The sequence below is a fragment of the Neglectibacter sp. X4 genome, from assembly GCF_009917365.1.
GTDB lineage: Bacteria > Bacillota > Clostridia > Oscillospirales > Acutalibacteraceae > Acutalibacter.
Genome location: NZ_QWLE01000001.1, coordinates 1 through 55,550, shown reverse-complemented (window position 1 = coordinate 55,550; position 55,550 = coordinate 1). Strand labels below are relative to the sequence as shown.

The following is a 55,550-nucleotide window of genomic DNA, read 5'->3' as shown; positions in this document are numbered from 1 at the left end:
CCATGCCGGTATCCAGCACCTCCTGCTCCACCCTGCCGAACAGCAGGCCGAAAATCTGCCGCCCGAACAGCAGCACCACCAGCCCCAACAGGATGGAAATGGCGCTGATGGACATTACAAGCTGGCTTGCCGCCATGTCCCCGTTTTCCTTGTCCTCCCGGCCCACATACTGGCTGGCCACCACCGCGCCTCCAGAGGCAAGAGCTGTGAAGGCCATGATGAACACGTTGTTAAGCTGATCCACCAGGGATACGCTGGACACCGCCGCTTCCCCGGCATAGCTTATCATCAGGGTATCCACAATGCCCACCAAAAGGGCCAGAAACTGCTCAATCAGTACGGGCAGGATCAGGGCCTTCAGGGCCGGGTTTGAAAAGCGCTTTCGTTCCTCCGGGATTTGGGCTTTCGGCTCCAGCAGCCGGGCCAATAGGCCCTGGGGCCTTGGTGCGTCGCTTTGCATAGCTGTACCTCCTGGTATTTTCCTTTATCTGTATTTAATTTGTATTATACAGCCCTCAGAGGAAAAAGTCCAGCGGCAATCAAATCTGCTCGGGCGTGTGTAAGTTTTCGTGAAGAGTGAGAAATCCAGGACGGGCCTGCTTTTTAAATGAAACAAAACCTATGCGTATTTGCGGAGACTTAAATATTACCCGTTCTACCATTGAACTTTTCCCGAAAAACATCCAGCTTATGGAGAAAAAATGGCTATGTGTTAAAGAGAAATCGAATTTCTAAAGATGTTGTCCGGCGGAGAAGTAAAATCAACTGACCTCCCTCATAGAACACATATTCTTATCCCTTTGGGGTGCAAATTTCCGGCACTGGCCTTCATTTGTACCCACGAATAGCCAGAAAACTCTTGACATTTCACATAAGTGTAACTACAATAGTTGCGTAAGGGAGGCGGTATCATGAGCGCAAACACTAGGTTCCCTGTGGCTATACACATCCTGGCGTTCGCGGCTATCTATCCCGGGCAATGCCCGTCAGAGCGGATTGCGGAGAGCGCCAACACCAATCCGGTGGTGATCCGCAGGCTCAACGGGCAGCTAAAAAATGCCGGCCTTTTGCGTATCCGCAACGGTGCGGCCGGCACCGAACTGGCAAGGCCGCCGGAAGAGATTACGCTGAAGGATGTATTTTTAGCAGTGCAGGCAAGGAAAAATGCCCATCTTTTCGACACGCACCAGCGGCCCAACCCAACTTGCCCGGTAGGTGGAAATATATTGAGAGCTATCCGGAAGCCGCTGGGCGCCGCCCAGGACGCGGTAGAATCCGCTCTCGACCAGTACACAATAGCGGGGATCGTGGAAACGATCCGGAAAGGAATGAATGAAAGATAGTATGGCAAACGCAAATCAAAAAAGTCAGCTTTTCCCATCATGCAGGCGTTCAATCCTTTTATCCAGGGTATCGGCAACGCAAGGCTGAGCCTGATCATCGGCCTCATGGACGGTGTGGTGGCCCGCATCGGCCTGTTCCTGCTGTTTGAGCAGGTGCTGCATATGGGGATGTTCGGCGTGCTCTTAGGCTACACTTTGGCTACTTATGTCACCGCAATTCCCGCAATGGTCTACTTCCTTTCTGGCGTTTGGAAAAAGCGCAAGCTGCTGGTTTGATGCAGGTGATGCTGGAATAAGACTAATGGAGTACTAATTTAATCTATTCTAATGTGCTGGCTTCAATAAAACGCAGAGTGCCCAAACAGGCTCTCTGCGTTTTATCTGCTCCCAAAGACAAAGAAGGCCTTATCGCCGCACCAAGAATCTATCAAAAATCGACTGTGCCACTCATTGTAAGGATACCTCTTTATGGGTGACTGCCTAAGAGCAAGCGCTTCTTTTGAGAAATATCTAAACTCTATTTACAGAAAAACGCCACAGCCACGGCTCCCGGGCCTACATGGGTGCCAATGGTGCCGCCTACTGTACAGAAAGGCAGGGAATCCGTATGCTCCTGCCAAAGCTCCCGGCTGTCTGCTATATATTTTTGCAGCAGGGCATCGCTAAGCCCGGTATAACCCAGGCGGTAGGGGCGGCTGAAATCCACCCCGGCAGTTTTTTCAATCTCCTGAATCAGCAGGCTGTTGCCGTTTTTTGATCCCCTGGCCTTGCCCAGCACCACCACCTCGCCCTCCCGGACAGCTACCACCGGCTTTACAGACAGCAGGCCGCCCACTAAAGCTGTGGTGGGAGAAATGCGCCCGCCGCGCTTCAGGTATTCCAAGGTGTCCAGCAGGGCGATAAGCCGGACAGACTTTTTCTCCTTCTCCAGGCAGGCCGCTATTTCAGTCGCTTCCAGGCCTTGATCCAGCAACTCCAAGGCCCGCTCCACCAAAATCATCTCGCCAATAGTGGCGTTTTCGCTGTCCACCACATGCACCTTTCCAGGGAATTTCCGGGCCGCAAGGCAGGCGCACTGCCAAGTGCCGGAAAGTTTACTGGACAAGGTGACAGCTACCACCTCTTCCCCAGCCTCCACAGCGTCCCGGAAAGCGTCCTCAAATTCTCCGGGGCCTACCTGGCTGGTAACCGGCAGGTCGTCTCCTTCAATAAGCTGTTCATAAAACTGCCTGTGGGTTAAATCTACCCCGTCCTGACACTGCCTGCCCTCAAAGCTGATAGTCATAGGCAATACCCTGACTTCCTGCCGCTGAGGGGAAACCATGTCGGAGGCGGAATCGGTAATAATACGGATAGGCATAGGAAAACTCCTTTCGTCATAAGGGCCGCATACTACAGCCCGTCTCCCTCTTGTGCTTTTTATCAGTTCTGCTGTGCGGCACTCCACTGGTATGGCTGATCCAAAGGCCAGGAGAAGCCGATATTCGACAGGGCCAGGGGCTGTTCCCCCTCCATATAGAAATAAATATCTATATTATCTGGGTTGCCCCCTGCTCCAGTAAAGCCCTCCTGCAGGGTCTTTTGGATGCTGTCCAGCACAGTTTCTGCCATCTGATCAGCGCTATGCATGTGGAATTCGTCCTTCTGGTTTTCAATAGGGCCTTGGAACAGGGCTGAGCTTTCCGCCAGGCACACGCTCATACCGCCCTTGCCCGTTGCCACAGGCTCTGCCAGGGTCAAGTCCCAGCCTGTGAGATCGGCAATTCCCTGTATCAGCCCTTCTGGGGTCACCTCTCCCTCCAGCGTACAAGGATATTCCTGGAACCCCCCAGCCTTTGTGCCAATATACAAGGTTACGCCGAAGTCGTCAGCCTCCGCCGCGCTGGGAGCAGGCTGGACATCCTCAGGCTGGCTGGCAGGGGCGCCGAGGCCGTCTGCGGCAGAGGGAGTCTCCTCTCCCTTTGCAGAGGGCGTTGGGGTGGGCTGTACCGCCGGCTCCGGCGTGGCGGCGGCAGAGGAAGCCGGCTCTACAGAGGAAGAGACTAAAGGTTCCCATCCCCCGGCAGCAGGCTGGGCGCTGCCCTGCTCCGGCTTAGCCGAACAGCCCGCCAGGGTTATGCAAAACATGGCCAGCAAAAGCACAGCAGCTATTCTTTTTTTCATGAATATCAAGTCCTTCCCCAAAAGTTCTGTAAACCAATCATATCACAACCCCTAAGCTTTTGCAATGCTTTGTATAAAAAAGCGCCCGGGTATATGTAGTTAATGTGTTTGAAAAAGTTTTGCCCTTTTCAACCGCAGGGACTATAAAAACAGGAAGCATTCCCTGCCTGCCAAGCGGGGATGCTTCCTGTTTCAAAATTTCCTCTTTGTTTTAGGCGGACAGCCTGTTATTTTTCCACCCGCCGCACGCCCAGGGTGACAGCCTCGCCGTTAATATCCCATTCTGCGGTGTAGCCTTCCAGGGCGCCATAATGGCAGGCCTCCCCCAATACATCGGAAAGGATGGCGCTTTCATTGGCCTGCAGCACAGCGGCAACCTTCTCACTCCCCTGCTGGTACACCTCAATGTGATCGGTGACATGGAAACCTGCGTCCTTGCGCATGGACTGAAGCTTTGAGACAATCTCCCGCACAAAGCCCTCCTCGATGAGTTCCTCTGTCAGGGCCGTGTCCAGCACCACAGTGAGGCCCCTGTCGGAAACAGAGGTGAAGCCCTCCTTCTGGGCAGCGTCAATAAGCAGTTCCTCCGCGGTAAGCTGTACCCCCCCGTCAGACATGGGCACCGCCACAAAGCCCTCATTGTCAAGCTGCTTCTTGGCGGCGGAGCCGTCCAGGTTCTGCAGGGCTTCCCGCAATTCTCCCAGGCGCTTGCCGAATTTCTTGCCCAAAAGCTTTAGCTGGGGCTTGAAGGTGTAGGCGGCGAAGGCTGACATATCGCTGAGGAATTCCAGTTCCTTCACGTTCAATTCCTGTTTGATAATATCCTGGTACAGCTCTCCCAGGCCGGAGGGCGCGTCTGTATACAGCTTTTGCAGGGGCTGGCGGTTTTTAATACCGGAAAGGTTCCGGGCGGCCCGGCCCTGGGTGACCACCTTCAGCACCTCGTCCATGTCCTGCTCCAGCTTTTCGTCCACCCAGCTTTCCTTTGCGGCAGGATAGGCGCACAGATGCACGCTTTCCGGGGCGGCGGGGTCTACAGAGCACACCAGGTTGCGGTAAATTTCCTCGCTCATAAAGGGGGCCATAGGCGCGCAAAGCTTTGCCGTTTCCACCAGGGCTGTGTACAGTGTCATGTAGGCGGCAGTTTTGTCCTCCAGTTCCCCCTGTGCCCAGAACCGGGCGCGGCTGCGGCGGACATACCAGTTGCTCATTTCGTCCACAAAGTCCTGCAAGGCCCTTGCTGCTTCCGGCACCTTATAGGCGGCAAGGCAGCCGTCCACCTCTTTGATGGTGGAGTGCAGCCGGGACAAAAGCCACTTGTCCATAACGGTGAGGGCGCATGTATCCAGGCTGTGCTTTGTGGGGTTAAAGCTGTCAATGTTCGCGTACAGCACATAGAAAGCGTAGGTGTTCCACAGGGTGGAGAAGAACTTTTTCTGGCCCTCCACCACTGTTTTTTTGCTGAAATTTTTGGGCAGCCAGGGGGCCGAGCAGGTATAGAAGAACCAGCGCAGGCTGTCTGCGCCAAAGGACTCCAGGGCCTCCATAGGCTCTACAGCGTTGCCCTTGGACTTGCTCATCTTCTTGCCTTCCTCGTCCTGCACCAAGCCCATCACCAGCACGTTTTTATAAGGGGCCTTGTCGAACAGAAGCGTAGAGATGGCTAAGAGGGAGTAAAACCATCCCCGGGTCTGGTCTACAGCCTCGGAAATGAAGTTTGCCGGGAACTGGCTTTCAAACAGCTCCTTGTTCTCAAAGGGATAGTGGTACTGGGCAAAGGGCATGGAGCCGGAATCGAACCAGCAGTCGATAACCTCGGGCACCCGGTGCATCTCCCCTCCGCAGTGGGGGCAGGGGATGGTTACCTCGTCTACATAGGGCCTGTGCAGCTCGATGTCCTCTGGGCAGTTAGGCGACAGTTCCCTCAGTTCCGCAATGCTGCCTACAGCGTGACGGTGGCCGCACTGGCACTCCCAGATATTGAGAGGCGTGCCCCAATAGCGGTTGCGGCTGACAGCCCAGTCCTGGACGTTTTCCAGCCAGTCCCCAAAGCGGCCCTTGCCGATGCTCTCTGGCAGCCAGTTCACCGTGTTGTTGTTTGCGATAAGCTGCTCTTTCACGTCGGTCATCTTGATATACCAGGACTCCCGGGCATAATAGATAAGGGGCGTGTCGCAGCGCCAGCAGAAGGGATAGCTGTGCTCGAATTTCGGCGCGGAATAGAGCAGGCCACGCTTGTCTAAGTCCACCAGGATTTCCTTGTCCGCATCCTTGCAGAAAACCCCTGCCCATTTGGTTTCTTCTGTCATCTGGCCCTTTGTGTCCACAAGCTGCACCAAGGGCAGGCCATATCTGCGGCCCACTTTGGCGTCGTCCTCGCCAAAGGCCGGAGCAATGTGTACCACGCCGGTGCCGTCGGTGAGGGTGACGTAATCATCGCACACCACATACCAGCATTTCTCCTTGGGGGTCACAAAGTCAAACAGCGGTTCATATTCCTTGTGCTCCAGGTCGGCTCCCTTATACTGCTCCAGCACAGTATAATTCCCCTCTCCCAGCACTGTGTCACACAGGGCCGCGGCCAGGTAGTAGGTTTCGGCCTTATCCTCCTTCGTATAGCTTACCTTTACATAATCCTCCCCGGCGTTCACGCACAGGGCCACGTTGGAGGGCAGCGTCCAGGGGGTAGTGGTCCAGGCCAGGATGAAGGCGTCCTCCCCTTTCACCTTGAACTTGGCAATAGCAGAGCGCTCCTTCACGTCCTTATAGCCCTGGGCCACCTCGTGAGAGGAAAGGGGTGTGCCGCAGCGGGGGCAGTAGGGCACAATTTTAAAGCCCTTATAGAGCAGGCCCTTGTCCCAAATCTGCTTTAAAGCCCACCACTCTGACTCAATAAAGCTGTTGTGGTAGGTGACGTAAGGATCATCCATGTCTGCCCAGAAGCCTACGGTGCGGGAGAAATCTTCCCACATGCCCTTATATTTCCATACGCTCTCCTTGCACTTGTCGATAAAGGGGGCAATGCCATATTCCTCAATCTGCTCCTTGCCGTTGATAGACAGAAGCTTTTCCACCTCCAGCTCCACAGGCAGGCCATGGGTATCCCACCCGGCCTTGCGCAGCACCTGCTCCCCTTTCATGGTGTGGTACCGGGGGAACATGTCCTTAAAGGCCCGGGTTTCCAAGTGCCCGATATGGGGCCTGCCGTTTGCGGTGGGAGGCCCGTCGTAGAAAGTGTAAGCGGGGCATCCCTTCCGCTGCTCCACGCTCTTTTCAAAAATTTTATGCTCCTGCCAGAACTGCTCTGTGGCCTTTTCCCGCTCCACAAAATTCATGTCCGGGGAAACGGCCTTGTAAAGTTCGCTCATTTTTTCCGCCTTCCTTTCAAAATTTCTGCCGAAAGCCATCTGATACGCAAAAAGCCCTCGTCCCGCGCAAACGGGACGAGGGCAAAAACCTTCGCTGTACCACCCATTTCGGCGTATCGCACAGGCTGCGCGCCTGCGTACATACACGCCCCGGTAACGGCGGGGAGCCGGCTGCGCTTACTGGGGAAACGCTACCGCGCCTTCCTTTTCAGCTTGCGACTTGGGAGGGATACGCCTGCGGGCTACTCATGCCGGCTTGCACCTGCCGCCGGCTCTCTGGGATTTTCGCGCCGCCGCGCCTGTCTCCGTCACAGTCTTTCGTCCTATTGGGGGTATTGTACACCATTTTTTCCGGCAAGTCAAGGCCGAAAACAGGGCTCCTGCAAAAACCGGAGGATGCGCTGGTTGAAATCCTTTGCTTCCTCATAGGCGGCATGGCCCAAGGCCTCATACATATAGATTTCACAGGAAAGCTTCCCGGCGATTTCTTCCGACGCAGAGCCTGCAGCCACCTGATCTTCTTTTCCGCCGATGACAAAAGCGGGGCAGGAGATCTGATGCAGCTCCGGGTAGGCGTTGCAGGTCAGGCAGGCTTCTGCAAGGGCAATAAAACGGCTGTAGTCTTTGGGCCTGCCAATTCTGGAAAGGAGGGGGATCAGCCGCCTGTTCTTTTTCCTATACGCCTCTGAATACATTTTCTCAAACATATCAGCCACAAGCCCCGCATAATCCCCTTCCCGCGCCAGCCAAATCCATCTGTTTATAGCTTTTTCCATGGTTTCGCTTATCCTGGACGCGGTAACGCAAAGCACCAGCTTATGCACCAGGCCGGGATGGCGTATCGCAAGATACTGGGCTATCATGCCGCCTTGGGACACGCCCACCACATCCGCGGCGGACAGGCGCAGGTATTCCATCATAAAAGCAGTATCCTCCGCCATATCCCTGATGGTGTACCCGTCCGGCACAGTATCCTTTTTATCCATAACGTATACTGTATAGTCTTTTGTGAAAGCGCGGTACATATAAGCCAGGGGGAGCGCCGCGCCTTTCACCCGCTGGAAGCTCAAGCCGGGGATTAGGACGAGCGTTTTCGCCCCCTTCCCAAAAACCACGCAATCCAAATTTGTACCATCTTTTTTACACGTTATCGTTTTCATGCCGCCTGTCCTTCTTTCCCTAGCCTATAGGTTCGTCAGGGATATCGTCCCCCCTGCCGCCGGATTCCTCTTCTGTACTGCTGTCCGGGCTTTCTCCCTCCTCCGGCTGTGATTCGCCGCCTGAAGCCGACGCCGGGGAAGCCTGCCCCGCAGGATCCACAGGCTGGGAGGTAAACCCTGCCCGGCGCACGTCTGCATAGGAAAGGTCTAAGACCCCTGTCTGATCCTCCCCTATATGGCCTTCCCGCAGAAGCTTATAGCCAAACTGCACCTTGTAATCCAGTTCTGCGGCGTTGCCCAGCTTGCATTCCACCCTGTCCTGATACCACAAGGTGATGTTATAAGGGTCTGTGATGTCCAGGCGGGTGAACTCCCCCCAGGCCCCCAATTCCACAATTTTTTCCAGAATCGTGGAATAGGCTTCCTGCAGGCCCTTATCCTCCACCTGCACCATCCCCCCCGCCTGGGGGTTTTGGGGTGCAAGCCCCTCAATGCGCATAACGCCTTCCCGAGGCTCTGGCTGAGTTTCCAATATTTTCCCTTCCCCGCTGACATAAAGCCACATGCCTTCTGAAAAAACACAGCAAGCCACCTGTGTGCCTGTGATGTGGATTTCCAGGGTGCCTGGAATGTGGCGGCGTATCTCCACATCCGCAATGTAGGGAAGCTGGGCTTTCAGCTTTTTCACCCGGTCGCTGGTGGTGATGAAAAACAGATTATCCCCCACCTCATATTCACACAGGCGCAGGATGTCCTCTGTCTGATACACCACATCCCCGGTAACAGTGATTTCAGAAATTTTAAACAGCAGGGAGATTGCCAGCACACAGGTAACCGCCAGCATAACAAATATTCCGCCCAGCATCAGCAGGCGGCGCAGGCCTTTTTTCATGGGAGGCCTGCGCTTGCGGGGCTGGGGCGGACGCTTAGGGGCAGGAGCCTTCCCGGGCCGGGGGCGCTGGCCCGGGCGGACAGGCCTTCCCCCTGGCTGGGGCGGACGGGCAGGCGCGGGTCTTTGCTGGGAGCGGGGCCGGCGGTTCCCGGCCTCTTTCAGGGGGCGCTGGCCTGGGCGGGCAGGCCTTCCCCCTGGCTGAGGCGGACGGACAGGACGCTCCTGGGCAGACGCTCTGTCCCCGGCAGGCCTGGGCCTGCCGGGGGGCGCGGGCCTTTGCTGGGAGCGGGGCCGGCGGTTCCCGGTTTCTTTCAGGGGCCGCGCCCTTTGAGGCACTTCCCCGTCTGAATGGGAGCGGATATCCACAAAATCGTCCCCATCCCAAAACCCCCGCCTGGGCTTCCTGTTCTGCGCCATAGCCGCTCCCCCTTTCTTTTTTACATCCTAAAAGCGATTTATTTCAGTCCGCCTCCCGGATCCTTGCCCCCAGAAGCGCAAGGTTCCCGGCAATATCTTCATAGCCCCGGCGGATGTATTCCACCCCTTCAATTTCTGTGCGGCCCCGGGCCGCAAGGCCCGCCACCACCAGGGCTGCCCCGCCCCGCAGATCCCACGCCTCCACCGGCGCGCCTGCCAGGCGGTCCACCCCCTCTACAATGGCAACCTTTCCTTCCACCTTAATTTTCGCCCCCAGCCGCTGCAGGCCTTCTGCATGGCGGTAGCGGTTCTCAAATATGTTTTCCACAAAGACGCTGGTGCCGCTGCCCACTGCCGCCATGCTCATTACCACTGGCTGGGCGTCTGTAGGAAAGCCGGGATATGGCATGGTGCGGATATGTTTTACCGGCATAAGCCTGCGGGGGGCCATGATATTCAGGCTTCCGCCCATCTGCCGCACCTCGCAGCCCGATTCCTCAAAGGGGGAAAGCATGGGCAGGATGTGGGCGTTATCCACGTCCCGCAGGGTAACGCTCCCTCCCGTCACTGCTGCCGCAGCCATGTAGGTGGCGGAAACAATGCGGTCGGGCATCATCCTGTGCTCGCTGCCGAAAAGCTCCTTCACCCCGTCAATGATGACGCAGCTCTCCCCCGCCCCATAAATGCGCCCGCCGCAGCGGTTGAGATAGGCGGCAAGATCGGCGATTTCCGGCTCCCTGGCAGCGTTCGCGATAATGGTAGTACCCTTGGAGCACACCGCTGCCAGCATCAGGTTTTCTGTAGCGCCCACGCTGGGGAAGGAAAGGGACACATAGGCCCCTTGGATGCCCCCCGGCGCCTGGCACTGGAGGCACCCGCCCCTTTCCTCAATCTCCACCCCCAGCTTCTGCAGGGAGGAGATATGCAGGTCAATGGGCCGCGGCCCCAGTTCGCAGCCGCCGGGGAAGCAGAGCCTGGCCTCCCCGCACCGGGAGACAATGGCACCCAAAAACACAATGGACGATCGCATTTCCCGCATAAGCTCCTGGGGCACCTCGCAGCCGGTCATGGCGTTGTCCACAACCAGATCAGAGCCTTCCCGGGCGCAGCGGCACCCCAAGTGCTCCAAAATGCGTACAGCCGTTTCCACGTCCGTCAGGTCGGGGCAGTTGTGCAGCACGCTTTGGCCCTTGCACAGAACCGTTGCCGCCAAAATAGGCAGCGCGCTGTTCTTGGCCCCCTGGATGCTGATTTCCCCGCAGAGTTCCGCAGGGCCGTCAATAATAATCATAGGGAACACCTCGATTTGTTAGCATACGCTATCATATGAAATGTTCCCAAATCGGTGATTGCCGAAGCGCCCGCCCCTATTTCCGCAGATTTTCTTCCTTATGGAAAAAGGCTTTCTCCAGGGCGGCATACTCTGCCAGGCTGCACACGGCCCGGCATTTTTTCTGGATTTTTGCCGATTTCTCCAGCACAGACTCTATCTTCCCGCAGGGGAATGCCCCGCACTGGCTGCACTTTTCCACGCCATGGGCCTTAGTGCAGTCCGTTAAGCCGTATGTACATTCCTTGTGGGAGGAGCAGCCTGTGCAGGCCATCTCCTCCGGCGGGACAACGCTGTTCCGCATCCCCGTCCGGTACCACAGCTAGGCAACTTTTTTCTGTTCTTCCTGGCTATGGGCATTATAGCGGGGGCAGGCAAGGCAGTCGTCTCCGCAGAGAGTGATTTTCTCCATGGCCTTCTCCTTATTGTTTCCCGGCCGCGCAGGCCGCCTTAATGGTGCGGTAAATCCGCTCGCTGGCGTCCAGGATCTCCAGCTTCCCCGCGTTTTCCCCCAGGGATTTCAGGCGCTGGGGGTCTGCCAGGATTTCCTCCACCTTGGCCCACAAAGCCTCCCCTGTCAAGTCCTTTTCCTCTATAATCTCCGCCGCACCCCGGCGCACCAGGGCCATGGCGTTGTGGAACTGATGGTTTTCCGCCACATTGGGAGAGGGCACCAGGATGGAGGCTTTAGCCTTGGCCTCTATCTCCGTCAGGGTCATGGCCCCAGCCCTGCCAATCACCAGATCCGCGGCGGAAAGGCACTGGGGCATGTTGTCGATGTATTCCAAAAGGCGTATCTGAGGGCTTGCGGCTTGGTCAAAGCCAAACTCCCGCAGTTCATCCATAAATTTTTCGTCATGGGTGCCGTATCCATGGATATGCTGCACCTCGCCTTTTTTCGCGCTCTGGGCCAGCATCCAAGCGGCGGCCCGGTTTAGGGCAGAGGCCCCCAGGCTTCCCCCGAAGGACAGCACCAGGGGGCGCTCGTCCAGCCCCAGGGCCTTGCGGGACTCCTCCCGCTGGGCAGAGAGCACCTCCCCCCGCACAGGGTTCCCGGTGACAATGCAGTTTACGGAGTGGTCGAAATAATTCTTGGCGTCAGGCACAGCCAGCATTACCGCATGGACGGATTTTGCCAGCATCCGGGTGGTCACCCCGGGATAGGCGTTGGACTCATGTATGACGCAGGGAATATGGAGCCTTGCGGCTTCCCGTATCACCGGGCCGCTTACATAGCCGCCGGTGCCCACGCACACGTCCGGGGCAAACTCCTTGATAATGCGGTGGGCCTCGCTGCTGGCAGTGAACATGCGCACCACAGTCTGGGCGTTGCGCATCAGGTTTTTAGGGGTTATCCTGCGCTGGAAGCCGGAGATGGTGATGGTCTGCATGGGATACCCCGCCTTTGCCACCAGCCGTTCCTCCATGCCGCCCCGGTTGCCCACATACAGAATTTCCGTGTCCGGCTCTTTTTTGCGCAGATATCCCGCCACAGCCAGGGCCGGGTTAATGTGCCCTGCCGTGCCGCCGCCTGTAAACAATACTTTCATGTCCCCACGATCCTTTCAAAAGTGATGTGCTTTCCACCTTATTGTAACGGCCAGCCGGCCATAAATCAATACCTGGTTCCTGAAAATATGGGAAGGGCACCGGGCGCAAGGGTTTTGCCCCTGCACTCGGTGCGATTCTTAAAACCGGCAAGCCCTATGTCTTTTCCACGCTGGCACTGCGGGAAATGTTCAGAAGCACGCCCATCTCCCCCAGCAGCATCAAAAGCGCTGTGCCCCCATAGCTGAAAAAGGGCAGGCTGATGCCTGTGTTTGGGATGGTGTTTGTCACCACGCAGATGTTCAGCACCGCCTGTATGCCTATTTGGAAGGTAATGCCCAGCCCCAGGAGCATCCCGAAGCGATCCTTGGCCTTTAAGGAAACATATACGCCCCGCCAAATCAGCATCCCGAACAGCACCATAATCACCAGCGCCCCCACCATGCCCAATTCCTCGCAGACAATGGCGAAAATAAAATCGTTCTGGGGGGCGGGCAGATATAAATATTTCTGCCGGGACTGCCCCAGCCCCAAGCCTAAAAAGCCGCCGGAGCCGATGGCGTATAAAGACTGCCGGGTTTGGTAGGTGTCCACGCCCTCCGGCGCGTTAAAGGGATCCAGCCAGCCCACCACGCGGTCTGTCTGATAGCTGCCGCCAAAGGCCAGCATCAGAATAAGGGCCGCAAGGATAATGGAGCCTCCAATGACAAACCACCGCACCCGCGTTCCCCCTACAAACATCAAAGAAGCGCCCAGCAAAAGGATAATGAGGGTGGCGGAAAGATGGTGCTCCAAAGCAATAAGCCCGGCTATCAGGGCCATAAGGCCCACAAAAGGCACCACGCCATACCGAAAGGTATGCATTCTGGCGGCGTTTTGGGAAATAAGGTGGGCAAACATTAAAATAAGGGCAAACTTCGCCACCTCTGAAGGCTGGAAACGGATGGGCAGGGGGTCGAAATCCAGCCATCGGTTGGCAACACCCTCCACAGGCGCCAGGGAAGTGCCTTTAAAGGCAAGCACAATGATCAGCAGCAGCACGGATACGCCAAGAATGGGCAGGGCCAGCTTGTGGAACTGGTGGTAGTCAAAGGTGGAGATGAGCAGCATGGCCGCCGTTCCTGCCAGTGCAAAGCCGCCCTGGCGGCTGATATAGTAATAGCTGTCCCCCTGGCGGTAATAGCTGTCCGCATAGCTTGCGGAAAAGAGCATCACAAGCCCCACAGCCAGCAGCACCATGATAAACACGAACAGGGGCATATCCAGGCCCTGCCCCAGGGAGAAAATCTTGAACTTTAACCGGGTGCGGCGCTGCCGGGGCCTGTCTCCAGGCTCCCCTCCCCTCTGCCGCTCCCTGGGGGGCGGCGCGGACTGGGGCACCCTTCTCAGGCCCCGGGCCGTCCTGCCTTCTGCTGCCATGGGGATTCCTCCTTCCTATCAGGTAGCTTTGTCTTCTAATGGCTATATTCTGTCCAGGCTCTGGCAGGGCTATACGCCCCACAGCACACAGCAGAAGGCAACGGCTCCCCCTAAAAGGGACACCAAGCCAAAAACTGTGCATATTTTCACCTCAGACCAGCCGCATATTTCAAAGTGGTGGTGGATGGGGGACATTTTAAACAGGCGCTTGCCGTGGGTAGACTTGAAATAAGTGACCTGCAGCACCACGGAAAGGATTTCCGCCCAATAGACTAAGCCGATGGGCAGCAGCAGGATGGGCATATCCAGCCCAAAGGCCAAGGCCCCCACCATGCCGCCTAAAAACAGGGAGCCTGTGTCGCCCATGAAAACCTTGGCGGGGTGGAAGTTCCACATGAGAAAGCCAATGCAGGCTGCCGCCGCCGCAACGCCCAGGACGGAAAGGCCTGTCATGGAGAGGAACCCCGCGCACAGGGCCAGGCTTAAAAAGGCAAAGAAGGTGACAGTGGTGTTCAGGCCGTCTACGCCATCGGTAAAGTTCACCGCGTTTGTAAGCCCCACCAGCAAAATGGCCGCCAGGATATAGTAGCCAGGGCCTAAGTCTATTTGGCCTATAAAGGGGATTGTGGTGGCTGTTGTGTCTCCCGCCAGAGCCAGGGAGGCAAGGTATGCCGCCGCCACGGCAAACTGCAGCACCAGCTTCTGGCGCTCGGTCAGCCCCAGGTTCCGCTTTTTCACCACGCCGATATAGTCATCCATAAACCCAATGGCCCCATAGGCCAGGGCCATGGCAAGGCCCCCCAGCACCCGCACCTGCATGAGAAGCGTCTCTCCGTATCCCATGCCCCGGGCGGCAGGCACGCACACCGCCATGGCGGCAGTGATGCCGATTATGAACATCAGCCCGCCCATGGTGGGGGTGCCCTGCTTGTTCTTGTGCCAGCTAGGGCCTATCTCCCGGATGGTCTGCCCGAAATGCAGCTTGTGCAGGAAGGGAATGAGCCACCGGCCCAAGAAAGCCGTTACGCCGAAGCCCAGCACCGCTGCCATGCAATAAATCACGTTGTTCATGTTTTATCCTGCCTTCCCTCTTTTTTCCTCTCGCTGCCCCTGCCCTATGGCGCTACTCGTCTAGCTCCACTGTGGGCACGTCTGTCACCACATTTTCCACGAATGTCAGGGTGATAACCGTTCCCAGCTTCACTCTGTCGCCTGGGTCTATGCTTTGCAGGCTGACAGTGGTGCCATTGACGGAAGCGCCCTTGACGCTTACCTGCAGGCCGTTAATGCTGGCAACATAGATGGCGTTTGCCAGGTCATAGCCGCTGAAATCAGGCACTTCCACCAGGGTGCTGTCCTCGTCATAGCCCTCAGTGTACAGTACCACCTTGCCGCCCTTGGGTACGGCCCCGCCGCTTTCAGGAATCTGCTGGGTGATAACCGCGTCCCCGTCCTCGCTGCCGATTACGCTGTAGGTAAGGCCCATATCCTCCAGCAGGCTATAGGCTTCCTCCAGGGTTTTGCCTGCAACAGAGGGGGACACCATGTCAAGCTGCTCATATTCGTCCTCTGTATACTGGGCGTCCACCCCCAGGTAAGGCAGCACCTCCTCCATAATTTTAGAGAAGATAGGCCCTGCCACCGCGTTGCCGCCGGTCTGGTTGTTCTGGAGATCGTCCCCGCCAGGCTCGTCAAAGAACACCAGCAGGGCATACTGGGGATCCTCTGCCGGCGCAAAGCCGCAATAGGAGGCTATGTATTCCATGGGCTTGGATCTGTCCTGGTTGTGCTTATCCACCTTTTCCGAGGTGCCTGTCTTACCGCACACCCGGTATCCCATCACATAGCCGCCGTTGGCCGTTCCCACCTCCGCGTTCTGCCGGAGGATGTCCGCAATGGTGGAGGCTGTCTTTTCCGAAATCACCTGCCGGCGGTAGGTGGTGTCCGCCGTCTTGACAATGTTCCCCTCCTCGTCCACAATGCGATCCACCACATGGGGCCGCACCAGATATCCGCCGTTGGCAATTACGCAGCTTGCGGTAATCATCTGCACAGGGGTGATGGTAAAGTTCTGCCCGAAAGATTCGCAGGCAAGCTCTACCGGGCCTAAAGCTTCCGTGCTGTGGTAGATACTGTAGGATTCACCAGGCAGGTCTATGCCTGTCTTTTCCGTAAAGCCAAAAGCTTCCCGGTATTTGGAGAAGGTTTCCGCCCCCAAAAGCCCGCCAATATGCATAAACCAGGGGTTGCAGGAGTTGCACAGCCCTTCCCGGAAGGTGGTAGTGCCATGGCCCGCATGTTTCCAGCAGGAAATGGGATCCTTCATGCCGTCAAATTTCACAGATCCATCGCAGGTGTAGCTGCTGGCCTCCTCAATCACGCCTTCCTCCAGGCCCATGGAGCCTACGCACATTTTAAACACCGAGCCGGGGATATACGTATCCGCCACAGCCTTGTTGCGCCACTGGCGGTTCAAAGCGGCGCTGTAGGCCTCATCCTGCTCATCGTCCGGCAAAGCCTCAATATCCGCCAGCATACTTTCATCCAGGACTGTAAAGGGATCGTTGGGGTCATAGTCGGGCTTTGTGGAAAGGCCGATAACCCCGCCGGTTTTCACGTCCATCATAATGGCCACCGCGCCGTTTTTCACCTGGTATTTTTCAATGCCCTCTGCCAGGTACTTTTTCAAAATGCTCTGCACTGTCTCGTCAATGGTGAGCACCAAATCATACCCATTCTCCGCCGGCACCATCTGCTCCTTTTCAAAGGGCATATCCAGGTTCCAGCCGTTGCGGGCGGAAACCATGCGGCCCGGCGTGCCGCTAAGCTCGTCGTCATAATAAAGCTCCAGCCCCTCCAGGCCGTTGCCGTCCATGCCTGTAAAGCCCAGGATGTTGGAGGCCACTGTTCCGTAGGGGTAATAGCGCTTGTAATCGTCAATCAGCCGCACGCCAGAGTCAATCCCATGCTCTTGCAGGAAATTATTCACCGCGTCCCGGGTGTCAGATTCAATCTTGCGCTTTATCACTTCATAGAAAGAGTCTTTCTTCCCGGTTTTCTGGTAAAGCTCCTCCTCGTCCAGATCCAGTATGGGCGCAAGGCCGGAAGCTATGGTGCGCCGCAGCTCCTCGTCCCCCGCTATAAAGTAGGGTTCCAGCACCACTGTCCACACGCTGGCGCTCTGGGCCAGCACCTTGGTGCCGGTAGCGTCGTAAATAGATCCCCGCATGGCAGGCAGGGAGGTGCTTCGCAGGCTCTGATCCATGGCCGCGGTTTTCATCTCCTCCCCCCGCATAATCTGCCAGTGGAACAGGCTTACAGCCGCCGCCCCAAACCCTATTATCACCAGCGCCGCCGTCAGCCCCATGGCCTTATGGCGCATTTTCTCCGCCATTCCTTTTGGCATCCGCCTTCACCGTCCTTTTCAGGGCCTATGCCCGGATTTTTCAGCCGTTCTGCTTTCATGCATGCCGCTATAAAGAAAAAGCGGGGCAGGCCGCATCTCCCCCCATTTCACCGCTTTTCTGTTACTATTGTTATTCCCGCCAAGCCCCCGCTATAACCCCGCGGGAGCAAATTCCTTTAGGCAAACAGGCTTCTTAAAGAGGCCAGAAGCTTGTCCAGCACCGAGCCGCCGTCCAGATCCTGCAGCACCCTGCCCTGGTCGGCCCGGGCCACGTTGATGTATGTCACCTGGGTGCCGGAAATTTTGCTCATCCCCAGCTTCCCGGCAGCATACTGCTCCACCTGGGCGTCGTTCATCCGCAGGGCCGCCTGCATATTCAACTGGATTTCCACGCTCTCCGCCTTGGCAAGATCATCTGTCACTGTGTTTATTTCCTGGGTAAGCTCTGTAAGCAGCACCTGGCTTTGCACCACGGAAACCACTGTGATAAAAACCACGCTGGAGAACAGGAAATACACCACAAACCGGAACACGTGCCTCTTGGGCTTAACCTGCTTTTGCGTGCCCTCCTGGGGCAGCTCCACCACATTCTCCCGGGCTTTGCGCTCCCTGCGGGGCTGCTGCTGCGGCTGTTCCACAACAGCAGGCGCTGCCGCACTCCGCTCCTCGAACAAGGCGAAATCATATGCTTCTGAAAAGTTTGCCATGGCGCTCACCTCCTTTTGGCTTTCTGCCAGTCGAACCGCTTCTATAGTAAAGGAGCCGCGCCCCTGTTATTGTCCGTTTTTCTCAAAAACCCGCAGCCTCGCGCTTCTGGCCCGGGGGTTTTCCAGCAGTTCCTCTGCCGAGGGGCTAAGCCCCTTTTTATAGACCAGCCTCCCCTGAGGCTTTTTCCCGCACACGCACACGGGGAAATCCGGAGGACAGGTGCATCCCTGGCACCAACGGGCCATTTCCCGCTTCACCATCCGGTCTTCCAGGGAGTGGAAGGTGATAACCGCCAGCCGCCCCTTGGGGGCCAACAGTACAAAGGCTGACTCCAGCCCTTCCCGGAGCCTGTCCAGCTCTCCGTTCACCGCAATGCGCAGCGCCTGGAAGGTGCGCCGGGCCGGGTGCCCTTCTGCCCTGCGCACAGCCGCCGGGACAGAATCCTTAATAATCTCCGCAAGCTGCAGGGTGGTGGCAATCTCCCCCTGCTCCCGGGCCTTGCAGATGCCCGCCGCAATCCGCCCCGCACTGCGATCCTCTCCATACCGGGCAATAATCCTTGCAAGCTCCTCCTGGGGCAGGGTGTTCACCAAATCCCTGGCGGAAAGGCCGGCCTGGCTCATGCGCATGTCCAAGGGCGCGTCGTGATGATAGGAAAAACCGCGCTCCGGGGCATCTAACTGGTGGGAAGAAACGCCAATGTCCAGCAAAATGCCGTCTGCCGCCTCAATGCCATGCTCCTGTGCCAGTTCCTTCATCTGGGCGAAATTCCCCCGGATCACTGTGGACTGGGGATATTTTGCAAGCCTCTCCCCTCCTGCGGCGATAGCGTCCGGATCCTGATCGATAGACAGCAGCCGTCCGCCTGCAAGGCGCTGGAGAATCGCCTCCGAGTGCCCCCCTCCCCCCATGGTGCCGTCAATGTACAGGCCGTCAGGGCGGATATGGAGAGCTTCTATAGTTTCCCGAAATAAAACGGGCTTGTGGTTAAATTCCATATATGCTTCCTGTTTTAGAGCGTGTTCACATAAGTTGAATATGCAGATTTTCGAGGGGATTTAGTGGGGTTCAAGGCAGGAACCGCAAGAAAGGCGAACGTTTGAAAAGCGTTTTCGCATCTTCGAGGATTCCTAACACAGAAGCCCATAAAATAACCCGAAAAGATGCGTGTGATTGCTTTGTGTGTACACGCTCTAGAAATCCAACAGATTCATGGAGGCCTCAATGGCCTCGTCGGTCTGGCTTTCATTGTAGGCGGCCCACCGGGCCGCGTCCCAGATTTCCGCCCGCACTGCCGCGCCGATAACGGTTACGTCCCGGGTAAGCCCCGCGTGATCCCGCAGGTTCTGGGGAATGAGGATGCGCCCCTGCTTGTCCGGCTCCACCTCGGCGGCGCCGGAGAAGAAATAGCGCTGGATGCCCTTGCCCTGGGCCAGGGGGATGGCCGCGACCTTCTCCACCAGGCTGTCCCATTGGGACTGTGACAAAAGGAACAGGCAGCCGTCCAGGCCCCGGCAGACATAAAACTTGTCCCCCAAGTCCTCCCGGAACTTGGAAGGCACTGTCACCCTGCCCTTCTGGTCCATATTATGCTGATATTCACCAGTCAACATAATTCCTGCGCCCTTCCGATTTTTGCCCCGGAGAAAAGCGCCTGCACCAGAAGCCACCCTGCCCCACTTTTATGCCACAGCGTGGAACTTCTCCCCACTTTTCACCACCCAGCTTCATTATTATACCCTAGAAGCTCACTGAATGCAATTCGGAAAATCCGTTCGACCCCTTCTGAGAAAAGGAACGATGGTATGTTCGGGCAGATAGTGGGGGAACGGAAATTCCCCTCGCTATATCTAGCGAGGGGAATTCTAAAAATCATGGGATTTATTGAATTTGCTGGAATCTTCCGGGTCACATTTGTGAATTTCGCTGGGAAGCCTTGATATTCTGCCTGGTTTTCCGCAGTTCAGACAGTCCTTCCGCCAAAGCTTCGTCTGTGCGGCGCATTAAATCGTCTACATAATCATTGCTGGCCTTGCGCATTTCCTTGAATTTTGCCTGGGCCTGGGCGATAAGCTCGTTGGCCTTCTGCTGGGCCTGGCGCACAATCTCCTGCTGATCTACCAGCGCCCTGGCCTTTTCCTCTGCCACGCGGATAATGGTTTCCGCCTCCCGCTGCGCCTCGTTGAGAATCTGCGCCCGGTCTGCCACAATGGCCCTGGCCTTATGCACCTCTGCGGGGATTTCTTCCTTAATTTCGTCCAGAATCTGCCGGACCTCCTCGCCGTCTACAAACAGCTTGCCGCCGGACATAGGCATTTTCCAGCCCTTTTCCAGCATGTCATACATTTCGTCGATGAGATCTTCAATAGTCGCTTGGTTATTTGCCATGGAAAACTCTCGTCCCTTTCTTTGCTGATTCCTGACGGGAAGCCCGCAGGCTGCCGCTAACCCTGTTTACAAAGGCGTTCCTGGATGGTATGCAAAATGCAGTCGGGCACAAAATGGGAGATATCCCCTCCGAAGCCCGCAATCTGTTTGACAACGCTGGAGCTTAAAAACATGTTGTCAGAGCTTGTAGGCAGGAACATGGTTTCTAAGCGCGGGTTCAGCTTTTTGTTTGCCAGCGCCTGCTGGAATTCATATTCAAAGTCTGACACGGCACGCAGGCCCTTCACCACCACCATGGCGCCCTTCTCCATGGCGTAATCCGCCAGCAGCCCTGTCACCCGGTCTATTTCCACATTTGCAAGGCCCGCGCCGTCGCACACCCGCTGCAAAAGCTCCATGCGCTCCTCCACAGAGAAGCTGAAATGCTTCTGGGGGTTCACCGGCACCGCCACAATAATCCTGTCAAATATCTTGCACGCCCTGCTGATAATGTCCAGATGGCCCATGGTCACCGGGTCAAAACTGCCGGGGCAGATTGCTGTCCGTATCATAGCTTGTCTCCTTTTCGGGGGCACTATTCTTCCACAGGCCTGCAATAGCTTGTCAGCATAATCTTCCCATACCGATACTGCCTGTACAGGGCAAAGCCCTCTGCCGCCTCCGGCATCTGTTCCTCCCGGGGATGCTCGCACACAATGATGCCGCCAGGGTTCATGTGCCTGGCTACCGCGGGCAAAGCCTCCTGCAAAAGGCCTGTGCGGTAGGGCGGGTCTAAAAAGGCGATGTCAAAGCTGCCTGGGCCGCTGTGCAGGAAAGCCCTGAAATCCATGGGCGCCAGCCGCGCCCGGCCCTCAAGCCCCAAAGCCCGCAGGTTTTTTTCTATCACCTGCTGGGAGGCCCGGGAGGCGTCCACCAGCACAGCCTCTCCCGCCCCCCGGCTGAGGGCCTCCAGGCCAATCTGCCCGGAACCGGCAAACAGGTCTAAAAACCTGCGCCCCTCAATGCGGAACTGCAGTATATCAAACAGGGCTTCCTTCACCCGGTCAGAGGTAGGGCGCACTGCGTCCCCTTCCAATGACAAAAGCTTTTTGCCCCGCATAGTGCCTGAAATAATGCGCATACGCTTGTCTCCACGTAATAAATCAAGGGATATGGCCATCCTGCCTGAAACCCTGTTCTTCCAGTGTATTCACTGTATTATCCCATTATTTTCTCCATATGTCAACTGTTTAAACCATTTTATCGCGGTTTATTCCCTGTTTTTCTTCAATTTTCAGGGCTTTGCGCCCCTGTTTCCCCTTCCGCCTCCAGGCTCCCATGGAAAAATTCAAAAACCCGTCGGGCAGCGGGCTTTGTCATGCCCGGGGCTGTTTCCAGCTCCCGCAGGTCTGCCCCCGCCACATTGGCAACGGTTTTGAAGTGCTTCAAAAGGGCCTTGGCCCGGGTCTGGCCGATGCCCTCAATAGACGTAAGGGTGGAGGAAATGGCGGCCTTTTTCCGCTGCTGCCGATGGTATCCGATGGCAAAGCGGTGTACCTCGTCCTGGATGGAGGACACCAGGGTGAAGGCCCGGCGGGTGGAACTGATGGCAATCTCCCCCCCTGTCAGGGCGATAGCCCGGGTGCGGTGCTTGTCATCCTTTACCATGCCGAAAAGGGGCACCGCTATCCCCATTTCGTCTAAAAGGGGCTGCACTGCCGCCACATGGCCCTTGCCGCCGTCTAAGAGGATTAAATCCGGCAGGCGGCCAAAGCCTGTGCCGTCCCCCTCCTGCTGATGGGCCTTATATTCCTCAAACCTGCGGCGGATAACCTCCCGCATGGATCCATAGTCGTCCTGGCCCTCCACAGTCTTGATTTTAAACTTCCTGTAGGCAGACTTCAAGGGCCTGCCGTTTTCAAACACCACCATGCCCGCCACATTCTCCCCGCCCTGGAGGTTGGAGATGTCGTAGGACTCGATATAGGCCGGGGCCTTTTCCAGCCCCAGCAGGCGGCGCAGCTCGTCTAAGGCGGAAGCGTCCCGCCCTGCGGTGCCTGTGTGCTGGGCAATGCTTTCAGCGGCGTTGGTGCGGCACATCTGCACAAGCTGGTGCTGCTCTCCCCGCTGGGGCGCCGTAATGTGTACCGCCCGCCCCCGCTTTTCCGAAAGCCACCGCTCCAAAAGCTCCCTGTCCTCTATCTCCCCATCCAGGGCAATCACAGGAGGAATCCGATCCCGTATGCCGTAATACTGCCGCAGAAACTCCGACCGGGCCTCCGGGTCAGGCTGGCAGCCTTCGGTGAGGAAGCTTTCCCGGTCGCTGAGCTTCCCCCCTGTAAAGCGGAACACCTCAAAGGCGGTGTGGGTTTCACCCTGGGCCAGGGCAAACACGTCCTGCTCCTCCACCCGGCTTGCCACCACTTTCTGGCGCTCCTTCATCTTGTTGATGGCGCTTATCCTGTCCCGCAGCCGGGCCGCCAGCTCAAACTCCATGTTCCCGGCGGCTTCCTCCATTTTGGCGGTAAGGGCGCGCACAGAGGTGCTGCTGCCCCCCTTGATAAAGTCCAGGGCCTGCTGGAAGGCCTCGTTATATTCTTCCTCACCCATGCGGCCCCGGCAGGGGGCGCAGCATTGCTTGATGTAGTAGTTAAGGCAGGGCCTGCCCTTGCCAAAGTCCTGAGGGAATTTTTTATTGCAGTCTGGCAAGCGGAAAATCTTCCGGGCGGAGTCAACGGTTTGCTTAATAGACCAGGAGCTTAAATATGGCCCGATATACTTGGCTCCATCGTCCTCCATTTTTTTCACCTCGGTAATCCGGGGCCAGCTTCCGCCGCTAACCCGGATATAGCTGTACCCCTTGTCATCCTTCAGCAGGATGTTATATTTGGGCTGGTTCTGTTTAATGAGGCTGCTTTCCAGCACCAGGGCTTCAAACTCGCTGTCCGTGACAATATACTCAAACCAGTCCACATTCTGCACCATCCGGCGCACCTTTTCCTCATGGTTGCGGTCGGAGCCGAAATACTGGCTCACCCGGTTTTTCAGGGCCTTGGCCTTGCCAATGTAGATAATCTCCCCAGTTTTGTCGTGCATAATGTACACCCCTGGGGACAAGGGAAGCTGCATAGCCTTTTTTCGCAGTTCCTTCTTTTTTTCCGCCCGTTCCTCTATGCTGTCCATTGCGCCCTCCCCTATGCGGTTGCCGTATATATGGGGCTGCCGCCCCATGCCCCGCCCAAAGGGGCTTTTTGAAAAAAGCCCCTTTGGAATCCTCAAAAACTTTTATATTACTTCTGCACACAATAGCAGGAAATTGGGTATATTCCCCGGCCCTGCGGGCGGGGGAATATATGGCTATCCTTTCCTATTATTTCTTTCAGAAATAATACTCTGACGCCAGGATGCTGTACATGCAGGCGTCTACAATGCCCTTGTTGCTGTGGTCGGCCTGGCGCAGGGTGCCTTCGTAAGTGAGTCCGCACTTTTCCATCACCTTGCCGGAGTTGGGGTTATTGGGATCGTGCTGGCTTTCAATGCGGTTTGCCCCCACTTCCTCAAACAAAAAGGAGATAATGGCGGAAAAAGCCTCGCTGGTAATGCCCTTGTGCCACCAGCGGCTGCCAATACAGTAGCCGATGTGTACCTTATCTGTGGCTTCATCCTGCTCCACCACGCTGATGCTGCCAATAGGCTCTCCCAGTTCCTCCAGCACAATGGCCCACTGGTAGAAGGAAGGGTCTTTGTAAGAAGCCGTCCACCCCTCCAGCACCCGCTGGGCGTCCGCTATGGACTTGGCTGTGGGCCAGCGCAGGAATTCCGTCACCTTTGGGTCGCTTTCCCAATTGCGGAACATGGCCTCCTTGTCCTCCATGCGGAAGGGCCGCAGGGTAAGCCGCGGGGTCTTTATCACTTTTGTGCCTAAGTGCGTCATATGCAAACACCTCCGTAAAAACGTCATGCCATATTAAGTTTAAAAAGCAAACACAGTCCTCAAATATTTCCCGTCCCGGGAGCACGCCATGTACGCGACGGCGCACGAAAGCCGCATAAACCCTTTATGCGGCGGAAGCTTCCATCCCTGTCCCCCGCGTCTTGGGTCAAGCGTCACGCTTGCGCGTCTTGAGTGCAGCGCCGCAATGCTAAAAAGAAAGCACCGCTGTAACGCGGTGCCTATCCATGCAGTGCCCCTGCCGGGGAAAAATTACTCGGCAAAGCCAGACTCTACCAGCTTAACCAAAGCGTCTACTGCGTCCTGCTCGTCGGAGCCATCGGCAATAATACGGATGGTGACGCCGCCTACGATGCCCAGGGACAATACGCCCAGCAGGCTCTTGGCATTAACCCGTCTTTCTTCCTTCTCCACCCAGATAGAGGCCTTGAACTCATTAGCCTTCTGGATAAAGAATGTTGCAGGACGTGCATGAAGGCCCACCTGATTCTGAACCAAAACTTCCTTAGCGCACATGTACATTCACCCTCCTAGTAATTTAACAGCATAAAATAGGCTCTGGAAAAAAATCCGTCTAAAAGGCGGAAAGCTTTTGGAAATTGAGTTAATTATATCATATTTGCGGCGAACGTCAACAGATTCCAGCCAATTTTGTTTCCATGAACAGTCTATGAATTTTTTTCTAGCCTTCCTTTGTGCAGCTTGCCCGTTATGTTGAAAACTTTTTGAGGGTTTTGCGCTTTCCCCCTTCAGCCCTTTCCATACTTTTCCAGCAGATCCGGCCTGTTTTGGGCGGTGACAGCCAAAGCCTGCTCCTGCCGCCAGGCCCGGATGTTCCCGTGATGGCCGCTGAGCAGCACAGAAGGCACAGCGCGGCCCCGCCAAACCTCCGGGCGAGTATACTGGGGATATTCCAACAGCCCGGAAAAGTGGCTCTCCTCCGTAAAGCAGGCCTCCTCCGACAGCACTCCCGGCAGCATCCGGCTCACAGCGTCCGCCAGAATCATGGCAGGCAGCTCCCCCCCGGTAAGCACATAATCCCCAATGGAAACCTCCTCTGCCCCATACTCGTCCAGCAGCCGCTGATCTACCCCCTCATAATGCCCGCAGAGAATAACAAGATGAGGTCGCCCCGCCAGTTCCCGGGCCTTTTCCTGGCACAGCACAGGACCCCGGGGAGACATATACAGGATATGCGGCAGGCTTCCCGTATGTTCTTTTATGGCGTCAATGCCCCGGGCAAAAGGCTCTGCCAGCAGCAGCATCCCCTTCCCCCCGCCGAATACGGTATCGTCCACCCTGCCTCTGGGATCCGGGGAAAAATCCCGGAGCTGGTGGCAGCAAATCTGCAAAAGGCCCTTTTTCCTGGCCCTGCCCACAATGCTTTCCCCCAGCACCGGGGGAAACAGCTCTGGAAACAGGGTGAGGATATCCATGCGCATCAGGCTTCCTCCTCCCCGCCGTCAAAAATGCCGGGAATGGGCAGCAGCCGGATCACCCCGCCCTCCAGGTCTGTCTCTTGTATCATATGTGGCACAGCCGGGAACAAATACTCTTTCCCTTCCTTTGACACAATGCGATATACGTCATTGGCCCCGGTCGGCAGAATTTCCTGTAAAACGCCGTATTCCTGCCCGGTAATGCCGTCAACAGCCCGCAGGCCAATCAAATCCTGCAAAAAGTACTGTCCTGGCGCAAGGCCCACGTCCGCCCGGTTCAGGTAGAGGATTTTTCCCCGCAAAGCGTCTCCCTGCTCCACAGAGTCCACCCCCTTCAGCCGCATAAGCAGCCTCCCCTTGTGAACCCGGGAAGCCAGCAGCCCCGCGTCCCGCTCTCCCGCGCTGTCAAAATAGAAGCGCTGAATCTTCTGCAAAAACTCCGGGGAGTCTGCCCAAGGCTCCAGGCACACCTCCCCCCGCACCCCATGGGTGCGCACAATCCTTCCCGCTTCCAAATACTGCTTCATATGCCCTCCTTGCTGCCCCTGCCTCCGGCGGCCTATTTAAGAAGCCCAACCGCATCGAAAGTGGAAGGCTTCCGGTCCGGCGGCCGGGGACTTGCTTCTGTTATGGTTTTAGAGATTCCTTTATGAGGCCCATAAGGGTTTCCTGTTCCTCTTCAAAGCCCTCGGAAAGCCGCGCCCCCGCCAGCACAGGCAGCCAGCGCAGGATTTCCTCCCCCTGCCGCCCTGTTTGGGCGCAATAGGCCTTTAAATACCCCTCTGCCAGCAGGGGCATGTGCAGGAGGTATATCATATAGGTGCGGCAGGCGTCTGCGTCCGGGTGGCCCGCTGTGGCGTTTGCCCAGTCGATAACGGTATGGCGTGCGCCGTCTGTCAGAACATTCCCTCCATAGAAGTCGCCATGGCACAGGGCATTTCCCTGGAGAAGCCCTGCAAGCAGGGCGAAAAGCCTGCTTTTCTGGCTTTCCTCCAGCACATTGCCCCCTTCTATGCGGCCCCGCAGCCAGTCTGCCAGGGCAAACGGCAGGGGCACCGGAGCCTGGTGAATTTCCGCCTGCAGCCGGGCCAGAATTCCCATGGCTTCCTCCCACCAGGCAGGCTCCTGCTCCAGCAGCTCATGGAGGGTTTTCCCCGGCACGCTCTCCATCTGTATGGCCGGGCAGCCTTCCACGTCTGCCACCCCATATACCGCCGGGACGGGCAGTCCCGCTTCCGCCGCCAGCGCCCCGATATACGCTTCCCGGAATACGCTTGAAATCCCGGTGCCTGCATGAAACACTTTGCAGGCTCGTCCGTCTATACTGTATACGTCTGCCCGGGCGCCCCTGCCCATTAACGCACCTGCCATTTTTTCTCCCTCCTAAAACAAAAAGCGGGCCGGTAAAGGCCCGCAAGCTTGTTTTTCCCGCTGCCCGCGTCAGTCAATCTCAACCATAATCTTCTGGTCGTTGCGGGTGGCGGCGGCACGCATAACCACGCGGATTGCCTTAGCAATGCGGCCCTGCTTGCCGATAACCCGGCCCATGTCGTCCTCTGCCACATGGAGGTGGTAGATGGTGGCGCCGTTTTCGGCTTCCTCACTGGTAATAACGATCTCTTCCGGCTTTTCTACCAGCCCGGAGGCAATGGCTTTTAATAAATCCTGCATTGTTTTAGAACGTTCCTTTCTCTATGCGTATTTTTCCCTTATGGACGTTTTTCTCAGATAACGCCGTGTTTCTTGAACAGAGCCTTCACCGTATCGGTGGGCTGGGCGCCGTTTGCAATCCACTTCTTGGCCTTCTCGGGGTCAACCTTCACCACGCTGGGCTCTTCCATGGGGTTGTAATAGCCGATTTCCTCAATAAAGCGGCCGTCGCGGGGGAAGCGGGAGTCCGCCACCACAATGCGGTAAAAGGGGTTCTTCTTTGCGCCCATTCTTCTCAGTCTGATTTTCACTGCCATAATTCGTTTCCTCCAAAATAATGATAATATATGATAGGGCCTTGCGGCCTGGTCAACTAAAACGGCATTCCGCCGCCCATGCCCCGCAGCATCCTGCGGCCTTTTTTCCCGCCAAACTGCTTCATCAGCTTCTGGGTCTGCTTAAACTGGTTTAAAAGGCGGTTCACGTCCTCCACCTTCTGCCCGCAGCCTGCGGCAATGCGCCGCTTCCGGGAAGCGTTGAGGCTTTCCGGATGGGAGCGCTCATAAGGGGTCATAGAGAGGATAATGGCGGCGGTGCGATCCATCACCCGCTCGTCAATGTCCAAATCGTCCACCTTGCTGCCCATGCCGGGCAGCTTTGAGAGGATGCCTTTAATCGGCCCCATCTTCCGCACCTGCTCGAACTGCTCCAGCATATCGTTTAAGTCCAGCTTATTGTGCATCAGCCGCTCTGCCGTTTTGGCGGCTGCCTTTTCGTCCAGCTTCATCTGGGCGTCTTCAATCAGGGACAGCACGTCCCCCATGCCCAGGATGCGCCCTGCCATGCGGTCGGGATGGAAAACCTCCAGATCCCCCAGCTTTTCCCCTGTGCCTGCAAACTTGATGGGCTTGCCTGTCACAGCTTTTACAGACAGGGCCGCGCCGCCCCGGGTGTCGCCGTCCAGCTTTGTGAGGATAACGCCGGAGATGTCCAGCAGATCGTCAAAGGATTTCGCCACGTTCACAGCTTCCTGGCCTGTCATGGAGTCCACCACCAGCAGGATGTCCGTAGGCTCCACCGCCTCTTTAATGCGGCGCAGCTCCTCCATCAGCTCTTCATCAATCTGCAAGCGGCCCGCTGTATCAATAATTACATAGTCATTGCCGTAATCCTTTGCGTGCTTTACGGCTTCCTTTGCTGTAACAACCGGGTCTTGGGCGCCTTTTTCATACACCGGCGCCCCAGCTTTTTCCGCCACCACCTGTAGCTGCTTGATGGCTGCCGGGCGGTAAATATCCCCCGCCACCAGCAAGGGCCTGTGGCCCTGGGTTTTCAGCATATGGGCCAGCTTTGCGGCGTGGGTGGTTTTGCCCGCGCCCTGCAGGCCGCACATCATAATCACAGCAGGCGGGTGGGCAGGCATTTTCAGCCTTGCCTCCGCGCCCCCCATCAGGCCGGCAAGCTCTTCGTTTACAATCTTTATCACCATCTGGGCGGGGGTCAGGCTTTCCATCACCTCCGCGCCAATGGCCCGTTCTGTCACCTTGCCTGTAAATTCTTTGGCAACCTTATAGTTTACGTCCGCTTCCAGCAGCGCCAGCCGCACCTCCCGCATGGCTTCCTTTACGTCTGCCTCGCTGAGCTTGCCCTTGCTGCGCAGCTTTTTAAACGAATTGCTAAGTTTTTCCGCTAAGCCCTCAAATGCCATGGCGCTCCCTCCTCATCAGCTTTCTCCCGCAATTTCCTCTGCCTTTTCCAGAATAACCGCGGCGTTTTCGTCAATTTCCGGCACCTGCCCCTTTTGGGCGTTTTGCTCTTGTATGTTCAAGGCGCAGTCGCAGATAACCGCCAGCGCCCCCTGTATCTCCTGAAAGCGCCGGGCCAGCCCCAAACGCTCTTCCATCTCGAAAAGCTGCTGCTCCGCCCGTTTGATGGCGTCCCGCACCCCCTGCCGGGTGATGTCCCATTCCTGGGCTATCTCCGCCAGGGACAAGTCCTCATTATAATAGGCGTCTATAACCTCCCGCTGCTTCTGGGTGAGCATGTCGCCGTAAAAATCCAGCAGATATGAAATTTTCAAGTCCTTTGCCATCAAAGCCACCTGCCGCTTCCTCTTTGTGTAAAGTCTTTCTCTTTACAGCTTCTCTATTATACATGAGCGGCCTTTGTTTGTCAATACACCCGTTTTCTTTTTTTAAATTTACTTTTTACTGCCCTTATGGTATAATTTACAGGCGTCTTGCAGGAAACCCTGGACGCTTATACCAATCCGGATCACCTGCCGCCCCCTGATTTTGAAGCGCCGGATTTTTGAAAAGCCGCTGCCGGATGCGTCTGTTTCATCCAGCCTTATGCCCTGAAAAAGTAATGAACAAACTGTGAATTATGGTAAAACACGGGCAAAAAACGCCATTTTGTAAACCTTTTGTAATTTTTATGCCAGTCTATTTTACGATCTTCTATTAAGAAAAAAAATTTCCAGGAGGGAAAAACATGGTTTATTTTAACTGCGACTACACCGAGGGCGCCCACCCCCGGATTATGGAAAAGCTGCTGGATACAAACCTGGAGCAGACCCCGGGCTACAGCACAGACATTTACTGCGAGCAGGCCAAGGCCCTGATTTTGCAGGCCTGCCAGTGCCCCAAGGCCCAGGTGCATTTCCTGGTGGGAGGCACCCAGGTAAACTTTACCATTATCCGCGCCGCCCTGCGGCCCCACCAGGGGGTTATCGCGCCGGAAACCGGGCACATTCATGTCCATGAAACCGGCGCGGTGGAGGCCACGGGCCACAAAATCCTGGCCCTGCCCTGCGGGGTGGAGGGGAAGCTTACCGCCGCCCAGGTGGAGAAAGCTGCCGCCGAGCACTTTGCAGGCAGCATGCCTCCCGCCCATATGGTGCAGCCCAAGATGGTGTATATCTCCCAGCCTACGGAAAACGGCGCGCTGTACTCTCTGGAGGAACTGGAAGCCCTCCACACTGTCTGCCGGAAATGGGGGCTTTTCCTCTTTGCCGATGGCGCGCGCATGGGTTATGGCCTTACAGCCCGGGGCGCGGACGCGGCCCTTCCCGACATGGCCCGGCTGTGCGACGCCTTTACCATTGGCGGCACAAAATGCGGGGCGCTGTTCGGGGAGGCGGCTGTGCTTGTAAACCCGGCCCTGCAGGAGGATTTCCTCTATGCTGTGAAGCAAAACGGCGGGATGCTGGCAAAGGGACGGCTTTTGGGCCTGCAGTTTTCAGGGCTGTTTGAAAGCGGGCTGTACTATGAAATCTGCCAGAAGGCAAATGCCTTTGCCTATGAGATTGCCGATGCCTGCAAAGAAGCTGGCTTTCCCGCATACGCCCCCTCCCCCACCAACCAGCAGTTTTTTATCTTCCCGGACGATGTGCTGGAAAAGCTGCAGCAGCATTTCCATTTCTCCTTCTGGGAAAAGACAGACGAGGGGCATACCGCTGTGCGCATCTGCACAAGCTGGGCCACCACAGAGGAAAACGTACAGGCGCTTATAAGCGCCATCAAAGCCGCCGGGGCAGAAAAATGAAAGTGCTGAGCCTGCGGGAGCCTTGGGCTTCCCTTATCCTGCTGGGGAAAAAGCGCATTGAGACAAGGAGCTGGCGGACAAACTACCGGGGGCCGCTGTGCCTCCACGCCAGCGCCGCCAGGATAAACCACAGGGATCCCCACATACAGGAACTGCTGGCCCTTATCCCCGGGGCGCCCATGGCATATGGGAAAATCCTCTGCCGCTGCGTGCTGGCAGACTGCGTGCCCATGGACGGGGCTTTCCTGGAGGAGATGGAGCGGCACAAAACAGAGTGGCTGTGCGGAGAGTATGCCCCCGGGCGGTTTGCCTGGATGCTGGAAAACATAGAGCCAATAGAGCCGCCCGTCCCCGCCAGGGGGATGCTGGGGCTGTGGGAATGGGAGGGAGAAGGATGACGGAGCTGTATTTCATCCGCCACTGCCAGCCGAATTATGAAAACCATGACGACCTCACCCGGGAACTGTCCCCAAAAGGGCAGGCTGACACCGGGCTTGTCACAGGATATCTCCGGGACAAAAACATCAGCGCCGTGCTTTCCAGCCCTTTTAAACGGGCGGTGGACACAGTGGCACCCTTTGCCCGGGCGGTCGGCCTGCCCGTTATAACAATGGAAGATTTACGGGAGCGCCGGATAGACAGCGGCTGGATTGAAGACTTTGAAGGCTTTGCCCGCAGGCAGTGGGCAGACTTTTCCTATAAGCTGTCAGACGGGGATTCCTTAGGCCAGGTGCAGGCGCGCATGGAAGCCTCTTTGGAGAAAATTCTAGAGGAACATAAGGGTGGGCGGGTCGCCATCGGTTCTCATGGCACAGCCTTAAGCGTGCTGGTACACAGCCTGCGACCCGGCTTTGGCTATGAGGGCTTCTCCCGGATACGGGGCCTGATGCCCTGGGCTGTGCATTTTACCTTCCAGGGAAAAGCCTGCGCGCAGGTGGAGGAAATTGACCTGTTTGCCGGGGAAGCCAGGGAAATTTTGTGAGGAGGAATACCATGCAGGGTTATAACATTGTTGTGGTGTTTGATGAACGCCGGGAAAGGGTTCTGCTGTGCAGGCGGCGCAAAGAGCCATATAAAGGGCTTTTGAACTTTGTGGGCGGCAAGATAGAGCCGGGAGAGGAAGGGCTTGCCGCCGCTTACCGGGAGCTGCGGGAGGAAACCGGGCTGGTGGAGGCGGATATTTCCCTGTTCCACTTCATGGATTTCACCTATTACCTCCATGCCCCCTGCCGGCTGGAAGTGTACGCCGGCAGGCTGAAAGGCCCCGCCCAGGCGCGGGGAGAGGAAAACCAGCTTATCTGGCAGGACGCCAAAGAGGACATGTTCGACAGAACCCGCTTTGCAGGCATGGGCAACATGGGCCATATTATGGCCCTGCTGGAGCAGGAAGATCTATAAGAGATGAGCAGGAGGAAAACTATGCGGATTCTTAAAACCATACCCGGTGTGAACGCCTTCCGGGCCTGAAGGTAGCCAGGCGGAAGCCTCTTTGGAGCGGGCGCTCCAGAGCGGAAGGCGAGCTTTAAACACACACCTTTGCAGGCCTCTTTTCATGAAATGCGGCAAGAAAAAACAAACTGAAGAAAGAGGCTTTATCTATGAAAAAAACGACTGATATGACCCAGGGCAAGCCTTTAGGGCTGCTGCTGGGCTTTGCGGCACCCTTGATGGTGGGCAGCGTGTGCCAGTTGCTCTACACCACAGCCGACAGCGCGGTGGTGGGCAGGCTGCTGGGGGTGGACGCTTTCGCGGCAGTGGGGGCGGCAGGCTTTTTGAGCATGCTGCTGTTTTGCATCATCTCCGGGCTGATTCAGGGCTTTACCATCCTGTTTGCCCAGCTATTCGGAAAAAAACAATGGGAAACCTTGCGGGGGGCCATTGCCATGGCGGCGCTCCTTTCCGCGGGGATAGGCGTTCTGCTGACCCTTTTGGGGCTTTTCTGCGCAAAGCCTGTGCTGGCCCTTACGAAAACCCCGGAGGACATCCGGCCCCAGGCCCTGGTGTATGTCCAGTGGATTTTTGCGGGCACCCTTATCACCATGGCAAACCGGCTTTCCGGCATGCTGCTTCATGCTCTGGGCAACAGCCGCGCCCCGGTTACAGGCAGCATTGCCTCCTGCGTGCTGAACGTAGCATTAGATCTGCTTTTCGCAGGGGTATTCCACTGGGGCGTGGCAGGAGTGGCGGCAGCCACCGTGCTGGCCCAGCTTGCCTCCTGCGGCTACTGCCTGGTGCAGTTAAGGGCGATTCCCCAGGCGCGGCTCTCCCGGCAGGACTTTGCCGCTAAACCAGCCCTGCTCCGAGAGCTTATGCGGCTGGGTGGGCCTTTTGCCCTGCGGGACGGGGTTATCGCCATTGGCGGGCTGTTTGTGCAGGCGGCTATCAACAGTTATGGCAAACTTTTTGTGGCGGGGATGGCAGCGGCGGAAAAATATTTTGGCCTGCTGAACATCACAGGCAACGCGCTGGAAGGGGCCTTCTCCACCTATGCTGCCCAGAACTACGGCGCGGGCCGGATGGACAGGGTGCAGGAGGGGCTGCGGTGCAGCATCCGGCTGTCCCTTATCAGCGCGGGGATTATGGATGTGCTGATGCTGGTGCTGGGCAGGCAGCTTATCGGGCTGCTGGTTTCCGGAGAGCCGCAGGAGGTGCAGGCCATTACCCAGGCGGGCTACACCTATCTGCTGGTGATGGCCCTGCTGATTCCCCTTATGTTCCTTTTGTGCCTGTACCGCTCCGGGCTGCAGGGCATGGGCAGCGCCTTTGCCCCCACCCTTTCCGGCTTTGTGGAACTGGGATTGCGGCTTTTATCTGTGCTGCTTCTGCCGGGGCTTTTGGGCCGCTGGGCTGTATATCTGGCAAATCCCCTGGGATGGCTGGGAGCCATGCTCCTGCTGGGGATTTCCTACCACAAGGTTTATAAGAAGCAGGCGCAGGCCCTGGGGGCAGGAAAGAAGCCGTTTAACTGATTTTTGCCAAGAGACAGGAAGCACAAAAGCGCAGGCCGTGTTTTGCGGCCTGCGCTTTTTCATGTGATAAACCTACCGGAAATGCCTCACGCGCCCTTTTCTGCTGTGCGCTATAGTTAACGCAGTCCAAAAGCGATAAAACACCTCTTTTGAACCAGGCGGTTCAGCCGCTTAACTTGAAAATCGGGATGTACCGATTTTCAAGTGCGTTTACTATAATTAGCAAATCTGGTTTTGCACCGTTCCGCCCAGCCAAGCTTTCAGGTTATCGAACACAATCTCTGCCCGGCGCTCCAGGGCTTCCCGGGTGGCAAAGGCCACGTGGGGGGTGAGCAAGGTATTGGGAGCATTCAGCAGGGGGTGGCTGTCCGGGATGGGCGGCTCTGTTTCAAACACGTCTATGCCTGCCCCAGCAATGCGTCCGGCCTGCAGGGCCTCTGCCAGGGCGGCGTTATCCACAACAGGCCCCCGGGCTGTATTGATAAGCATGGCTGTGGGCCTCATAAGGGCCAGCATCTCCTGGCTGATAAGACCCCTGGTGGCGTCATTTAAGGGCACATGGAGACTGATAATATCGCTTTGGGCCATCAGTTCCTCCAGGGGAAGGAAGCTTACGCCCAAAGCCTCCAGTTCCGGCTTTTTGGTGCGGCTGTGGGCCAGCACCTTCATGCCAAAGGTCAGCCCCAGCCGGATAACCGCGGCGCCTATCTTTCCTGTGCCCACAACGCCCAGGGTTTTGTTGAAAAGCTCTGTGCCCACAAGCCCGTCCTTTGTGCCGCCCTGCCGCACCGCTTCGTTGCAAGGGACGATGTTCCGGGAAAGGGCCAGCATCATGCTCAGGGCAAGCTCTGCCACCGCCACATCCGAATAGCCGGAGGCGTTGGACACAGAGATGCCCTTTTCCCTGCAGCAGGCCACGTCCAGGTGATCCACCCCGGTAAAGGCCACATCTACATAGCGCAGGCGCTCACACTGGCGCAGCACCTCCCCCGGGAAGGGCAGGTTTGTGATGATGACGGCGTCTGCCTCCCGCACCCGGGGGCAAAGGGCCTCGGCGTTTTGGGGCCTGTCGCCAAAGGCTTCTACCTCATGGCCCATGGCCCGGATTTCCTCCAGGCAGCTTTCCAGCAGCTCCTGCCGGATGCCCAGGGGTTCCGCAAGCACAATTTTCATGCTTTTTCCTCCTTATGGTCTGTTTTTATAAGTACCCTGCCGCCTTTTGCGGCGGTTACTGGCTGTTCAGATAGGCTACATATTCCTCCAGGCACATGGATCGCTGCTGCATGGCGGCGGCATTGGCGCTGCCCACATACCGGATGACTGTGGGATCCGGCTTCATGCCTGTCATGTTCAGCTTGCCTTCGGGGTAACGGAAAACAAAGCCGTATTTCCCCATGTTGTTCCGCAGCCAGGAATAGGTTTTGGAGTCTCCGAAGGTTTCCGGGGAACCGGAAACCCGGACGCACAGCCCTGTTTGAAAATCGCTTTGGCCTGCGGCGGGCTGGATGCTGGCGGCCTCTGTCTTTGCCATTACCGCTGTCAGGCCCTCGTCCCCATTCATCAGCTCGTCCACCAGTTCGTCAAAACGCCTGCCCTGCTCCTCATAGGATACATATCCCTCTGTAAAGGTAAGGGCCAGGCCGTCCTCCTGGGCGGCGGCTGTCATCTGCCGGAGTGCGTCGGCTATGCGGGCATCTACCGCCACGCTCTCCGCTGTGTAGAGGACTGGCTCGAAGCCCTCCTCCGCAGGGGTTGTCCGGTTTATAACAAACAGGCACATGTCGTTGTCGTAAACCGGCAGGCCCATATCGTCATATACGGGCAGGGGGGCCATGCTGCCTGTGAGGAGGGGATCCTCCTCTGTGACGCTGGGGGGCAGGATGAACTCCCGCTGGAAATAGGGGATGAGGTAGCTCCACACAAAAAGCGCCGCCGCCCCCAGGGAAACCAGGACAGCCAGCACCGACACCACCCGCATCCAGATTTTAATGCGCCGGGCCTTGTGGTTTTGAATCTGCTTGTCCCGGGAGACAAAAATGTTCCGCCCTGCCGGGCTGATATCCAAAATGTGGTTTGTGCTTCTTAAAAACTGCCTTTTCTGCCGCCTGCGCCGCAAGGCCCTCCCCCCTTTCTCTCCCTGTTTGAGGCGCGCTGCTCCTTTGCACTGTTACCTGTCTGTGCGGAAGGTGAACAGATCTGCCGGGGTGCCGTCGTCATAGGCGATGTCCGCCCGGCTTTCCAATTTGAAATTGCCGCCCGTGAAGCCGCTTACCACCTTGTCCCAGAAAACTACGGAACTCTCGTTGCGGGGAGTGCGCTTGAGCTGCCACAGGCCGGGAAAGCGGCGGAAAAGCTCGTAAGCCGCCCATGTGCCCAAGCCGCAGCGGCGATACTTGTACATCACAAAAAATTCGGACATGCAGTAGTCCAGAGGATCCCCCGCCTCGGGATAGTCGTTTACCATGGCAAAGCCCGCCAGCTTCCCGTCCGCTTTAAGAAAAAAGGCCCAACGGCCCTTTTCCGTCCAGTAGTTGTCCAGGTAGCTGTAGCCGTAAAGCCCTAAATCGTTTATATCTGCGCCGTCATACTGGGAGAATTCATAATTATATTTTTCCAAAAGGTTCCGGAGGATTTCCTTCTGGCCTACCGTTACCGCTTCCAGTGCAAATTCCATCGCTTTACCTCTCCAAAACTTGGTTTTCGGTTCAAACATTCCCAAAGGGAATGTTTCCCCTTCTTTCCAAAAGGGGTTGTGGGGTTTGGGGGCGCTGGTTCCCGGCGGGAACCGTCAAGCGCCGACCGAGTCGGCAGGCGAGACTCAAGGCTCCAAGGTCTGCCCTTGCCGCAAGCCGTTATTCCACGCCTTCGCGCAGGGCGTTCTGGCTCTGGGCGGTGAGGTAGGCGTTGATAAAGCCGTCCAGGTCGCCGTCCATCACCGCGTTTACGTTGCCGGTTTCAAAGCCTGTGCGGTGATCCTTCACCATGGTGTAGGGCATGAACACATAGGAGCGTATCTGGCTGCCCCAGGTGATTTCCTTCTGCTCCCCTTTGATGTCGCTGATTTTCTCCAGGTTTTCCCGCTCCTTGATTTCCACCAGCTTGGAAATGAGCATCTTCATGGCCACGTCCCGGTTCTGGTACTGGCTGCGCTCCACCTGGCAGGAAACCACAATGCCTGTGGGGATGTGGATAAGCCGCACAGCGGAAGAGGTCTTGTTGACCTTCTGGCCCCCCGCGCCGGAGGCCCGGTACACTTCCATCTTGATATCGTCAGGGTTTATCTCCACAGAGTTATCTTCCTCAATTTCCGGCATGACCTCCAAAGAGGAGAAGGAGGTGTGCCTGCGGCCCGCGGCGTCAAAGGGGGAAACCCGCACCAGCCGGTGGACGCCCGCCTCGCTTTTCAGATACCCATAGGCGTTTTCCCCTTCCACCAGGATGGAGGCAGATTTCAGGCCAGCCTCGTCCCCGTCCAGGTAATCCAGGGTGGTAACCTTATACCCCTTGCTTTCCGACCAGCGGGTATACATACGGAAAAGCATCTCTGCCCAGTCCTGGGCTTCGGTGCCGCCGGATCCGGCGTGGAAAGTTAAAATGGCGTTGTTGCTGTCATATTCCCCGGTGAGCAGGGTGGAAAGCCGCATGGCTGCGGTCTGCTCCCGGATGGCTTCCATCTCCCCCTGGATTTCCTCCAGCAGGGACAGATCTTCTGCCTCGTCCCCCATTTCCACAAGGGCCAAGCAGTCGTCCAGGCGGGCCGCCAGCTTCTGATACCCCTCGTCTTTGGCTTTCAGCCCTGCCATGCGCTGGGTAACTTTCTGGGCCTCCTGCATGTTGTCCCAGAACCCAGGCTCCGCGGACTTGTGCTCCAGCATTTCCACTTCTTCCCGGAGCTTGGGCAGCCCCAAGGCTTCCTCCAGCTTTGCCAGGGCTTCCTGCTGTTCCTCCAGTTCACGCTTACATTCTTCAAATTGCAGCATATAGCTTCCTCCCGGTGAAGGTTATAGTCAACACACTGGAAAACGGGCAAGATATTTTCCGCGTGTTGGATAATGAGCCTGTATTTTTCCTTAAGCCCGCCCTGGGGGCAGGCGGTACTCTGTTTATGATAGCAAATCAGGCCGGAAATGTAAAGGCAATACCGCATAAATCTAAGCAGTATATCACGGCAGAGATTTTTTCGTCAGAGTGTATAAAGGATGAGCAGGCAGGCTGGCGCCTGTCAAACAGACTTTGTGCGCTATGACGGAAAGAATCGCCTGTGAGATGCTGCTTAAGGCTACAGCCGCGAGTTGTGCGGTATTGCCTAAAGGCGGTAGCGGTAAAAAAAAGTGTCCAAACCCGGAAGAAAGCCGGGACAGGGAGGTATTCCCATGGGGAAAGGAGGAGGGATGGGGTGTTTTTGACAGGATTTTGCAAACAATTTATTAACAGACTGAAAATTAAATGGGATTGCATTGCGCTTTCCCGGAGAATCGTGTACAATACCAGATAAGAAAAGAAATCACGACACCTGCTAGAGTCTGTTTTAAAACCAGAGAAATGCCAGTATTTTTGTTCAGGGCGGTCAGATTCCAGGAAAAAACCGCAAGCCAGCCTGCCGGTTGGCGAGGATTTTTGACGCAGAAGATGGCCGCTTTGGGGCAAAAAGACAACGTTTTCGATTTTTCAAACAAGACCTAAAATACAAAGAAGGAATGGCTTTGGCAATGCTGGATTATACCCATATCAAATGCCCTGTCTGCGGCGACGCCTTTAAAGAGGACGATGACATTGTGGTTTGCCCCCAGTGCGGCGCACCCTATCACCGGGCATGTTACCAGGAAAAAGGCAAGTGCATTTTTGACGATCTCCATGAGGCTGGGAAGGAGTGGGCGCCGCCTGCGCCCCCCGCGCCTAAGGTTGAACCCTCGGCGGAAATCAAGGACAGGGAGTGCCCGGCCTGCGGCACCCTCAACAGCCACAGCGCCCTGTTCTGCAACCGCTGCGGCACGTCCCTTTTGGGCGCGGGCCAGCCGGATCAGAAGCCGCCCCAGGCGCCCCCTCCCTTTGTAAGCCCTGCGCCGCCTGTCTCCCGCAATGCCTATGGCGGCGTGGTGCCCCCTTTCTCCTTTGATCCCATGGGCGGCGTCAGCCCGGCAGAGCTTCTGGACGAAGGCGTAAGCTTTGGGGACGCTTCCAAGTTTGTGAGGCAGAACACCACCTATTATATGCCTGTGTTCCGGTATATCAAGCAAACCGGGCGCAACAAGTTCAGCTTTTCCGCCTTCCTCTTTTCCGGGGCCTGGCTGCTGTACCGCAAGCAGTATAAAACCGGGGCACTGGTGACGGGGCTGATGTTCTGCCTGTATCTCGCTTACCTGCTGGCAACGGTTTTTGTGTCCGCCCCGCTGCTGGCAGAGCTTGCCGGGCAGGTGGGCATGGACATTACCCAAGGGTTCTCCCCCACCAACGAGCAGATGCTGGCTATCAGCCAGTTGGTGGCAAACGACCTTACCATGTATCTGAAAATTTCCCTGCCCCTTCTGTGCCTGCTTGCCATGCTGGTGGTGATGATTGTGGTGGGGGTGCGGGGCAACAAAATGTATATGCGCCACTGTGTGCGCCAGGTGCGGCAGATAAAAGAGCAGGGCGCCCGGGGAAGCGATGTTTCCCTTACTTTGGAGGCAAAGGGCGGGGTGAACATCTCCATTGCGGTATGCATGTTTGTGTGCTATGTGCTGCTGGTAAACGTGGTGCCCCTGCTGCTGTAGCAGCCTCCCCGCCATTAGGGTGTGTCCACATAAGCTGAGTGCGCGGATTTTCGAGCAAAATTTTACAGGATTCAAGGCGAAGAACCGCAAGAAACACTTTCGTATTTCGAGGGTTCTTAACACAGAAGCCTGTAGGATTTGCCAAAAAGACGTGTGCATCAGCTTAATGCGAACACGCCCTAAGAACCCGGACGCGCTGCGGGCTGGGTTTGAAATCTGCAAAAAGGAGCCGAAAGCCTTATGAAAAAGATACGCAAGGCGGTGATACCCGCCGCGGGCCTTGGCACCCGGGTGCTGCCGGCCACCAAGGCCATGCCCAAGGAAATGCTGCCCATTGTGGACAAGCCTGCCATACAGTATATTGTGGAGGAGGCCGCCGCTTCGGGCATTGAAGATATCCTGATTATCACAAACCGGGGCAAGGGCCTTCTGGAGGATCATTTTGACCGCGCCCCCGAGTTGGAGGAGCGCCTTATGGGCAGCCCTGAAAAGGAAGCCATGCTGGAGCAGGTGGTGGCCCTTTCCAGGCTTGCCAATATCTACTATGTGCGCCAGAAGGAGACAAAGGGCCTGGGCCACGCGGTGAACTGCGCCCGCAGCTTTGTGCAGGGGGAGCCTTTTGCTGTGCTCTATGGGGACGATGTGATTTTCGGGGAGGATCCAGTGTGCGCCCAACTGATACGGGCCTATGAGTCCTATGGCGTTGGCGTTGTGGGGGTAAAAGAAGTTTCCCCGGAGGCCATCCGGAAATATTCTTCTTTAAAGGTGGAGCCGCTGCGGGACAACCTGTTCCGCTGTACGGATATGATTGAAAAGCCCGCTCCCGGCCAGGAGTTTTCCCTCTATTCCATTCTGGGGCGCTGCGTGCTCCCGCCGGAAATTTTTGACATTCTGGACGATACGCCTCCAGGCGCGGGAGGGGAAATCCAGCTTACAGACGCCATGCGCACCCTGGCCCGCCGGGACGGCATGACTGCTGTGGACTTTACCGGCACCCGCTATGATATGGGCAGCAAACTGGGGATTATGCAGGCCAGCGTGGAGGCTGCCCTGGCCCATCCGGAAATCGGGACAGATTTCCGGGCCTATTTGAAGGAGCTTTCCAAAAGCTTATAAGGCAAAAAGAAAGAAGCTGGTTCTTTTTAGGGAACCGCTTCTTTTTTATGCCCATGGCCCTATGACAGGAACCCCTCTATAATGGCCTGTTCCGCTTCCGCCTGGGAAAGCCCCAGGGTGCGCAGCTTTAAAATCTGCTCTCCCGCAATCCTGCCGATGGCGGCCTCGTGTATCAGGGCAGCTTCGGCATGGCGGGCGCAGAGGCTGGGGGCGGCATCCACCTGGGCACGCTCCGACACCAGTGCGTCGCAGGCGGAGTGGCCCTTGCAGGGGGCATTGCCTGTTATCCGGGAGGAAAAGCTTTGGCGGGAATACGCCCGGGCAACGGCCCGGGAAGCCAGCTCCGCCGCTGCCCCAGCCCCGTCCAGCCGCACCGTAAAGGCCGACTTCGCCTGTTCCCTGCCCTGTGTCACCAGCCGCTCCACCAGGAAAAGCCTGGCCCCTGCCGCCAGCACTGCTTTCGTGCTCCGGCTGGCTCTGCCCACCCCGCCCAACTGGGCTGTGTCCATTTCCAGCAGGGCGCTTTCCTCCAGGTATATTTCTGTTTCCGGGCTGATGGCGCGCAGGGCTTCATCGCCGCTGCCTGCGTGCTTTTCCACATACCGCACCTGGGCGCCCGGACCCAGAAAAAAGCGGTGTATGCCGCTGTGCCGGGCAGGCTCCCCATTTTCCGTATGTATCCCGCAGCCAGCCACAATGGTGGCCCTGGCCCCTGCCGCTATATGGAAATCGTTATAAACCAGGTCGTCTATGCCCCCGTCTGTTATGCAGGCCGGCACTGCCACCGTCTCCCCTGCGCAGCCAGGCAGAATGTGGATGTCAAGCCCGGGCAGCCCCTCCTTGGGGGCAATCTCCACAAACCGGGTGGAGCGCATTTCCACGCAGGCCCCATTTTCCCGCAGGCTGCAGGCCCCTTCCCACTTTCCTTTCCAGCCTGCCACAGTTTCCAGAAGCTTTTTTGTAATGCTGTTCATAAGGGCACCGCCTCCCCCCTGCCGCAGCCAGGGCAGGAAAGGCTGAGCCTGGGCAGCACCTTTGCCGGAGGGCCTTGCTCCGTTATCCGGCCTTTTTCCAGCACCAGGATTTCATCTGCCGTTTCCAGAAGCCGCTCCTGGTGGGACACAAGCAGCAAGGATTTGCCGCCCTGCCGCTTTAATGCCTTAAAAACCGAAACCAGCCCGGAAAAGCTCCACAGGTCAATGCCCGCTTCCGGCTCGTCAAAAAGCAGGAGCCTGCCTTTTCTCGCCAGCACTGTGGAAATTTCCAGCCGCTTCATCTCCCCGCCGGAAAGGCTGCCGTCCGCCTGGCGGCCCAGGTATTCCCGGCCGCACAGGCCTGCTTGCGCTAAAAGGGCGCAGGCCTGCTCCTGGGAAAGGGTCCGCCCTGCCGCCAGCTCCAGCAGCCGCCCTACGGTGAAGCCCTTAAACCGCACCGGCTGCTGAAAGGCAAGGCACACACCCTTTTGGGCCCGGGCCGTCACATCCAGGCTGGAAATGTCCTCCCCTTCCAGCAGGATTTCCCCGCCGGCTGGGCGCTCCAGCCCCGCGATGATTTTCAGCAGGGTGCTTTTCCCGCTGCCGTTTGGCCCAGTGACAGCCGTAAAGCCGCCTGCTTTTACGTGCAGGCTCACCCTGTCCAGCACCTGCTCCCCGCCGGGGGCCTGCCATGAAATATCCCGCACCTCCAGCATCCTCCGGCTCCTTTCCCACTTATTCTTTTGGCAGGTTCAGCGCCCGCATGGCGTTGAGGATTGCCAGCACCGCCACCCCCACGTCGGCAAAAACCGCTTCCCACATGTTGGAAAGCCCCATGGCGCTGAGGATAAGCACCAGTCCCTTTACCGTCAGGGCAAAGATAATATTCTGCCTCACAATGCCCAGGGTGCGCCGGGAAATCTTCATGGCCTGGGCGATTTTCGAGGGCTTATCGTCCATCAGCACAATGTCCGCGGCCTCTATGGCAGCGTCTGAGCCAAGCCCTCCCATGGCAATGCCGATATCTGCCCGGGAGAGCACAGGGGCATCATTAATGCCGTCCCCCACAAAGGCCAGCTTCCCCTTTGCTGTTTTCTGCTGGAGAAGCGCCTCCACCTTTTCCACCTTATCCCCGGGCAGGAGCTGGGTGTACACAGCGTCCAGGCCCAGCTCCCGCGCAACGCCTTCCCCCACCTCTTTGCGATCCCCGGTGAGCATAACAGTCTGCCGGATGCCCTGGGCTTTCAGGGCCTTGATGGCCTCAGCCGCGTCTGGCTTTACCTCGTCCGCGATGACCAGATAGCCCATGTAAGCGCCGTCTGCCGCCACATGCACCGCTGTACCCACCCTGGTGCAGGGGGTGTATGATATACCCAGCTCCTCCATCAGCTTATCATTGCCTGCGCACACAGTTCTGCCGTCTATCACTGCCTGCACGCCCCGGCCGGAAAGCTCCTGGGTTTCCGTAACGCGGCCCTGCTCCGGCTCTTTGCCCCAGGCTTCCTTTAAGGAGCGAGAAATGGGATGGTCGGAATAGCTTTCCGCCAGGGCCGCCAGCTCCAGCAGCTCCTCCTGGGTGCAGCCATGGGGGGCAAAGCCTGCCACGCGGAACACACCCTGGGTGAGGGTGCCGGTTTTATCGAACACCATGCTTTCTGTTTTGGCTAAGGCCTCCAGGTAATTGCCGCCTTTCACCAGAATCCCCTGGCGGGAAGCGCCGCCAATGCCCCCGAAAAAGCTTAAGGGCACAGAAATCACCAGGGCGCAGGGGCAGGAAACCACCAGGAAGACAAGGGCGCGCTGCACCCAGCCTCCCCATCCGCCCCCTGTAAACAGGGGAGGCAGCACTGCCAGGGCTGCCGCTGCGCACACCACAATGGGGGTGTAATACCGGGCAAAACGGGTGATGAAATTCTCTGCCTTGGCCTTCTTGCTGCTGGAATTTTCCACCAAGTCCAATATTTTAGAGACAGTGGATTCCTCAAAGGGCTTTGTCACCTCTACCCGCAGCAGGCCGCTGACATTTACACAGCCGCTGGTAACAGCGTCTCCCGCCTCCACCTCCCGGGGCAGGGATTCTCCTGTTAAGGCCGCTGTGTTCAGGGCGGAGCTGCCCTCCCGCACAATGCCGTCCAGAGGCACCCGCTCTCCTGGCTTCACAATGATGATATCCCCCACTGCCACGTCCTCTGGGTCAACCTGCTCCAGGGCGCCGCCCCGTTCAATGTTGGCGTAATCCGGGCGGATGTCCATGAGGGAGGCAATGGACTTCCGGGATTTCCCCACCGCGTAGCTTTGGAACAGCTCCCCCACCTGGTAGAACAGCATGACAAACACGGCTTCCGGGTATTCCCCGTCCCCAAAGAATCCAGTACAGAAGGCTCCTACTGTTGCCAGGGCCATCAGGAAGTTTTCATCAAACACCTGGCCGTGGCAAATGTTGACCACAGCCCGCCACAGCACATCCCAGCCAATGGTGAAATAGGCCGGCAGGAACAGAAGGAACCGCCAAGGCCCCTCCAGGGGTATGAGCACTGCCGCTATCAGCAGCACCCCGCTTATAAGTATGCGCAAGAGCATCTTTTTTTGCTTCCCAGTCATAGAAAATCGCCATGCGATACAGGATTTACACAAAGAGACGGGAAAAAACGGCCCTTTATGCCCGGTATCGTTCCTTTCTTCCATATTTTTTTGCAAATTTCCCTGCTCAGTTTCCCTTCCCCATCAGCGGACTATCTGGCAGTCTGGCTCCACCTTTTTGCACACCTTTACGATTTGATCCAGTATTTCCTCAAAACGGCTGTCATCTGCCTCCACCGTAAGCCGCTGGGACATAAAGCTTACAGTGGCGTCCTGCACCCCGTCTATTTTGCGGATGGCGTTTTCCATCTTTGCAGCGCAGTTGGCGCAATCCAAATCAACCATTTTAAATTTTTTCTTCATACAAAAGCCCTCCAAAATCTGAAAATTTATTCGGTCACATGCTCCATGCCCTGATCCAGCATGGCCCGGACATGGTCATCTGCCAGGGAGTAAAACACAGTTTTGCCCTCCCGGCGGTATTTCACCAGCTTGCTTTTTTTCAGCACCTGGAGCTGGTGGGAAATGGCAGACTGGGTCATGCCCAGAAGCTGGGCAATGTCGCACACGCACATTTCCGCCTCGAACAGCACATAGAGGATGCGGATGCGGGTGGAGTCCCCGAAAACCTTAAACAGCTCTGCCAAATCGAAAAGCTCCTCTTCCCCTGGCATGGCCCCCATTACCTGATCCACTACCGCCTGGTGTACGTACAGGAATTCGCAGCGGGGGGCGGTTTCCCGGTTTTCCATATCCAATCATCCTTTCATATGAGCAATTGTTCATATATAGTATACACAAACACCGGCAGGCTGTCAACCCCGCCTGCCGGCTTTTTAAAATTTTATTTTAGGGCGTATGCGCGGATTTTCCAGCGGAATTTTGCGGGATGCAGGGCGAAAACCGCAGGAAAGTCTGCCGTTTGCGAAATGGCTCTGGTTCCCCTGATTTACGGCGCTTTGTCAAAAGAGGGGTTGAAGGCGTAGAAATTCTTGGAATCCAGCTTGTCGGTGACAATGCGGAGGCCCTCGCCGAAGCGCTGGAAGTGCACGATCTCCCGCTCCCGCAGGAACTTGATGGGATCCCGCACGTCCGGGTCGTCCGCAAAGCGCAGGATGTTGTCATAGGTCATGCGGGCCTTCTGCTCCGCGCTCAGATCCTCGTTCAGGTCGGCAATGGTGTCCCCGGTCACCGCGAAGGTTGCGGCGCTGAAGGGGGCGCCGGAAGCCGCTACCGGATACACGCCAGTGGTGTGATCCACAAAATAGGCGTCAAAGCCCGCCTCCTGTATCTGCTCCGGAGTCAGGTCCCGGGTAAGCTGGTAGACAATAGTGCCTACCATTTCCAGGTGGGCCAGTTCTTCAGTGCCTATATCCGTCAGTATAGCCCGCAGTTCTGGATAAGGCATGGAATACCGCTGGCTGAGATACCGCAGGGAAGCGCCTATTTCACCATGAGGCCCACCATACTGGCTGATAATAATCTTTGCAAGCTTCGGGTTGGGGTTGTGGATGTGTACCGGGTACTGCAAACGTTTTTCATACACAAACATTTAATTTGCCTCCTTTTCCCAGGGCCAGGGGTCGCTAATCCAGGCCCAGCGGCTTGTATTCCGGGGGGTTTCTCCAATAGGCCCATACTTTTCCTCAAACTCCTTGGTAAGCTGGGCTAGCTGCCGGCGGTATTCCTCCAGCTTCCGGGCTGCGTCGCAATTGTTGGGATGGGTGTCTAAAAACAGGTGAAGCTCCCAGGAGGCGAACTTAATGGCGCCAATGCGCCTGCGCAGGGCTTGCTCATCACTCATCTCGGCTCCCCCCTTCCGCCGGTAAAGGGCTTATCAAGCACCGGAAACAGGGTGCCCGCGTCCAAGGCACGCTCCGCGCTGTGCAGGTTCGCCTGCCACTGCTGGTATGGCACATATGCCATGGCCGGCACCGGATCCTCAGGCAGGGGCTTGGGGTCATTATACAGGCCGCAGGACTGGCCCGCTATCATTTCTTCTGCCAAAATGATCGCTCCTCTCCAAATGGTCTTTGCAATAGGGTCTGGGGTGTCTGTCTTGTCCCCTGATACAGGGTATGCACCGCTGCGAAAAAAGGTGAAAAGCAGGAATTTTTCTCCCATTATGCATTTTTCTTGATTCCAGGCTCTCTGTGTGCTATAATGTCCCAAGGACACAGAGAAGGACTGGCCACATCTGGTTATAGAAAAGAGGCGTGACCCCTTTTGAGCTTGGCGGCACAGGTGTGTCCGCGCTGCTCTGCCTGAAAATGAGCTTTACCCGATTTTCAAGCGCGTTTACTATCTGCCAGCGGCAGGGCAGGGGCAAAGTTCCCTGGGGCCATGCTGCTGGCAGCCCCAGTAGGATTCCAGAAAAGATAAAAATGAAAGCGTACCGTATCGGCGGCAAAAATGCAGGACACATCTACCCGTCCTGCAAAACGCCTCAGCACGGTATATAAAAGAGGTGTACAGGTCATCATGTATCAAATTGTGAAGAAGCGTGTTTTAAACCCCACCGTGACGCTGATGGAAATAGAAGCGCCGCTGGTGGCAAAAAAAGCCCAGCCAGGACAGTTTATCATCCTGCGGGTGGACGAGGACGGAGAGCGCATCCCCCTGACCATTGCGGACTTTAACCGGGATCAGGGCACTGTCACCATCATTTTCCAGATTGTGGGCGCTACAACGGAAAAGCTGAACCACCTGCATGAAGGCGGGTTTTTGCAGGACTTTGTCGGGCCTCTGGGCAAGCCCACCCACACCGAAGGCCTGAAAAAAGTGGCTGTGGTGGGCGGCGGCGTAGGCTGCGCCATTGCTTACCCTGTGGCAAAAAAACTGCATGAGCAGGGCTGTGAAGTCCATTCCATTGTGGGCTTCCGCAACAAAGATTTGCTGATTTTAAAAGAGGAATTCAAATCTGTCAGCCACATGTATGCCCTGATGACAGACGACGGCTCTGCCGGAGAAAAAGGGCTTGTAACAGACGCTTTGCGCCGCCTCATTGAAAGCGGCGAGCAGTATGACCAGGTGATTGCCATTGGGCCGCTGATTATGATGAAGTTTGTCACAAAGCTGACAAAGGCATTTGACATCCCCACTGTGGTCAGCATGAATCCCATTATGATTGACGGCACCGGCATGTGCGGCGGCTGCCGCCTGACTGTGGGCGGGGAGACGAAATTCGCCTGTGTGGACGGCCCGGATTTTGACGGCTTCCTGGTGGATTTTGACGAGGCCATGGCCCGCGGCGCCATGTACCGGGGCTTCGAGCGCCAGGCTCATGAGGAGGCCTGCAATTTGTTCAGAGGGGGAAAAGCATAAAGGTAAGTTTTATGCTTTTTAGAAAGGATGGAATGAAGTATGCCGAATATGTCGCTTAAGAAAAATGAAATGCCTTCCCAGGCACCGGATGCGCGAAACAAAAACTTCCTGGAGGTGGCCCTAGGTTACACGGAAGAGCAGGCTTTGGACGAGGCCCAGCGGTGCCTGCACTGTAAAAACAAGCCCTGTGTTTCCGGCTGCCCTGTACAGGTGCGCATTCCGGAATTCATTGAAAAAGCGGCCGCCGGAGACTTTGAAGGGGCCTATCAGGTCATTGCCCAGTCCAGTTCCCTGCCTGCTGTATGCGGGCGGGTATGCCCCCAGGAGAGCCAGTGCGAAAAGCACTGCGTCCGGGGTGTGAAGGGTGAGCCTGTGGGCATTGGGCGATTAGAGCGCTTTGTGGCGGACTGGCACAACCAGCACGTTCAGGAGGCCCCTGAAAAGCCCGCTTCCAATGGGCACAAGGTGGCTGTGGTAGGCTCTGGCCCGGCCGGGCTTACCTGCGCGGGAGACTTGGCCCGGCTGGGGTATGCAGTCACCGTGTTTGAGGCCCTGCACACCGCCGGCGGCGTGCTGGTATATGGCATCCCGGAATTCCGCCTGCCCAAGGCCATTGTGCAGAAGGAAATTGACGGCCTGAAGGCCATGGGCGTGAAAATTGAAACCAACATGGTCATTGGCCGGGTGCTCTCTATTGACGAATTGCTGGAGCAGGGCTTTGAGGCGGTGTTTATTGGCAGCGGCGCAGGCCTGCCCCGGTTTATGAACATACCTGGGGAAAACCTGAAGGGCGTATACTCAGCCAACGAGTTTTTAACCCGCGTAAACCTGATGAAAGCCTACAAAACCAGCAGCGGCACCCCTATCCACCGCGCCAGAAAGGTGGCTGTGGTGGGCGGCGGAAACGTGGCTATGGACGCCGCCAGGTGCGCCAAGCGTCTGGGGGCAGAGGAAGTGTATATTGTCTACAGGCGTTCGGAGAAAGAGCTGCCTGCCAGGGCGGAGGAAGTGGAGCACGCCAAAGAGGAGGGCGTCATCTTTAAGCTTTTAAACAACCCCACCAGGATTTTGGGAGACGAAAGCGGCAGCGTCCAGGGCATAGAGTGCCTGGAAATGGCCCTGGGAGAGCCAGACGCTTCCGGGCGGAGGCGGCCTGTGGAGAAGGCTGGCAGCCAGTTCACGCTGGATGTGGACTGTGTGATTATGGCTATCGGCACCAGCCCCAACCCGCTGATAAAGTCCACCACAGAAGGCCTGGAGACACAGAAGTGGGGCGGCATTATTGTGGAGGAAGAAACAGGCCTTACCAGCCGGGAGAATGTCTATGCCGGGGGCGACGCAGTGACAGGCGCCGCTACCGTTATCCTGGCCATGGGCGCGGGCAAGACGGCGGCGAAAGCCATCCACGAATCCCTTTCAAAAAAATAGGGTTTGTTTGAAAATAGAGAAAATGACAAATTTTTGGTCAGAAGTGGTCAGATTCCAGGAAAAAACCGCAGGTCAACCTGCCGGTTGACGAGGATTTTTGACGCAGAAGATGGCCGCTTATGGGCAAAAAGTTAACGTTTTCGATTTTCCAAACAAGCCCCAGTCCCACACAAAAACAGGCATCCCCAGGATGCCTGTTTTTTCCTATATCATGCCTCCAGCACAAAGCGGCGGACAGCCTCCGCCACCCCGTCCTCATTGTGGGGAACCGTGGTATACCCGGCGGCGGACATGGCCTCCTGAGAGCCGTCTCCCATGGCCACAGACACCCCGGCAGCTTTCAGCATGGTAACATCGTTGCCGTTATCCCCCAGGGCCAGCACGTTTTCCCGGGAAAACCCCAGCATCCCCGCAACCGCCAGCACAGCGCTGCCCTTGTCCGCGTCTCCGGCATTGATCTCCAGATTGTCCGGAATGGAGGATGTAACCCGCAGGCCGCCCAAATCCTCCAGCCGCCGCCAGATTTCATCCCGGGCCTCCCGGGTCAAAAAGGGCAGGTTAATTTTCTCCGGCTGGATGCCTTCTTCCACCAAAGCGTCAAAGCTTTCTACCAGCCGGTAGCGCTTGGCGTCCACAAAATGCCATTTGCTGGGAGGAAAACCAAAATATGTCCGGGCCATCTCCGGATAGCCCTGCCGGGTGATAGCGCTGCCGTTTTCATAATATTCTATGTAAAAATCATATTCACGCAAAATTCCCTGCACCTGCCGGGCCTTTTCCGCTGAAATGCACCGCCTGTAAACGGCCTCCCCTGTGTGCAGGTCATACACAGCCGCGCCATTTGCCGTTACCGCATACCGCACCCCAGGCAGGGCCGTCACCGCCTCCGGGAGAAAGTCCCGCATACGCCCGGAGGCCGGCAGCAGATGCACGCCCCTCTCCCCTGCCGCCTGGAGCGCCGCCCGGTTCCCCTCTGACAGATATTTGTGATCCAAAATAGCAGTGCCGTCTAAATCAAACGCAATTAACCGGATATCCATAGTTCCCTCCCGCTTCCTTTTCCCTGTTTGCGGTTATTATACCATAAATCCCCTGAAAAAGACAATGAAAACCATTTCCCCCTGGGCCAAGGAAAATCCCCCTTCCCTTTCAAACAGCTTTTTGACCCCTCCATGCCTTTTTATTTTACATAACTTTTTTCGCGCCCACCGCCCCTCTCCCGCCCCCATAAGGCAGGAACAAGATTTTTGCGGGAGGATATGACAAAAACAGGCTTCCTCAAAGTGACAAAACTTTTTCCCCCTTCCAGGTATAATTTTCCTGTAACTCACATATAGGAGCTGCAAATTTACCATATAACAGGCGGTGTTTTCATTGGAAGGTTCAAAATTGCAACAGCTATGGCAGCGGGTGGAGGAGCTGGCCCGCTCGGTCTATGCCCGCAAGGCTGTGGTGCAGGGGGCGGGATTTTTTGCGGGGCTGCTGTGCAGCCGGGGGCTGGTTTTCGGAAAGTATGCGCCCTTTGGCGTGGCGGCAGTGGCGGCCATGCCCCAGGAGGGCCTGTGGGCCAGCGCCCTTGGCTCCTTTTTAGGCTACCTGCTGCCCTCCCCAGCCTATGTGCCGGTGCGGTACTGCGCGGCGCTGCTGGCTGTGGCGGCTATCCGCTGGTCTTTGTCCGAGCTGAAAACCGTGAACACCCATCCCCTTTTTGCCCCGGCAGTGGCTTTCCTGCCCCTGCTGCTCACCGGCATGACCATGGTGTTCCTCCACGGCTCGGTTACATACTCTGCCGCCTTATATGTGGCAGAGTCCTTTCTGGGCTGCGGCAGCGCCTATTTCCTCCGGCGCTGCGCAAACCTCCTGCTGGGCCTTTCCAGCGATGGCGCGGGCCGGGGAGATGCCCTGCGCAACGGCCCCCTGGAGCCTGGAGACATTGCTGCCCTCACAGTTGCCGCCGGGGTGCTGGCCCTATCCTGCTCCGGCGTGACAGTGTCCGGGGTTTCCCTGGGCCGCATTTCCATGATTCTCCTGGTGCTCACCTGTGCCCGCTCCGGCGGGGTAAGCGGGGGCGCTGTTTCCGGGGTGACAGCAGGGGCTTTGCAGGGCCTTTCCACAGCAGGGCTTTCCTATCTCTCCGGTGCCTACGGCTTGGGAGGGTTGATGGCAGGGGTATTCGCCCCCATGGGCAAAACAGCGACAGCCGCAGCCTTCATTCTCTCTCACGGGGTGGCGTCCCTGCAGGTGGGGTTTGGCGACTCCCAGCTTCTCACAGGGGCCATTGAGACAGCGGCCGCCACAGTGCTATACATGTGCATTCCCAAAAGCCGGCGGCTGGGAGAGCTTTTCGGCTTGCGGCAGGACTCTTTAAGCGGCGGGGCCTTGCGGGCCAACATCGTCATGCGCCTGCGCCACGCCAGCCAGGCCCTTTCCGGGGTTTCCGCCTCTGTGGAGGAAATCAGCAAAAAGCTTCAGTCTGTGTGCGCGCCCAGCCTGCAAGGCGTGTATGATAAATCTGTGGAGACAGTGTGCGCTGGGTGCGGGCTTTCCGCTGTGTGCTGGCGCAAACACAAAGAGCAGACCTTGGAAAACTTCTCCCAGCTTGCAAAGCCTTTAAAGGAGAAGGAGCGCATTGACACAGCCGATTTCACCAAAGACTTTACAGACCGCTGCGGCAGGGCCGGGGAGATGCGGGATGAAATTAACAAAAACTATGCCCGTTACCTTCTGCGGGAAGCCGCCCAGCTTCGGGCCGCCCAGGTGCGGGAGGCGGTGGAAGGTCATTTCCGCACCACTGCCGGGCTTTTAGAGGAAATGGCCGGAGAATTTTCCCTTTACGAGCACTTTGATGAGGAAGCCGCCCAGCGGGTGGCAGGCATCCTGCGGGATAACGGCGTAGCCCCCCTGGAGGTGTGCTGCCGGGTGGACAAGTTCGGCCGCATGACCATTGAGGCGGAAATCCAGCGGGAGCGGCAGAAGCGCCTGAACCGGGGCGCTTTCACCCGGGAAATTTCCGCTGCCTGCGGGCGGGTGTTTGCGCCTCCCTGCGTCAGCACCGCCGGAGAGCGCTGCCGGGTGCAGATGAGCCAGCGGCCCCTTTTGCAGGTGGGCCGGGGCTTCTCCCAATACAGCGCCGGAGGCGGCGCCTTCTGCGGGGACAGCACCAACGTGTTCTATGATGGCTGCGGCAGGCTTATCGCGGTTTTAAGCGATGGCATGGGCACCGGGGGCCGGGCCGCTGTAGACGGCGCCATGACCTCTGCCATGGCAGAGAGCCTTTTAAAGGCAGGCATCGGCTTTGACAGTATGCTGCAAACCGTGAATGCCGCCCTGATGGCAAAAAGCGGGGACGAAACCCTTGCCACCATGGACATTGCCTGTATCGACCTGTTCACTGGGCGCACCGAGCTGCGCAAGGCCGGGGCAGCCTGCACCATCCTCCGCCGGGGCCGCAGAGCCGAGGCCATTGAGGCCTCCAGCGTGCCGGTAGGCATTATGCCGGGGGTGGAGTTCGCCGCCTGTGCCCGGGACTTAGCTGCCGGGGACTTGGTGGTGATGGTATCGGACGGGGTGGTTGCCGCTGGGCACGAATGGCTGATGGACGTGGTTTTAAGCTGGGACGAGGAAGAAAACCCCAATCTGCTGGCCCAGCGCATTACGGAGGAAGCCAAAAAGCGCCGGGCAGACGGCCACGAGGATGACGTGACAGCCCTGGTGCTGGTCTTGCAGTGAAGGCCCGCGTTTGGGGCGCCTATAAAATAACATACAAGGCCCGCCCTGGGCAGCAGTTTTTGCCTCCTGCTGCGCCCAGGGCGGGCGTTTCCTTTGCATAATAAAATTTTTAAACCTGCATGTCTACCCCAGGTGCGGCAGGGGCCGCCTCTCCCCCTCCGGCTGCTTCCGGCGCGCTGGCAGCGGCATACTGCTGAGCCGCATATTCCGGGGAAGGCCCCAAGGCGCCCTGCAGGGCCTGGGCCTGCCGCCGCAGTTCGTTCCGGGTGGCGGAAAGCATTTTCTGCTGCTGCCCGTCAATTACGGCCTCGTGCATATAAGAGCGCTCCCGCAAAAACCGCAGCATCTTTGCCCTGCGCAGTTCCTGGTTCAGGCGCTGTGCCCGCTCCCGTTCCTCTTCCTCTATCAGCCGTTCCCGCCGGGCTTCCTTCAGCTCTTCCTTCTGCAAATCCTGCTTTTTCTTACCAGCCCGGCTCACCGCCTTTTCAAGCTGGCGCAGGGCTGCCTTAATCTCCTCCGTATTTTCCGAATCTGTCCGCAGCGCCGCCCGCAACTGGGCAATGCGCCTGCGGGCATATCCCGCCGCCATGCCCACCTGGCTCTTGTTCTTGGCCCGGGCCAAACGGGCATAGGCTTCCAGAGGAGCGTCGCCATACCGGGGCTTTGTCTTAATGCGTTCCAACTGTTCCCGGTGGCGTTCCATTTTCTCCCGGGACTCCTTGATCATTTCCTGGATGGTCTGGCTGTCTTTCTCTGCCACAGTTTCCAGGTGTGACGGCGTGCCGTTCTGGCTTCCCTGCCCCGCCTGGGCCTGTTCCTGGGCATATCCCTGGGCGCTGGCCTGTACCTTTATATCGCTCACGGCAAAATCTCCCCTCTCCTCCTCTTATTTGTTATATCGGCAGAATTCCCCCAAAGCGATAGGCCTTTTGCCACATTATTTTCCTTTCCCGCCCTCATTTTTCTGCATTCCATAGAGCACGGCCCGGTAGCGGAAGCTGGAATTGGACATGCCCGCCTCCCGGGCCGCGGCAACTCCTGTAAGCTCCCCGGCCTGCCAGCGAGCATACACCAAAGGGAAGTTTTCCGGCAGGGGAGCCGGCGGCCTGCCAAACCGCACACCCCGGGCCTTTGCCGCCGCGATGCCCTGGGCCTGCCGGGTGCGTATGTTCTCCCGCTCCTTTTGGGCCACAAAGGACAGGATTTGCAGCACCAGATCGGCAATGAAGGCGCCCATCAAATCCTTCCCCCGGCGGGTGTCCAGCAGCGGCATATCCAGCACGCATACATCGGCAGACTTTTCCTTGGTCAGCACCCGCCACTGCTCCAGAATCTCCCGGTAATTGCGGCCCAGGCGGTCTATGCTGGAAACATAGAGCAAGTCCCCGGCCCGCAGCCTGCGCACCATGCGCTTGTACTGGGGCCGCTCGAAATCTTTGCCAGACTGCTTGTCCATAAACAGGTTTTCGGCCGGAACAAGCCCCAATAAGGCGCGCCGCTGGCGGTCTTCGTTCTGGTCGATGCTGGACACCCGCATGTAGCCATAAATTTTTCCTTTCATAGCTCTCCCTCCAAAATCAGAGTGTGTTCCTGAAGTTGCTCTAATTTTAATGGGAGGCGTGCCGCCCAGGGAAGCGCACATACACCATTTTATCTATATTCTGTCTTATTTATTGGAAGTTTTCAGGCGGTTATTCTTCTCCATATTCTTTTCCCTTGCAATCTTTTAAAAGCAATGGTATGATACATACAGATAAAATCCGGTAAGGAGGAAGCGCCATATGCAAAACTATTCAGGGGAAGCAGGGCTGCAATACCACATCCAACTGCGCCCGGGGGACACGGGCCGGTACGTTATCCTGCCCGGGGATCCCAAGCGCTGCGAGAAGATTGCCCGGCACTTTGATAGCCCCAGGCTCCTAGCGGACAGCCGGGAGTTTGTCACCTACACGGGTCTCTTGGACGGAGAGCGGGTCAGTGTCACCTCCACAGGCATTGGCGGGCCTTCCGCCGCCATCGCGGTAGAGGAATTGGTAAACTGCGGGGCAGACACTCTTGTGCGGGTGGGCACCTGCGGAGGGATGGATCTGGACGTAAAGGGAGGGGATCTGGTGGTTGCCACAGGTTCAATCCGCATGGAGGGCGCCAGCCGGGAGTATGCCCCCATTGAATTTCCCGCTGTAGCGGATTTAACTGTGGTAAACGCCTTAGTGCAGGCCGCTGAACAGCAGGGGTTCCCCTGCCATACTGGCGTTGTGCAGAGCAAAGATTCCTTTTACGGGCAGCACGATCCGGAAACCAAGCCTGTAAGCGGCGATTTGCTGCAAAAATGGGAGGCCTGGAAACGCCTTGGCTGCAAGGCCTCCGAGATGGAATCCGCGGCGGTGTTTATTGTTTCCAGCTACCGTCGGGTGCGGGCCGGCGCTGTTTTCCTGGCAATGGGCAATCAGGAGCGTGGAAAGGCCGGGCTTGATAACCCCATTGCTCACGACACAGAAGCCGCTATCAAAACTGCTGTGGCCGCCCTGCGCATTTTGATTCAGCAGGACAGAAAGAAGAATCCTTGAAGCAAGAAAACTCCCTGCCCAGCTTTTGCTGGACAGGGAGTTTTTTAAATTTCTATCAAATTCCGCTTACCCCACCGTGCTCAAATCCCATTCGCTGAAAATCTTGGGCACGTCGGAAATCAGCCGCTTGGTATAAGCCGCCTTCGGGTGGATAATTACATCCTCCGCAGGGCCTGCCTCCACAAACGCGCCATGCTCCATAATGTACACAGAGTCGGATACATAGTACGCCAGGCCAATGTCGTGGGTGATGAAGATGATGGTCATATTGATCTCATCCCGCAGCTTCAGCAGCATATCCAGAATCGTCGCACGGGAACAGGCGTCCACCATGGACGTGGGTTCGTCCGCTATCAGAATCTTCGGCTTCAGCAGGAAGATTCTCGCTATCATCAAACGCTG

56 protein-coding genes and 1 pseudogene (1 of these 57 running past the window's edge) are annotated in these 55,550 nt (G+C 57.1%); 13 read left to right on the top strand and 44 right to left on the bottom strand.

Annotation, left to right across the window (positions count from 1 at the left end):
* Positions 1-460, bottom strand: the 5' portion of a protein-coding gene (locus tag D1841_RS00285; protein ID WP_201751151.1) for an MATE family efflux transporter. 947 nt of this gene lie to the left of the window's left edge; the window shows 460 of its 1,407 coding nt (coding positions 1-460); it begins with the start codon at positions 458-460; its stop codon lies off the left edge, out of view.
* A 451-nt stretch (positions 461-911) separates the two neighbouring features.
* On the opposite strand from D1841_RS00285, the gene D1841_RS00280 reads away from it, so the two are divergent.
* Both D1841_RS00280 and D1841_RS00275 read left to right on the top strand, forming a co-directional pair.
* Entirely contained in the window at positions 912-1,343 is a 432-nt protein-coding gene (locus tag D1841_RS00280; protein WP_160641142.1) for an Rrf2 family transcriptional regulator, read from the top strand.
* A gap of 39 nt (positions 1,344-1,382) precedes the next feature.
* Positions 1,383-1,619, top strand: coding sequence for a hypothetical protein (locus D1841_RS00275; RefSeq protein ID WP_160641141.1), 237 nt, complete (start codon positions 1,383-1,385; stop codon positions 1,617-1,619).
* A 241-nt stretch (positions 1,620-1,860) separates the two neighbouring features.
* Here D1841_RS00275 and D1841_RS00270 read toward each other — a convergent pair whose 3' ends face one another.
* The 27 genes from D1841_RS00270 to ylxM form a co-directional block, all read right to left on the bottom strand.
* On the bottom strand, positions 1,861-2,703 hold the full coding sequence (locus tag D1841_RS00270) for a DegV family protein (protein ID WP_160641140.1): 843 nt from the start codon (positions 2,701-2,703) through the stop codon (positions 1,861-1,863).
* Between the two features lie 62 nt (positions 2,704-2,765).
* Positions 2,766-3,506: a hypothetical protein gene (locus tag D1841_RS00265; protein ID WP_160641139.1), complete on the bottom strand. Its 741-nt coding sequence runs from the start codon at positions 3,504-3,506 to the stop codon at positions 2,766-2,768.
* Between the two features lie 227 nt (positions 3,507-3,733).
* Complete coding sequence (gene ileS, locus D1841_RS00260) at positions 3,734-6,874, bottom strand: isoleucine--tRNA ligase (protein ID WP_160641138.1); 3,141 nt, start codon at positions 6,872-6,874, stop codon at positions 3,734-3,736.
* Between the two features lie 359 nt (positions 6,875-7,233).
* Entirely contained in the window at positions 7,234-8,034 is an 801-nt protein-coding gene (locus D1841_RS00255; protein WP_160641137.1) for an alpha/beta fold hydrolase, read from the bottom strand.
* Between the two features lie 19 nt (positions 8,035-8,053).
* On the bottom strand, positions 8,054-9,343 hold the full coding sequence (locus D1841_RS00250; RefSeq protein ID WP_160641136.1) for a cell division protein FtsQ/DivIB: 1,290 nt from the start codon (positions 9,341-9,343) through the stop codon (positions 8,054-8,056).
* A gap of 43 nt (positions 9,344-9,386) precedes the next feature.
* Positions 9,387-10,634, bottom strand: coding sequence for a UDP-N-acetylglucosamine 1-carboxyvinyltransferase (murA, locus tag D1841_RS00245; protein WP_160641135.1), 1,248 nt, complete (start codon positions 10,632-10,634; stop codon positions 9,387-9,389).
* Positions 10,635-10,710: 76 nt separating this feature from the next.
* Positions 10,711-10,977 carry a DUF3795 domain-containing protein gene (locus tag D1841_RS00240; RefSeq protein WP_160641134.1) on the bottom strand — a complete coding sequence of 89 codons (267 nt, stop codon included), beginning with the start codon at positions 10,975-10,977 and terminating at the stop codon, positions 10,711-10,713.
* A gap of 118 nt (positions 10,978-11,095) precedes the next feature.
* Positions 11,096-12,223 (bottom strand): undecaprenyldiphospho-muramoylpentapeptide beta-N-acetylglucosaminyltransferase, encoded by a 1,128-nt coding sequence (gene murG, locus D1841_RS00235; RefSeq protein ID WP_160641133.1) that lies wholly within the window; start codon positions 12,221-12,223, stop codon positions 11,096-11,098.
* A gap of 154 nt (positions 12,224-12,377) precedes the next feature.
* Positions 12,378-13,640: an FtsW/RodA/SpoVE family cell cycle protein gene (locus D1841_RS00230; RefSeq protein WP_237076106.1), complete on the bottom strand. Its 1,263-nt coding sequence runs from the start codon at positions 13,638-13,640 to the stop codon at positions 12,378-12,380.
* A gap of 69 nt (positions 13,641-13,709) precedes the next feature.
* Complete coding sequence (gene mraY, locus D1841_RS00225; protein ID WP_160641132.1) at positions 13,710-14,711, bottom strand: phospho-N-acetylmuramoyl-pentapeptide-transferase; 1,002 nt, start codon at positions 14,709-14,711, stop codon at positions 13,710-13,712.
* A 52-nt stretch (positions 14,712-14,763) separates the two neighbouring features.
* Positions 14,764-17,034 (bottom strand): penicillin-binding transpeptidase domain-containing protein, encoded by a 2,271-nt coding sequence (locus tag D1841_RS00220; RefSeq protein WP_237076105.1) that lies wholly within the window; start codon positions 17,032-17,034, stop codon positions 14,764-14,766.
* Between the two features lie 188 nt (positions 17,035-17,222).
* Positions 17,223-17,753 (bottom strand): hypothetical protein, encoded by a 531-nt coding sequence (locus D1841_RS00215; protein WP_160641130.1) that lies wholly within the window; start codon positions 17,751-17,753, stop codon positions 17,223-17,225.
* A 66-nt stretch (positions 17,754-17,819) separates the two neighbouring features.
* Positions 17,820-18,752, bottom strand: coding sequence for a 16S rRNA (cytosine(1402)-N(4))-methyltransferase RsmH (gene rsmH / locus D1841_RS00210; protein WP_160641129.1), 933 nt, complete (start codon positions 18,750-18,752; stop codon positions 17,820-17,822).
* Between the two features lie 195 nt (positions 18,753-18,947).
* A complete protein-coding gene (gene mraZ / locus D1841_RS00205; RefSeq protein WP_160641125.1) occupies positions 18,948-19,367 on the bottom strand; it encodes a division/cell wall cluster transcriptional repressor MraZ in 420 nt (139 codons plus the stop codon).
* 295 nt (positions 19,368-19,662) lie between these two features.
* Entirely contained in the window at positions 19,663-20,142 is a 480-nt protein-coding gene (locus D1841_RS00200) for an ATP synthase F0 subunit B (protein ID WP_160641124.1), read from the bottom strand.
* 56 nt (positions 20,143-20,198) lie between these two features.
* Positions 20,199-20,693, bottom strand: a complete 495-nt coding sequence (gene coaD / locus D1841_RS00195) for a pantetheine-phosphate adenylyltransferase (protein WP_201751150.1) — start codon at positions 20,691-20,693, stop codon at positions 20,199-20,201.
* A 23-nt stretch (positions 20,694-20,716) separates the two neighbouring features.
* Entirely contained in the window at positions 20,717-21,301 is a 585-nt protein-coding gene (gene rsmD, locus D1841_RS00190; RefSeq protein WP_256376617.1) for a 16S rRNA (guanine(966)-N(2))-methyltransferase RsmD, read from the bottom strand.
* 107 nt (positions 21,302-21,408) lie between these two features.
* The gene (gene uvrC, locus D1841_RS00185; protein ID WP_160641122.1) at positions 21,409-23,304 is read right to left on the bottom strand and encodes an excinuclease ABC subunit UvrC; all 1,896 of its coding nucleotides are present in this window, start codon (positions 23,302-23,304) and stop codon (positions 21,409-21,411) included.
* 196 nt (positions 23,305-23,500) lie between these two features.
* Entirely contained in the window at positions 23,501-24,055 is a 555-nt protein-coding gene (locus tag D1841_RS00180; RefSeq protein WP_160641121.1) for a GNAT family N-acetyltransferase, read from the bottom strand.
* Between the two features lie 270 nt (positions 24,056-24,325).
* Positions 24,326-24,589, bottom strand: a complete 264-nt coding sequence (locus D1841_RS00175) for an HPr family phosphocarrier protein (protein WP_160577729.1) — start codon at positions 24,587-24,589, stop codon at positions 24,326-24,328.
* A gap of 233 nt (positions 24,590-24,822) precedes the next feature.
* Positions 24,823-25,515 carry a tRNA (guanosine(37)-N1)-methyltransferase TrmD gene (gene trmD, locus D1841_RS00170; protein ID WP_160641120.1) on the bottom strand — a complete coding sequence of 231 codons (693 nt, stop codon included), beginning with the start codon at positions 25,513-25,515 and terminating at the stop codon, positions 24,823-24,825.
* On the bottom strand, positions 25,515-26,039 hold the full coding sequence (rimM, locus tag D1841_RS00165; protein ID WP_160641119.1) for a ribosome maturation factor RimM: 525 nt from the start codon (positions 26,037-26,039) through the stop codon (positions 25,515-25,517). Before rimM ends, trmD begins: the two co-directional genes overlap by 1 nt.
* Before the next feature lie 100 nt (positions 26,040-26,139).
* Complete coding sequence (locus tag D1841_RS00160; RefSeq protein WP_160641118.1) at positions 26,140-26,883, bottom strand: phosphotransferase family protein; 744 nt, start codon at positions 26,881-26,883, stop codon at positions 26,140-26,142.
* Between the two features lie 69 nt (positions 26,884-26,952).
* Positions 26,953-27,183, bottom strand: a complete 231-nt coding sequence (locus D1841_RS00155) for a KH domain-containing protein (RefSeq protein ID WP_160577725.1) — start codon at positions 27,181-27,183, stop codon at positions 26,953-26,955.
* A gap of 53 nt (positions 27,184-27,236) precedes the next feature.
* Complete coding sequence (rpsP, locus tag D1841_RS00150) at positions 27,237-27,479, bottom strand: 30S ribosomal protein S16 (RefSeq protein WP_160641117.1); 243 nt, start codon at positions 27,477-27,479, stop codon at positions 27,237-27,239.
* A gap of 56 nt (positions 27,480-27,535) precedes the next feature.
* Complete coding sequence (gene ffh, locus D1841_RS00145) at positions 27,536-28,870, bottom strand: signal recognition particle protein (protein WP_160641116.1); 1,335 nt, start codon at positions 28,868-28,870, stop codon at positions 27,536-27,538.
* A gap of 15 nt (positions 28,871-28,885) precedes the next feature.
* A complete protein-coding gene (ylxM, locus tag D1841_RS00140) occupies positions 28,886-29,254 on the bottom strand; it encodes a YlxM family DNA-binding protein (protein ID WP_160641127.1) in 369 nt (122 codons plus the stop codon).
* 401 nt (positions 29,255-29,655) lie between these two features.
* Here ylxM and D1841_RS00135 point away from each other — a divergent pair, with 401 nt between their 5' ends.
* The 5 genes from D1841_RS00135 (at position 29,656) to D1841_RS00115 (ending at position 33,677) form a co-directional block, all read left to right on the top strand.
* Positions 29,656-30,708, top strand: a complete 1,053-nt coding sequence (locus tag D1841_RS00135; RefSeq protein WP_160641115.1) for a low specificity L-threonine aldolase — start codon at positions 29,656-29,658, stop codon at positions 30,706-30,708.
* Positions 30,705-31,106: an ASCH domain-containing protein gene (locus D1841_RS00130; protein WP_160641114.1), complete on the top strand. Its 402-nt coding sequence runs from the start codon at positions 30,705-30,707 to the stop codon at positions 31,104-31,106. Before D1841_RS00135 ends, D1841_RS00130 begins: the two co-directional genes overlap by 4 nt.
* Positions 31,103-31,690, top strand: a complete 588-nt coding sequence (locus D1841_RS00125; RefSeq protein WP_160641113.1) for a histidine phosphatase family protein — start codon at positions 31,103-31,105, stop codon at positions 31,688-31,690. The genes D1841_RS00130 and D1841_RS00125 overlap by 4 nt, the downstream gene beginning before the upstream one ends.
* An 11-nt stretch (positions 31,691-31,701) precedes the next feature.
* Positions 31,702-32,106, top strand: coding sequence for an NUDIX hydrolase (locus D1841_RS00120; protein ID WP_160641112.1), 405 nt, complete (start codon positions 31,702-31,704; stop codon positions 32,104-32,106).
* A gap of 200 nt (positions 32,107-32,306) precedes the next feature.
* Entirely contained in the window at positions 32,307-33,677 is a 1,371-nt protein-coding gene (locus tag D1841_RS00115) for an MATE family efflux transporter (RefSeq protein WP_160641111.1), read from the top strand.
* A gap of 219 nt (positions 33,678-33,896) precedes the next feature.
* On the opposite strand, the gene D1841_RS00110 is transcribed toward D1841_RS00115, so the two are convergent.
* The 4 genes from D1841_RS00110 to prfB form a co-directional block, all read right to left on the bottom strand.
* A complete protein-coding gene (locus tag D1841_RS00110; protein WP_160641110.1) occupies positions 33,897-34,850 on the bottom strand; it encodes a 2-hydroxyacid dehydrogenase in 954 nt (317 codons plus the stop codon).
* Between the two features lie 55 nt (positions 34,851-34,905).
* Positions 34,906-35,793: a M15 family metallopeptidase gene (locus D1841_RS00105; protein WP_160641109.1), complete on the bottom strand. Its 888-nt coding sequence runs from the start codon at positions 35,791-35,793 to the stop codon at positions 34,906-34,908.
* 51 nt (positions 35,794-35,844) lie between these two features.
* Positions 35,845-36,351 (bottom strand): GNAT family N-acetyltransferase, encoded by a 507-nt coding sequence (locus tag D1841_RS00100; RefSeq protein WP_160641108.1) that lies wholly within the window; start codon positions 36,349-36,351, stop codon positions 35,845-35,847.
* 178 nt (positions 36,352-36,529) lie between these two features.
* Positions 36,530-37,657: a peptide chain release factor 2 gene (gene prfB, locus D1841_RS00095; protein ID WP_160641107.1), complete on the bottom strand. Its 1,128-nt coding sequence runs from the start codon at positions 37,655-37,657 to the stop codon at positions 36,530-36,532.
* Positions 37,658-38,386: 729 nt separating this feature from the next.
* Between prfB and D1841_RS00090 the strand changes: the two genes are divergently transcribed.
* Both D1841_RS00090 and D1841_RS00085 read left to right on the top strand, forming a co-directional pair.
* Entirely contained in the window at positions 38,387-39,430 is a 1,044-nt protein-coding gene (locus D1841_RS00090) for an RING finger protein (protein ID WP_237076104.1), read from the top strand.
* 240 nt (positions 39,431-39,670) lie between these two features.
* Entirely contained in the window at positions 39,671-40,546 is an 876-nt protein-coding gene (locus D1841_RS00085; protein WP_160641105.1) for a UTP--glucose-1-phosphate uridylyltransferase, read from the top strand.
* Positions 40,547-40,605: 59 nt separating this feature from the next.
* Here the strand turns inward: D1841_RS00085 and D1841_RS00080 are convergent, their stop codons facing one another.
* From D1841_RS00080 to D1841_RS00045, 8 genes are all read right to left on the bottom strand, one after another.
* Positions 40,606-41,520 (bottom strand): SufD family Fe-S cluster assembly protein, encoded by a 915-nt coding sequence (locus tag D1841_RS00080; protein WP_160641104.1) that lies wholly within the window; start codon positions 41,518-41,520, stop codon positions 40,606-40,608.
* The gene (locus D1841_RS00075; protein ID WP_160641103.1) at positions 41,517-42,236 is read right to left on the bottom strand and encodes an energy-coupling factor ABC transporter ATP-binding protein; all 720 of its coding nucleotides are present in this window, start codon (positions 42,234-42,236) and stop codon (positions 41,517-41,519) included. Before D1841_RS00075 ends, D1841_RS00080 begins: the two co-directional genes overlap by 4 nt.
* Positions 42,237-42,255: 19 nt before the next feature.
* Entirely contained in the window at positions 42,256-44,121 is a 1,866-nt protein-coding gene (locus tag D1841_RS00070; protein ID WP_160641102.1) for a heavy metal translocating P-type ATPase, read from the bottom strand.
* A gap of 123 nt (positions 44,122-44,244) precedes the next feature.
* Positions 44,245-44,463, bottom strand: coding sequence for a cation transporter (locus D1841_RS00065; protein WP_160641101.1), 219 nt, complete (start codon positions 44,461-44,463; stop codon positions 44,245-44,247).
* A gap of 26 nt (positions 44,464-44,489) precedes the next feature.
* Positions 44,490-44,852 carry a metalloregulator ArsR/SmtB family transcription factor gene (locus tag D1841_RS00060; protein WP_160641100.1) on the bottom strand — a complete coding sequence of 121 codons (363 nt, stop codon included), beginning with the start codon at positions 44,850-44,852 and terminating at the stop codon, positions 44,490-44,492.
* Positions 44,853-45,049: 197 nt separating this feature from the next.
* On the bottom strand, positions 45,050-45,652 hold the full coding sequence (locus tag D1841_RS00055) for a manganese catalase family protein (RefSeq protein WP_160641099.1): 603 nt from the start codon (positions 45,650-45,652) through the stop codon (positions 45,050-45,052).
* Positions 45,653-45,904 (bottom strand): spore coat protein CotJB, encoded by a 252-nt coding sequence (locus tag D1841_RS00050; RefSeq protein ID WP_160641098.1) that lies wholly within the window; start codon positions 45,902-45,904, stop codon positions 45,653-45,655.
* Positions 45,901-46,107 (bottom strand): spore coat associated protein CotJA, encoded by a 207-nt coding sequence (locus D1841_RS00045; RefSeq protein WP_237076103.1) that lies wholly within the window; start codon positions 46,105-46,107, stop codon positions 45,901-45,903. The genes D1841_RS00050 and D1841_RS00045 overlap by 4 nt, the downstream gene beginning before the upstream one ends.
* 474 nt (positions 46,108-46,581) lie before the next feature.
* On the opposite strand from D1841_RS00045, the gene D1841_RS00040 reads away from it, so the two are divergent.
* Together D1841_RS00040 and gltA are read left to right on the top strand one after the other, a co-directional pair.
* Entirely contained in the window at positions 46,582-47,424 is an 843-nt protein-coding gene (locus D1841_RS00040) for a sulfide/dihydroorotate dehydrogenase-like FAD/NAD-binding protein (RefSeq protein WP_160641097.1), read from the top strand.
* 39 nt (positions 47,425-47,463) lie between these two features.
* On the top strand, positions 47,464-48,852 hold the full coding sequence (gene gltA / locus D1841_RS00035; RefSeq protein ID WP_160641096.1) for an NADPH-dependent glutamate synthase: 1,389 nt from the start codon (positions 47,464-47,466) through the stop codon (positions 48,850-48,852).
* Between the two features lie 209 nt (positions 48,853-49,061).
* Here gltA and D1841_RS00030 read toward each other — a convergent pair whose 3' ends face one another.
* Entirely contained in the window at positions 49,062-49,892 is an 831-nt protein-coding gene (locus D1841_RS00030; protein ID WP_160641095.1) for a Cof-type HAD-IIB family hydrolase, read from the bottom strand.
* A gap of 349 nt (positions 49,893-50,241) precedes the next feature.
* Between D1841_RS00030 and D1841_RS00025 the strand changes: the two genes are divergently transcribed.
* Positions 50,242-52,581 (top strand): SpoIIE family protein phosphatase, encoded by a 2,340-nt coding sequence (locus D1841_RS00025; RefSeq protein ID WP_160641094.1) that lies wholly within the window; start codon positions 50,242-50,244, stop codon positions 52,579-52,581.
* Positions 52,582-52,690: 109 nt separating this feature from the next.
* On the opposite strand, the gene D1841_RS00020 is transcribed toward D1841_RS00025, so the two are convergent.
* Together D1841_RS00020 and D1841_RS00015 are read right to left on the bottom strand one after the other, a co-directional pair.
* Positions 52,691-53,443, bottom strand: a complete 753-nt coding sequence (locus tag D1841_RS00020) for a hypothetical protein (RefSeq protein WP_160641093.1) — start codon at positions 53,441-53,443, stop codon at positions 52,691-52,693.
* A gap of 75 nt (positions 53,444-53,518) precedes the next feature.
* On the bottom strand, positions 53,519-54,142 hold the full coding sequence (locus tag D1841_RS00015) for a recombinase family protein (RefSeq protein WP_160641092.1): 624 nt from the start codon (positions 54,140-54,142) through the stop codon (positions 53,519-53,521).
* A gap of 220 nt (positions 54,143-54,362) precedes the next feature.
* On the opposite strand from D1841_RS00015, the gene udp reads away from it, so the two are divergent.
* Positions 54,363-55,148: a uridine phosphorylase gene (gene udp, locus D1841_RS00010; RefSeq protein WP_160641091.1), complete on the top strand. Its 786-nt coding sequence runs from the start codon at positions 54,363-54,365 to the stop codon at positions 55,146-55,148.
* 66 nt (positions 55,149-55,214) lie between these two features.
* On the opposite strand, the pseudogene D1841_RS00005 reads toward udp, so the two are convergent.
* Positions 55,215-55,550, bottom strand: a pseudogene (locus tag D1841_RS00005) (ABC transporter ATP-binding protein); the annotation flags it as partial.

What these genes read in the sequence shown, in the direction of transcription:
- D1841_RS00070 (WP_160641102.1), bottom strand. Translation starts at nt 44,121, where the DNA reads ATGACTGGGAAGCAAAAAAAGATGCTCTTGCGCATACTTATAAGCGGG.
- D1841_RS00080 (WP_160641104.1), bottom strand. Translation starts at nt 41,520, where the DNA reads ATGAACAGCATTACAAAAAAGCTTCTGGAAACTGTGGCAGGCTGGAAA.
- ylxM (WP_160641127.1), bottom strand. Translation starts at nt 29,254, where the DNA reads ATGGCAAAGGACTTGAAAATTTCATATCTGCTGGATTTTTACGGCGAC.
- D1841_RS00130 (WP_160641114.1), top strand. Translation starts at nt 30,705, where the DNA reads ATGAAAGTGCTGAGCCTGCGGGAGCCTTGGGCTTCCCTTATCCTGCTG.
- D1841_RS00255 (WP_160641137.1), bottom strand. Translation starts at nt 8,034, where the DNA reads ATGAAAACGATAACGTGTAAAAAAGATGGTACAAATTTGGATTGCGTG.
- D1841_RS00270 (WP_160641140.1), bottom strand. Translation starts at nt 2,703, where the DNA reads ATGCCTATCCGTATTATTACCGATTCCGCCTCCGACATGGTTTCCCCT.
- D1841_RS00180 (WP_160641121.1), bottom strand. Translation starts at nt 24,055, where the DNA reads ATGACGCACTTAGGCACAAAAGTGATAAAGACCCCGCGGCTTACCCTG.
- ffh (WP_160641116.1), bottom strand. Translation starts at nt 28,870, where the DNA reads ATGGCATTTGAGGGCTTAGCGGAAAAACTTAGCAATTCGTTTAAAAAG.
- D1841_RS00250 (WP_160641136.1), bottom strand. Translation starts at nt 9,343, where the DNA reads ATGGCGCAGAACAGGAAGCCCAGGCGGGGGTTTTGGGATGGGGACGAT.
- D1841_RS00220 (WP_237076105.1), bottom strand. Translation starts at nt 17,034, where the DNA reads ATGGCGGAGAAAATGCGCCATAAGGCCATGGGGCTGACGGCGGCGCTG.
- D1841_RS00200 (WP_160641124.1), bottom strand. Translation starts at nt 20,142, where the DNA reads ATGGCAAATAACCAAGCGACTATTGAAGATCTCATCGACGAAATGTAT.
- D1841_RS00155 (WP_160577725.1), bottom strand. Translation starts at nt 27,183, where the DNA reads ATGCAGGATTTATTAAAAGCCATTGCCTCCGGGCTGGTAGAAAAGCCG.
- D1841_RS00230 (WP_237076106.1), bottom strand. Translation starts at nt 13,640, where the DNA reads ATGGCAGCAGAAGGCAGGACGGCCCGGGGCCTGAGAAGGGTGCCCCAG.
- D1841_RS00040 (WP_160641097.1), top strand. Translation starts at nt 46,582, where the DNA reads ATGTATCAAATTGTGAAGAAGCGTGTTTTAAACCCCACCGTGACGCTG.
- D1841_RS00055 (WP_160641099.1), bottom strand. Translation starts at nt 45,652, where the DNA reads ATGTTTGTGTATGAAAAACGTTTGCAGTACCCGGTACACATCCACAAC.
- D1841_RS00275 (WP_160641141.1), top strand. Translation starts at nt 1,383, where the DNA reads ATGCAGGCGTTCAATCCTTTTATCCAGGGTATCGGCAACGCAAGGCTG.
- ileS (WP_160641138.1), bottom strand. Translation starts at nt 6,874, where the DNA reads ATGAGCGAACTTTACAAGGCCGTTTCCCCGGACATGAATTTTGTGGAG.
- D1841_RS00215 (WP_160641130.1), bottom strand. Translation starts at nt 17,753, where the DNA reads ATGGCAAACTTTTCAGAAGCATATGATTTCGCCTTGTTCGAGGAGCGG.
- uvrC (WP_160641122.1), bottom strand. Translation starts at nt 23,304, where the DNA reads ATGGACAGCATAGAGGAACGGGCGGAAAAAAAGAAGGAACTGCGAAAA.
- D1841_RS00085 (WP_160641105.1), top strand. Translation starts at nt 39,671, where the DNA reads ATGAAAAAGATACGCAAGGCGGTGATACCCGCCGCGGGCCTTGGCACC.
- udp (WP_160641091.1), top strand. Translation starts at nt 54,363, where the DNA reads ATGCAAAACTATTCAGGGGAAGCAGGGCTGCAATACCACATCCAACTG.
- D1841_RS00160 (WP_160641118.1), bottom strand. Translation starts at nt 26,883, where the DNA reads ATGGCAGGTGCGTTAATGGGCAGGGGCGCCCGGGCAGACGTATACAGT.
- D1841_RS00110 (WP_160641110.1), bottom strand. Translation starts at nt 34,850, where the DNA reads ATGAAAATTGTGCTTGCGGAACCCCTGGGCATCCGGCAGGAGCTGCTG.
- murA (WP_160641135.1), bottom strand. Translation starts at nt 10,634, where the DNA reads ATGATTATTATTGACGGCCCTGCGGAACTCTGCGGGGAAATCAGCATC.
- D1841_RS00120 (WP_160641112.1), top strand. Translation starts at nt 31,702, where the DNA reads ATGCAGGGTTATAACATTGTTGTGGTGTTTGATGAACGCCGGGAAAGG.
- rpsP (WP_160641117.1), bottom strand. Translation starts at nt 27,479, where the DNA reads ATGGCAGTGAAAATCAGACTGAGAAGAATGGGCGCAAAGAAGAACCCC.
- rimM (WP_160641119.1), bottom strand. Translation starts at nt 26,039, where the DNA reads ATGAAGCAGTATTTGGAAGCGGGAAGGATTGTGCGCACCCATGGGGTG.
- D1841_RS00050 (WP_160641098.1), bottom strand. Translation starts at nt 45,904, where the DNA reads ATGAGTGATGAGCAAGCCCTGCGCAGGCGCATTGGCGCCATTAAGTTC.
- D1841_RS00065 (WP_160641101.1), bottom strand. Translation starts at nt 44,463, where the DNA reads ATGAAGAAAAAATTTAAAATGGTTGATTTGGATTGCGCCAACTGCGCT.
- mraY (WP_160641132.1), bottom strand. Translation starts at nt 14,711, where the DNA reads ATGAACAACGTGATTTATTGCATGGCAGCGGTGCTGGGCTTCGGCGTA.
- D1841_RS00115 (WP_160641111.1), top strand. Translation starts at nt 32,307, where the DNA reads ATGAAAAAAACGACTGATATGACCCAGGGCAAGCCTTTAGGGCTGCTG.
- mraZ (WP_160641125.1), bottom strand. Translation starts at nt 19,367, where the DNA reads ATGTTGACTGGTGAATATCAGCATAATATGGACCAGAAGGGCAGGGTG.
- D1841_RS00265 (WP_160641139.1), bottom strand. Translation starts at nt 3,506, where the DNA reads ATGAAAAAAAGAATAGCTGCTGTGCTTTTGCTGGCCATGTTTTGCATA.
- D1841_RS00015 (WP_160641092.1), bottom strand. Translation starts at nt 54,142, where the DNA reads ATGAAAGGAAAAATTTATGGCTACATGCGGGTGTCCAGCATCGACCAG.
- D1841_RS00090 (WP_237076104.1), top strand. Translation starts at nt 38,387, where the DNA reads ATGCTGGATTATACCCATATCAAATGCCCTGTCTGCGGCGACGCCTTT.
- trmD (WP_160641120.1), bottom strand. Translation starts at nt 25,515, where the DNA reads ATGCGCATGGATATCCTCACCCTGTTTCCAGAGCTGTTTCCCCCGGTG.
- D1841_RS00175 (WP_160577729.1), bottom strand. Translation starts at nt 24,589, where the DNA reads ATGTGCGCTAAGGAAGTTTTGGTTCAGAATCAGGTGGGCCTTCATGCA.
- coaD (WP_201751150.1), bottom strand. Translation starts at nt 20,693, where the DNA reads ATGATACGGACAGCAATCTGCCCCGGCAGTTTTGACCCGGTGACCATG.
- D1841_RS00280 (WP_160641142.1), top strand. Translation starts at nt 912, where the DNA reads ATGAGCGCAAACACTAGGTTCCCTGTGGCTATACACATCCTGGCGTTC.
- rsmH (WP_160641129.1), bottom strand. Translation starts at nt 18,752, where the DNA reads ATGGAATTTAACCACAAGCCCGTTTTATTTCGGGAAACTATAGAAGCT.
- D1841_RS00135 (WP_160641115.1), top strand. Translation starts at nt 29,656, where the DNA reads ATGGTTTATTTTAACTGCGACTACACCGAGGGCGCCCACCCCCGGATT.
- prfB (WP_160641107.1), bottom strand. Translation starts at nt 37,657, where the DNA reads ATGCTGCAATTTGAAGAATGTAAGCGTGAACTGGAGGAACAGCAGGAA.
- D1841_RS00240 (WP_160641134.1), bottom strand. Translation starts at nt 10,977, where the DNA reads ATGCGGAACAGCGTTGTCCCGCCGGAGGAGATGGCCTGCACAGGCTGC.
- murG (WP_160641133.1), bottom strand. Translation starts at nt 12,223, where the DNA reads ATGAAAGTATTGTTTACAGGCGGCGGCACGGCAGGGCACATTAACCCG.
- gltA (WP_160641096.1), top strand. Translation starts at nt 47,464, where the DNA reads ATGCCGAATATGTCGCTTAAGAAAAATGAAATGCCTTCCCAGGCACCG.
- D1841_RS00075 (WP_160641103.1), bottom strand. Translation starts at nt 42,236, where the DNA reads ATGCTGGAGGTGCGGGATATTTCATGGCAGGCCCCCGGCGGGGAGCAG.
- rsmD (WP_256376617.1), bottom strand. Translation starts at nt 21,301, where the DNA reads ATGGCCATATCCCTTGATTTATTACGTGGAGACAAGCGTATGCGCATT.
- D1841_RS00060 (WP_160641100.1), bottom strand. Translation starts at nt 44,852, where the DNA reads ATGGAAAACCGGGAAACCGCCCCCCGCTGCGAATTCCTGTACGTACAC.
- D1841_RS00100 (WP_160641108.1), bottom strand. Translation starts at nt 36,351, where the DNA reads ATGGAATTTGCACTGGAAGCGGTAACGGTAGGCCAGAAGGAAATCCTC.
- D1841_RS00125 (WP_160641113.1), top strand. Translation starts at nt 31,103, where the DNA reads ATGACGGAGCTGTATTTCATCCGCCACTGCCAGCCGAATTATGAAAAC.
- D1841_RS00030 (WP_160641095.1), bottom strand. Translation starts at nt 49,892, where the DNA reads ATGGATATCCGGTTAATTGCGTTTGATTTAGACGGCACTGCTATTTTG.